The following is a 56,664-nucleotide window of genomic DNA, read 5'->3' on the forward strand; positions in this document are numbered from 1 at the left end:
AGACCGGGTGTGCCACAGCTTCTGCGACCTACCCGGCTGAATGGTCAGCTCAGGACAGGACTTTCGACTCGGAGTCGGTCGCCTCCACCGGCCCATCGCAATGTCGACGTGAGAGCGTCGCCATGGATATATGTGCGTGACGGGGCTGTCAGCCCGACATTGCGTCCGGTCAGCCGGTCCCAGTCTCCGATCTCGACGGCCGAACGCCGTCAGCGTCGAGACTCGGCGCAACCGTCTAGACCCCGGCCGGCAGGATGTTCGGATTGGCCGTCGCCGGCGGCTGCAGCGGCGGCAGCGATCCGCGACCGTCGAGCGTGTGCACCGGAAGACCCTGTGACCACGGGTAGTGCAGGCTGAACGCGACAAGTCCGGTCCGTTCGGCGGCGGGCAGGTGGCACATGGCCAGGACGGTCTCGGCCAGGTACTCGACCGGTTCGGTCGGGAAGGTCTCGGGGATCAGGTCCGAGGCGCCCGGTGTGCGCACCGCCGTGGACGGTCCCACGCAGTTGACGGCGATGTCGTCGTCGACGAGTTCGGCGGCCAGGCCCTGGGTGAACCGGTGCAGCGCGGCTTTGAGCGAGGCGTACACCACGTCGCCGGAGGTCTTGTTGTACTCGCGGAACGGGCGCACCGGCGCCATCCCGGTCACCGAGCCGATGTTGACGATCCACCCGGCGCCCCGCGCGCGCATGTGCGGGATCGCGGCCTGGGCCAGAACGAAAGGCGTCCGTAGATAGTGCTCGACGGTGCGGTCGAACGTCTCCATCGCCATCTTCTCGACCACCGAGTAGTCGGCGTAACCGGCGTTGTTGACCAGGATGTCGAGGCCACCGGTGCGATCGATCACGTCGCCCACGAGCGCTTCTCGCTGTCCGGGATCTTCGAGGTCGGCGGCCAGCCCGATCGCGGTCCCACCCGCGGCCTCGATGAGCTCGATCGTCTCACCGATGGTTCCCGGCAGCGCGGTCGCGGCACCGGCGCGCAAAGACGGCGACGGTGTGTGGGAGCGCGCCGTGACCACGACGGTGGCCCCTTCCGCGGCCAGGCGCTGGGCGATGGCGCGGCCGATGCCCCGGCTGCTGCCGGTGACCAGGGCGGTCTTCCCGCGGAGCAGATCAGCCATCGGACCGTCCCCCATCGAGCACGAAGTGCTCCTCGATCGGCGCCCGGTGCTGATGCCAGAGGTCGACCAGACGCCACGGGGTGGACACCACCACCCGACCGGAACCGGACCGGTAGTAGGTGTGCGCGTTCGGGGTGTGGCACCAGACGGTGCGCGACATGGCGTCGTCGATCTGCTCGACGTAGTCGTCGTAGGCCTGCCGGGTGACCTCCATCGTCGTCGCTCCGCGCAGCGCCATCAACTGCAGGCACTCCATGATGTAGTGCGCCAGCACCTCCATCGAGAAGTTCGCTCCGGCACCGTGTCCCGGGCTGTAGTTCGGCGCCGAGGTGATGAACAGGTTCGGAAAGCCCGGGACGGTTCCGCCCCGGTAGGCGCGCGGGCTGTCCCCCCACTCCGCCCGCAGGGTCTGCCCTTCCCGGCCCCGGATGTCCACGGTCGAGAGGAAGTCGAGGTGATATCCGGTGGCGTAGATGATCACGTCCAGATCGATCTGCCGGCCGTCCTGGGTGACGATGCCTTCGGCGTTCACCGCGGCGGGCTCGCTGGCTTCGACGTCGACGTGGTCGCGGGTCAGAGCGGCGTAGTAGCCGCCGGGGTCACGGATGATCCGCTTGCCGTACGGGGCGAAGTCCGGCGTCACCTTCTTGGCCAACTCCGTGCCCTCACCGAACATGCGGGTGATGTACTCCGTGCACATCTGCAGCAGCACATCGTTGGCCGGCGAGATCGACAGGTGGTCTTTGGCCCACTCGGGATCGCGCAGGATCACCGGGTAGTTGTTGTCCGCGGTGGCCCAGTAGGACTTCAGCCGGTGCCAGTTCGCGTAGTACGGCACATGCCGGCCGAGAAAACGCCGGAACTCCGGCACGTCGTCGGACGCCCGCTTGCGCGGCGCCACCCAGTGCGGCTGCCGCTGGAACACGGTCAGGTGCTCGACCTCGTCGACGCAGGCATCGACGATCTGCACCGCCGTGCAGCCCGCCCCGATGATCGCCACCCGCTTCCCGCGCAGGTCGATCGCCGGATCCCATTGCGCGGAGTGCACACTGACCCCGGCGAAGATGTCGCGACCCGGGAGGTCGGGCCAGCGCGGGCGGTTGAGGTAACCGGCGGCGGTGATCACCACGCGGGCGTTGCTGATGCTCCGCTGTCCGTCCCGGTCCACCGAATGGATCTGCCACTGGGCGCGATCCTCGTCCCACCACAGCGCCTCGACCTCGGTGCCGAACCGTGTGTGCTCGCGCAGCCGGTGCTTGTCGGCCAGCGCGATGAGGTAGTTGCGGTACTCGGCGCCCTGCGGGTAGTAGTTCGACCAGTCGGGGTTGAGTTCACGCGACAGCGAGTAGTACGCCGACGGGGTGTCCACCCCGATGCCGGGGTACGTGGTGGTCAACCACGTACCGCCGACCTCGTCGTTGCGGTCGAAGATCTCGTAGGACACCCCCGCGTCGCGGGCGGCGAGCGCGGCGACGATACCGGCGATGCCGGCGCCGATGATCGCCACGGTGGTGGTTTCGGGGATGGACACCGTCCGCGGCAGCGTCGGCTGGGACAACTGGAAACCGCCCTGCTCCAAGAGCAACGGCACGAACTCCGCCTCGACGTCCGACCCGAGCGCCACCGGGAGCAGCCGGGTGAACATCTCCGGGTCGTCGGCACGCCCCCGAGCCGAGTCCGGGAGTGCCAGCACCGCGTCGGCGACGGCCGCCACGAGCGCCTCCATCGTTTCGGCGTCGGTGACGCCCACCCGTTCCGGAGGATCCGGTACGTGGGTGATCGCCGGTGCGAAGCGGTCGATCACCGTGGCGTCGCCGGTCAGTTGAGCCAGCACCGCCACCAGCACCCCCGCGTCCGCGAGACGCAGATGGGCCTTCAGCTCCTCGGCATCAATGGTCACGACACCGAGTATCGAGGCGCGGCAGGGTGCGGCCACTGCCTGTGCCTACTGAGCGGGACAGCGATCGGGACGGGCCGACGAGCGTGCCTACGCTGCCGACATGGACACCGACAGCGTGATCGCGCGGGCACGTAGCCACTCCCTCGGTGACATCCCGCGCAGGTCGGCCCGCAGGCACCCGGACAAGACCGCAATCGTCGACGGCGATGTGGTCCTGACGTTCGCAGAATTCGACCGTCTCGTCGACCGTGCAGCGGCAGCATTGCAGGACAACGCTTTCCACCCCGGCGACCGGATCGCGCTGCTGTCGCACAACTGCTGGCAGTACGCGGTGCTGGCGTTCGCCACCGCCAGGGCCGGCGTGGTGCTGGTGCCGGTGAACTTCATGCTGACCGCCGAGGAGATCGCCTATCTCCTCGCGCACAGCAGGGTGACCGGGTTCGTCGTGGAGAGCGGGTTGACGCCGACCGCCGAGGACGCGATGCGACGCGGCGGCGTGGTGTCCACCAGGGTCGCGCTGACCGCCGACGGGCAGCCGGCGCCGCCGGAATGGGAGGACTTCGCGGACTGGCTGAGCACCACGAGCGAGCCGACGCCGGTGCACATCGACGACGAGCAGCTGCTGCGCCTGATGTACACCAGCGGCACGGAATCGCGCCCCAAGGCCGTCATGCACACCAGCCGCAGCCTGATGTGGCAGTACGTCAGCACCATCACCGCAGGCTCCATGTCGGGCGACGACGTCGAAATCCATTCTCTGCCGCTGTATCACTGCGCGCAGCTCGACAACTTCCTCGCCACCGACATCTATCTCGGCGCCACCAGCATCATCCTGCCGGGGCCGGATCCGGAGACCGTCCTGCGCACCATCGAGCGGTACGGGGTGACGAACTACTTCGCCCCGCCCACCGTGTGGATCAGCCTGCTGCGCTGTCCGGTCTTCGATGAGGTCGACCTGTCGAGCCTGCGCAAGGGCTACTACGGCGCCTCGGCGATGCCGACGGAGATCCTCGCCGAGATCCGCGACCGGCTGCCGAATCTGCGGTTGTGGAACTTCTACGGCCAGACCGAGATGGCACCGCTGGCCTCCGCGCTGGGCCCCGACGAGCAGGATGCGCACGCCGGATCTGCGGGCCGGCCGGTGCTCAACGTCGAGACCACGATCCTCGACGAAGACAACTCCCCCGTCGGCGTCGGCGTCGTGGGCGAAATCGTCCACCGCAGCCCGCATCTCATGCTGGGGTACCTCGACGAGGACGCCAAGACCGCCGAGGCGTTCGGCGGCGGGTGGTTCCACTCCGGCGACCTCGGCTACTACGACGAATACGGCCTGCTACACGTGGTCGACCGCAAGAAGGACATGATCAAGACCGGCGGCGAGAACGTCGCCAGCCGAGAGGTCGAAGAGGTGCTGTACCGGCACAGCGGCGTCCAGGAAGTCGCGGTCTTCGGACTCAACCATCCGGTGTGGGTCGAAGCCGTCGTCGCGGCGGTGGTCCCCCGCGACGGGGTCCGCCTCACCGAAGCCGATGTCATCGCCCACTGCCGCGAACACCTCGCGGGGTTCAAGACACCCAAGCAGGTCTTCTTCGTCGACGCGCTGCCGAAGAACCCCAGCGGAAAGCTCCTCAAGCGTGATCTGCGCGAGCGGTTCCGCCTGCAAAACAATCACTGAACACCCATTGAGAGGATCGCCGTGTTCCACGGAAGGATCGCGCGTTTCGACGCGCCCGGACAGCCCTTCGAGATCGAGACCGTCAGCCTGCCCGAGGTCGGGCCGGGCGAGATCCTCGTCAAGGTCATCCGGACCAACATCTGCGGTTCGGATCTGCACGCGTGGCACGGCACCTTCAACACCCGCGGCCTGGGCGGGCAACTGCCCACCGTGCTGGGACACGAGATGGTCGGCGCCGTCGAGGCATTGGGCGACGGTGTCACGGCCGATTCGAACGGGGTACCGCTGAGCAGCGGGACGCGCGTGGTGTTCCCGTACTTCTTCTCGTGCCACCGCTGCCGCAACTGCCTGCTGGGCCGGCGCAACGCCTGCCTGAACCTCACGATGGCCATGCTCGGGCGCGCCGACCAGCCCCCGTACTTCGTGGGCGGCTACGGCGACTACTTCCTGCTGCCCGCGGGTGCGGTCGTCTACACCGTGCCCGATACGGTGTCCGACGACGCCGCCTCCGGAGCGAATTGCGCACTGTCGCAGGTGATGTACGGACTCGAACGCGTCGACCAACAGCTGGGCGAGACCGTCGTCGTCCAGGGTGCGGGTGCGCTCGGCCTGTACGCCGTCGCAGTCGCCAAGGCACGCGGGGCCGGTCAGGTCATCGCGATCGACGGAGTCCCCGAGCGCCTGGAGTTGGCCGCCGCATTCGGCGCGGACACGGTGATCGACATCAACGAAGCCGCCACGGTCAAGGATCGGGCGAAGATCCTGCGCGGACTCACCGGCGGACACGGTGCGGACGTGGTGGTCGAGGTGGTGGGCCATCCGTCGGCGATCGACGAAGGCCTCAAGCTGCTCGGTCAGTTCGGGCGTTACGTCGAGATCGGCAACATCAACATCGGCCAGACCTTCGAGTTCGATCCCTCCCGGTTCGTCTTCGCGAACAAGACCATGGTCGGCGTCTCGCTCTACGAACCGTCGGTGCTCTCGCGTGCGCTGACCTTCCTCGAACAGCATCAGCACCGGCTGCCGCTCGACCGATTGGCCGCCGCCCAGTACCGGCTCGACGACATCAACACCGCGTTCACCGCCGCCGAGGACAGACGCGACGTCCGCGCCAGCATCGTCCTCTGACCCCCTGACCGACATCCCCTCACCTTCAAGGAATCCCATGCACGAGTACACGCGCACGACGCTGTTCATCGACGGTCGATGGGTGACCCCGTCGGGCAGCGGCGCCATCGAGGTCGTCGACCCCGCCACCGAGCAGGTGATCGGGTCGGTGCCCAACGGTACGGCCGCCGATGTCGACGCCGCCGTGGACGCCGCACGGCGCGCGTTCGATCCGTTGATCACCGTGGCCGAGCGGCGGGACCGTGTGCGCCGGGTCATCGACGCGATGGAGAAGCGACTCCCCGACATCGCCGAGACCATCACCCGCGAGATGGGCGCCCCGATCCGCATCTCCCAGACCGCGCAGACCAAAGTGCCGCTCGCCGTCGCCCAGGGGTTCGCCGGTGTCCTCGACACCTTCGAATTCGAAGAGCGCGTGGGCCATTCGCTGGTCGTGCGCGAACCCTACGGTGTCGTCGGGGCGATCACCCCGTGGAACTACCCGCTGTACCAGGTGATCGCCAAAGTGCTGCCCGCCATAGCGGCCGGCTGCACCGTCGTGCTCAAGCCGAGCAACGAGGCTCCGCTGTCGGTGTTCGAGTTCGCCGAGGCCGTCGAGGAGGCGGGCCTGCCGCCGGGCGTGGTGAACCTGGTGTCCGGCAGTGGCCGGGTGGTCGGCGAGCGGATCGCCGCGCATCCCGATGTGGACCTGGTGTCGTTCACCGGGTCCACCGGGGTGGGACAGCGGGTGGCCGAGCTGGCCGCCCGCTCGGTGAAGAAGGTCTCGCTGGAGCTGGGTGGAAAGTCGGCCAACGTCATCCTCGACGGCGCCGACCTGGCGACCGCGATCAAGGTGGGCGTCGGCAACGCCTTCCTCAACAGCGGGCAGACCTGTATGGCGTGGACGCGGATGCTGGTGCCGCTGTCGCGCTACGACGAGGCGCTGGGACTGATCAAGGCGGCAGCCGGAAAGTACACGGTCGGCGACCCCTTCGACCCGGCGACGCGGATCGGGCCGTCGGCATCGGCCGCCCAACGGGACAGCGTGCGCGGGTTCATCGAGCGGGCCGAGAAGGATGGCGCCCGCCTTCTGACCGGCGGCGCCGGGGCCGTCCGCGACGTCGGCTACTACATCGCGCCCACCGTGTTCGCCGACGTCGCACCCGACTCCGAACTCGGACAGGAGGAGGTGTTCGGCCCGGTGCTCGCGGTCATCCCGTTCCGCGACGAGGACGACGCCCTGCGCATCGCCAACGGCACCTCGTATGGATTGTCCGGGGCCGTATGGGCTCCGGATCTCGACGGCGCCATCGCCTTCGCACGCCGGGTGCAGACCGGTCAGCTCGATCTGAACGGCGGGATGTACAACCCGGTCGCACCGTTCGGCGGGTACAAGAAGTCCGGCGTGGGCCGCGAACTCGGCCGCGCGGGGTTCGAGGAGTTCCTGCAGACCAAGTCCCTGCAGCTGCCGGTATGAGCGGTGTTCCGCTCACCGGGCACGCCCCTGTCCCCCGGTACACGCGGGGACTTGACTGACCGGCATGAGCAACGACATCGCGCCCGCTGAACTGCAGGATTTCATCGCCGGCTTCTGGTTCCACTACGACGAAGCGCACTACGACGAGATGGCGGCCGCCTTCGCCGAGGATGCTCGCTACGTCAGCCGCAGCGACTCCGGCGCGAGCCCCTTCGAGGAGCTCATGTCGCCGGAGTTGAACGGCCGCGACACGGTGATGGAGTGGCTGTCAGAGCACCGCAGGGAAAGCCCGTACCCGCTGCGCCATCACGCCACCAACCTGCATCGCACCGCGGTCGAGGGTGACACCGTGCGCGCCCGCTTCTACATCTTCGTCAACCAGATCACGAACTTCGTTCCGTTCGCGGTGTCCAGCGGTGTCGCCAACGTCGCTGTGCGCCGCGGCGCCGCCGGGCTGGAGTTCACCGAGATGGAGGTCATCCTCGACACGACGAATTCGGTTCTGCTGTCCGAACGGTCGGCCACCCCGGCATCGAGTAGCGCATCCTGAGCGGCGTGAACGCCCGCGAGACCTTCGCCGGCGGCGTCGCGGTCATCACCGGCGCCGGGGCCGGTATCGGCGCAGGGCTGGCCCGTCATGCCGCCGGCCTGGGGATGACCGTCGTCCTCGCCGACATCGACGCCGGTGCCATCGCCGCCCTGCGTGCCGAACTCGAGCAGCAGGGTGCGCGAGCGGTCGACATCGTCTGTGACGTACGTGCTTTCGCTGCTGTCGAGGACCTCGCCGAGCGCACCTACCGGGAAATCGGGCCGGTTCGGCTGCTGGTCAACAACGCAGGCATCGAACAGTTCGGCTATCTGTGGGACACCCCGGTCGAGAATTGGCAGCGACTGGTCGACATCAACGTCTCCGGGGTCTTCCACGGTGTGCGCGCGTTCCTGCCGAAGATCATCGCGGCGGGATCGCCGGCGTGGGTGTGGAATCTGTCCTCGATCGGTGGTGTGGCGGTGGTGCCGCTGCAGGCGCCCTACATCATGAGCAAGCACGCGGTGCTGGCGCTGACCGAATGTCTGGCGTTGGAGGTGCAGCACGCCGGACACGACCACATCCACGTGCAGGCCGTGCTGCCGGGCGCGGTCGCCACGAACATCTTCGAATCCGCAGGCGGGGTCACCGACGGTGACGTCGGTGCAGCCGAAGCGCAGCGGGTCGCCATGCTCGACATCAAGGCCACCGCAATGGATCCGGTGGCAGCCGCCGAGGTGGTGTTCGACCAGGCTGTCGACGGCAGGTTCTACCTGCTGACGCAACCGGAGTACGTCGGCTCGGCGATGGCCGAGCGGGCCGACGTCCTGCGCTCGCAACGGGCCCCCCTGCTGCGGACCACGCAGCGGTTCGACCCGGCGAAGCACTGACGTGGAACTCGCGGACAAGGTCTTCGTAGTCACCGGCGCCGGTAACGGCATGGGCAGGCAGGTGGCGCGTCAACTCCTCGCGCGGGGTGCGCATGTCGCGGCCGCCGATCTGGACCAAGCGGGTCTGGCGGGTTCCGCCCGCCATGCACGGTTGTCGACCCACGTCCTCGACGTCACCGACCGCTCGGCGGTCGCCGCGTTCCCCGAGCAGGTGCTCGCGCGACACGGCCGGGTCGACGGCCTGGTCAACATCGCAGGCGTCATCCACCGCTTCGCCCCGTTCACCGACCTGTCGGAGCGGGAGACCGACCGCATCATGGCCGTCAACTTCACCGGCACGGTGAACATGTGCCGCGCGTTCCTGCCGCATCTGCTGACGCGTCCCGAGGCGAACCTGACGAACATGTCGAGTCTGTCGGCGCTGCTGCCCTTCGCCAGCCAGACGCTGTACAGCGCGAGCAAGGGCGCGGTCAAACAGTTCAGCGAGGGTCTCTACGCCGAGCTCTGCGACACCAATGTCCATGTCACGACGATCTTTCCGGGCAACATCTCCACCGAGCTGACCCGCAACTCGGGTGTCGAGATGCTCGATGCCGGCGACAAGAAGGTCCGTGCGACCTCGCCGGAGGCGGCAGGCGCGAAGATCGTCGACGGGATCGCCCGCGATCGCTTCCGGGTGCTCGTCGGTACCGATGCGCGCCTGCTCGACGTCCTCAGCCGCCTCTCGGCACGGCGCACCACCCGGCTGGTGGCCAAGCAGATCAAATCCGTCCTCTGACGCTCAGGGAGTCGAACATGCCAACACCGCGCGGATACGACGTCATCGTGGTCGGTTTCGGCGCCGCAGGCGCATCCGCGGCGATCGAAGCCGCGGATCGGGGTGCGCGGGTGCTGGTGCTCGATCGCGGCTACGGCGGCGGAGCGACGGCATTGTCCGGCGGGATCGTCTACGCCGGTGCCGGCACCGACGAGCAACGGGCGGGCGGCTACGACGACACGGTCGAGGACATGCGCGCCTATCTCGAGCAGGAGGTGGGTGACGCCGTCAGCGCCGAGACACTGCAACGGTTCTGCGAGCAGAGCCCGGCCATGATCGAGTGGCTCAAGGCCCAGGGCGTCGAGTTCCGTGGCGGGAAGGTGTCGTCGTACAAGACGTCGTACCCGACCGACGAGTACTACCTGTACTACTCCGGCAATGAGAAAGCCCACCCCTACGTGCGGCACGCGCGGCCGGTGCCCCGAGGTCACCGCGTGCTAGCACCTGGGATGAGCTCTGGCAAAGTGTTTTTCGAGCATCTGGCCCGCTCGGCCAAGGCCAAGGGCGTCGAATTCGTCCCGCTCGCGCGCGTCGACGAACTGATCACCGACGGCGACGGCCGGGTCACCGGCGTGCGCTATCGCGCGATGGACGCGGCGCATCCCCACGGGCGTCGCCACCGGCTGTTGACCACGCTGACCGCGAAGATCGGCAACTGGCAACCGGGCATGGTCGCAGGAGCGGTCGCCCGGACGGAACGGCTGTGGGCGGATGCCGCGGTCAACCGCGAGGTGCACGGCAGCACGGTGATCCTCGCCGCGGGTGGATTCATCTTCAACCGGCAGTGGATGGCGCAGTACGCACCGCAGTTCTTGGGGATCTCTCCGCTGGGCACCGCCGGTGATGACGGCAAGGGCATCGCGCTGGGCGTGGCAGCCGGCGGGACGACCCACAAGATGGGCAACGTCACCGCATGGCGATTCCTCGCACCGCCGAGCGCGTTCCTCGAAGGTGTCACCGTCGGCAGGGACGGTCGTCGCATTACGAACGAGGACCTCTACGGCGCCACCCACGGCAACGTGATGATGCGAGAACACGGGGGCAGCGGCTGGGCCGTCTACGACGCCCCGACGTGGCGGAAGGTGAAGGATCAGATCCGGTCCCAGACGCAGCTGTTCCAACGGCTTCAGCTGGTGTACCTGTTCACCGTCGGGCACAAGAAAGCCGACTCGATCGAGGCGCTCGCGGCGAAGAACGGTATCGATCCGGCGGGTCTGCGTCGCACCGTCGACGCGTACAACGCCGGTATCGCGAGCGGTGCAGGCGATCCCGCGCACAAGGAGCCCGAACTCAGCCCGCCCCTGGCAGTCCCGCCGTTCTACTCGATCGACATCTCGGCCGATTCGTCGATGTTCTACCCGATTCCCGGACTGACCCTCGGCGGCCTGGTCGTCGACGAGCAGACCGGCGCCGTCACCCATCGCGACGGCGGACCGGTCCCGGGTCTGTACGCCGCAGGCCGCAACGCCGTCGGCATCTGCTCGAACAGCTACGTCAGCGGATTGTCCATCGCCGACTGCGTCTTCAGCGGCCGCCGGGCGGGAGCACACGCCGCCGCCACGGTGCACACGGCATGACCGACTATCCGCTCGACCCCGACGCCGCCGCACGCGCCGCCGCGTTCGGGGCGGTCGCCCCCATGCGCGTGCGCGGCCTCGACGAGGTCCGCCGGATGCTCGAGTCGGCGCCCCTGCCCGACGGGATGCCCGAGATGGTGGGCATCGAGGATGTGCTCGCACCCGGCCCGGCCGGCCCGATCCCGCTGCGGATCTACCGACCGAGCGATCAGGATCCGGCGCCCGTGTTGGTCTACTTCCACGGCGGCGGCATGGTTCTCGGGTCCAACCACTCCTTCGAGCCCCTGGCCCGGACGCTGGCGGCGGCCGGCGGAGCCACCGTGGTCTCGGTCGACTACCGCCTGGCGCCCGAATCGCCTGCGCCCGCCCAATTCGACGACGCCTACGCCGCGACCGCCTGGGTCGCCGACCACGCAGCAGCACTGAAGGTGGACACCGGCCGCCTCGCGGTCGCCGGTGACAGCGCGGGTGGTTCGCTCGCCGCCGCCGTCGCACTCGCCGCGCGGGACCGGGGTGGACCGTCCCTGTGCTGTCAGGTGCTGATGTATCCCGGGCTCGACCGGGACATGAGGTGCGAGTCGATCCAGACCATGCCCGACGCACCGATGCTCAGCCGAGCGGACATCGACTACATGCACGAACTCGCCGACCGCGGTGTGACCGCACCCCCGGATCCCTACCGATTCCCCGCGCTGGCAACCGATTTGACCGGCCTTTCGCCCGCGATCGTCGTCACCGCGGCCTGCGACCCGATCCGCGACTGGGGCGAACGCTATGCGTTGCGGCTGCGTGATGCGGGCGTGCAGACCACGCTGACGCGCTATCCGGGCGTCTATCACGGCTTCCTGATGCGATCGGACGCCACCGCACGGGGGCGGCTGGCGATCGCGGAGATCGGAGCGTCGCTGCGTGCGAAATTCGCTCATCCCCTCACGTTCTGACGCTGATCTCCCGATCACCGGACACGTCGGGTCACCGCGGGCCGTCGGCGATCGAAGATTGTCCCAGAGACGCCGCTGCCCAGCGACCGATGGAACAAGAGGAGACCCGATGCTGACTGAAGATCGGCGCATGGAGCTGTCCGATGTGCTCCGCCCCGTATCCCCGCCCCAGGAGATCGACAACATCTACACCGACGACCAGCGCGAACGACTGCTGGACGTCGTTCGCACGCAGGGGCCGTGGAAGCTGATCATCGCCCAGCACTTCGCGTCGGCCGAGGAACTGATCGCCACGATGAGCGGTGCGTTCCCCGAGGGTTTCGAACCGTCGCTCGACCTGTTCCTCACCCCGACGTTCCGCGGATACCTCGCGAACTACGGTGCGGTGCTCTACCCCGAGCTGCACGACTGCTTCTACAACGAGAAGTTCCTGAACTACGCCAAGAGTTACTGGAACGCGGAGTACGCGAAGCCCGAGCTGATGCTGTTCAACATCAACGGGCCCTGCGCCAACCGCGATCCGGGCCACCTCGACTCCCCCAGCTTCCGGGGCGTGCGACATGAGAACGCGCCGACCTGGCTGACCAGTGTGATGGGCAAGTCCGGGCTGTTCCAGGACTACCTGATCAAAATGGCCCAGGTGATCACCTGGTTCTCCCTCGACGAGGGCAGTGGCTTCACCTACTGGCCCCAGGGCCCGCTGAAGGAGCCCCAGCGTGTGCTGCCGCCGGTGTACAACCGCGGCGTGGTGGTGCAGAACGAGATGCTGGTGCACCGCGGCGAGGCCAACGGCCCACTCGAGCAGCAGATGCCGGCCGGTCTCGGGTTCGACACCGTGTTCTCCGGTGACCCGGCCGACCGCGACCACTGGCTCCTCAAGAACGGTGAGGACGTGATCGCACGCCACCACACCGACGATCTGCGCTTTCTCGTGCACTGGTCGGCCGAAGTGTTCTCCGACTACGACGAGTTGAAGAAGAACATGGACCATTCCGACGATTTGACCATCGAACGGGCGATCGACACCCTGGTCAAGGACGTCAACGACAAGGGCCTCAAGCTGGCCATGCCGGACAACCCGCTGCACGATCCGCAGTTCATCGGCGCCCTCAACGCGGCGTACGACCTCGGCGGTCCGGCGATCTACCCCGAGGAAGCGCCGCTGTCGGCATTCCAGCTCGCCTGAGCAGCTCAGGCGGCTCGCTGTTCCCCCTCCGTGGAGGGGGGCACCCGACCGGGTAATGGCGGTGCGGTCGACCGATACACCGCGCCGGTCGGTGTGGTGAATTCGGCGGTGTGGGAACCGGTGTCGTCGACACCGGTGCTCACCTGCCAGCCGGGCGCCTCCTTGGCGTAGTTGCACGCCTCGCACTCCCCGAGGCCGTTGATCGCGCTCGTCGGCCCGCCCTCGCGGTGCGGCCGGGCATGATCGCGATGGCGGATCGGCGCATCGCAATACGGAGTGCGGCACCTCTGGTCTCGCAGGTCCATGAAGGCGCCCAACGACTTCGGGAAACACCGCGAGCGCGACTCCATCGCCACCAACGCCCCGGAACGCGGTCGGCGGTACAGTCGCCGCAGCGTTGCCTTCGAGCGCTTGTCGGCCGTCGCCTCCCCGGCCAGCCGTCGCCCTACCGCTGCCGGCACCGGCCCGTAGCCGCTGATGAGCGCCGGCTCGGAATCCCCGCCGAACAGCGTTTCGTCGGTCATCACGAGATTGACCGCCACCGGGGCGGCCACGTCTGCCGGGCAGCCCGTCACCCGTTCGTAGAGCGTGTCCGCCATGATCTGGTTGCGCGACCGATCGTCGAAAGTGGTGTCGGCCGACCGCCGCAACGCGGCGTACACGCCGACGCCCTGCGCCACCGGAAGCAGCGCGGTCACATACACCATCGAGTCCGGCGCCGGCCGGCACGTCACGGTGCGTTCCGACGGGGCCTTGGCGGCCCGGTCGACGACGGCCTGCGGGTCGAGTCGGTAAGCGATCTTCTTCGCCTCGGATTCGATGCGTTTGTCGCCCACGCCGTCCAGAGCGGACACGTCGGCGCACAGCTCCTCGTCGAGCGCACGGCGGTCCGCCACCGACAGGCACGCCGATTCCCGGACGATGAGCGTGGCCCGCCACTCCGACAGCGCCCCGCATTCCAAAGCGGCCAGTGTGTGTGGCATTTCGTGGACCAACGCCCGCGCAAACCCCAGATGACGACCACCCTTGTTTGCGCAGTCATGCCGCGCCAACGCCACCTCAGAGGCGAGCCCCTTGCCCCGTTTGGCCGCGGGTACCCCCGCTGCCGCCTCCGCCGCCCGCCGCTTCTCATCGAGCAGCGCCGTGGCCCGCGCCTGGGCGGCGGCCGCGGCGGATTTGGCCCGCTCCAACACAGCTATCCGCTCGATCAGACTCGCTTCGTCAGCCGCGCCGTCGATCTCCGTATCGACCATGAACCCGACGGTAGGCAGAGCCACCGACACCAACGGCCGGACAGAGTCGAGGCCATCCACAGGGCCGCTTCCATCCACAGGCGTGGCCATCGGTCCTTGACACACGAACTCACGTTCGGCTCAGCGCACCACCACATCGCTCGGCGTCCGCGGCGACCCGAGCATGTCGCGGTGCGATACCGGGCGCCGGCCGCCCTCGTCGGTGATCCCGTACCGCTCGCCCAGTTCCGCGCCGATCAGGGTGTGGCCACTCAACTCCGCGCGCGCCGGGTCCCGGTAGAGGGCGTCGAGCACCTGGCCGGTGAACTCCGGTGTCTCCGCGTGCTGCGCCATCTTCTCCAGTCCGTCGGGATTGCCGGCGAACGCCTCGCGCATCTTCTCGGTCAGCAGGATGCCCATCCAGATCGACACCGTGTGCACGGGCGTATCCCGGAGGTCGACCGCCATATCGGCCGCCATCTTGTCGATCCCCGCCTTCTGCGCACCGTAGGCCGGTCCGTGCATGTAACAGACCGACCCCGGCGACGACGTGAATGCGATCAGCCCCCCGGGCCCGCGCAGCAGCAGCGGGGCGGCATGCCACGAGGTCGTGTAGGCCGAGCGTAGTCCGACGTCGAGGATGTCACCGAGTTCGATCGGCTTCTCCCAGAACGGTTTCGACCCGGTCAGCGCGTCGTGCACCGCGGCCGCGTTGTTCACCAGCAGATCGAGCCGGCCGGTCTCCCGCTCGACCCGTTCGAACAGTGCCGCCACCGCGGCGTCGTCTCGGTGGTCGAGCGGGACGGCGACAGACCCCGCGCCCTCCCCGTCGACCGTGCGGCCGGTCATGTACACCCGCCAGCCCGACGCGATCAACGCCCGCGCGATCCCGCGACCGGCACCGCGGCTCGCACCGGTCACCACCGCCACGGGTTCTTCGATGTGTTCGGTCACGGGGCCGAGACTACGGCGCGGCGTCCACCGTTTCGTCCACGATCGCGAGGTGACCCGTGCGCACCGCGTCGACGATTGATTCGGTCAACTCGGAGCAGGACAGGAACACCGGCGGTTTGCCATGTGCGGCAAGCTCTTCGGCGCCGCGGCGTTGTGGACACCGTAGGATCGCCTCCGCGTTCCACTGCACGCTGGTCTGTTCCCAGCTGCTCTTGCGGGCCAGTATGTCCGCGCCGCAGGACCGACACGTCACCGGCACCATCGGTGAGTCGTCGAGCCGGTTGTCCGGACGGATACTCATCCCGCGCTCTGGGCCGAGACCCTCGCCGCCAGGTTGCTCTCGACGACCTTCATCCACTCCTCCCGCGGACGGGTGGTGTCGATCTCGTACTCGAACCGGTCGACCATGTCCGGGGTGACGTCGTCGACGTCGACGTAGAACTGTTCGTACCAACGGCGCAGCTGGTAGACCGGTCCGTCCTCCTCGCACAGCAGCGGATTGTCGATGCGAGCCTTGTTCTTCCAGATGTCGACGTCCTGCTCGAACCCCATCTTGACGAAATCGCCGAGGGAGACGGCGGTCTGCATCGCCAGGTCCTCCGGGAGCGCCTCGGATTTCTTGACGATGATTCCGTACTGCAGGACGAAGGAGTCCGCGTCGACCGGGTAGTGGCAGTTGATCAGCACCGTGTGGTGGTCGGCCTGCTCGTAGTGATAGGTCAGGTCGTCGATCATGAACGACGGGCCGTGATACGACGCGACCGACGTCGTGCCGAGCATCTTCGGCCCCTCCGGGGGCTGCATGTCGGGGCGGCCCGCGCTGTTCATGTACTGCGTGGCCACATGGCCTTCGAAGATGTTCTTGAAGTGCGTCGGCAACGATCCGTGAATGTAGAAGAAGTGCGCCATGTCGACGACGTTGTCGACGACCTCGCGGCAGTTGGTGTTGACCACGGTGGTGTACCAGTGCCAGTCGGTCCACTCGTCGCTGGTGGCGCCCTCGATCCGCGGGATCGTCACATCCTCCGGCGGTGGCTTGCGCTCCGGGTCGTTCCAGACGAACAGCATGCCGTCCTGTTCCAGCGTGGTCCACGTCGCGGTGCGCGCCAGCCGGGGCGCCCGCTTGCTGTAGGGCACCTGCTTGCACCTACCGTCGCCGCCCCAGCGCCAATCGTGGAACGGGCAGGCGATCTCGTTGCCCTTGACCGTGCCCTGGCTCAGATCTCCACCCATGTGGCGGCAGTAGGCGTCGAGGACGTTGATCTTGCCGTCCTCGCTGCGGAACACGACCAGCTTCTGACCGAACGCGTTGATCGGATGCGGTTGGCCGTCGTTGAAGTCGCGGATCAAACCGAGGCAGTGCCACCCGCGCGCGAACCGTGCGGGGGCCGCCTCGGCTTCGATCTGGCGGACCTGATCGAGCTCCTGCTGCGTCGTCATACCGCAGTTCTACAACCCCGGGGCACGGGACCGCAGGGCATTGTTCCGCTCATCAGGAACGTCCATGCGGACCACCGGGCAGGCGCTCTAGCGTCACCCCGTGACCGCATCACCGCACAGCACCATTCCGGCAGGCCTTCCCGTCCAGGACAGCACCGTCGACCTGCTCGTGGTCGGCTCCGGGACCGGCATGGCGGCGGCTCTGGCGGCACACGCCCGCGGCCTGTCCGTGCTGATCATCGAGAAGTCGCAGTACGTGGGCGGATCCACCGCACGTTCCGGCGGCGCCCTGTGGCTGCCGGCCAGCAAGGTGATCTCGGGTGACGGTGGCGGCGACACCCCGCAGCGCGCGCAGACCTACCTCGAGGCCGTCGTGCGCGGGACGGCCCCGGCGATGCGGTCGACCACGTTCCTGCACCACGTCGATGCCACGATCGATCTGCTGCGTCGCACCACACCCATGCGGTTCTTCTGGGCCGAGGACTACTCCGACTACCACCCGGAGCAGCCGGGCGGTTCGGCCGCCGGGCGCACCTGCGAGTGCCGGCCGCTGGACACCGCGGTGCTCGGCGAGTACCGGTCCCGGCTGCGCCCCGGCGTCATGGAGGTGAAGATCCCCATGCCGACGACCGGCGCCGACTATCGCTGGCTGAACCTGATGTCGCGGGTGCCCCGCAAGGGTCTGCCCACGGTGTTGAAGAGGCTCGGTCAGGGCGTTGGCGGGCTGCTCCTCGGCCGCCGCTACGCCGCGGGCGGTCAGGCGCTGGCGGCCGGACTGTTCGCCGGCGTCCTGCGTGCCGGCATCCCGGTGTGGACCGACACCGCATTGCAGCGCTTGACCTTCGGGGAGGACGGCCGGGCGTCGGGTGCGGTCGTCGACCACGGCGGTCGCCAGGTCACCGTCACCGCGCGCCGCGGAGTCGTCCTCGCCGCCGGTGGTTTCGACCACGGGATGGATATGCGGTGGAAGTTCCAGTCCGAGAAGCTCGCCGAGCATGTCAGCCTCGGCGCCGACTCGAACACCGGGGATGCGATTCGCCTCGCCCAGGACGCCGGTGCCGCAATCGATCTCATGGACCAGTCCTGGTGGTTTCCAGCGGTGGCAGCGCTACCCGGCGCCGATCCGAAGGTGATGCTGGCCGAACGCTCGCTGCCCGGATGCCTCATCGTGGACCAGACCGGCAAGCGGTTCGTCAACGAGGCATGCGACTACATGTCGTTCGGGCAGCGGATGCTCGAACGCGAACGCGCGGGCGATCCGGTCGAGTCGATGTGGATCGTGTTCGACCAGCAGTACCGGAACAGCTACGTGTTCGCCGCGGAACTCTTCCCGCGGATGGCCGTCCCGAAGTCCTGGTACGAGGCCGGCATCGCGCATCGCGCCGACGACCTCGCCACGCTCGGCCGGGCCATCGGCGTCCCCCAGGCCGATTTCGTCGCGACGGTGGAGCGGTTCAACGAGATGTCCCGCGCCGGGCAGGATTCGGACTTCGGACGCGGCCGCAGCGCCTACGACCGCTACTACGGCGATCTGACCGTCACCCCGAACCCGAACCTGCGTGCGCTCGACCGCGGACCGTACTACGCCGTGAAGATGGTGCTCAGCGATCTCGGCACGTGCGGTGGTCTGCGCGCCGACGAGCGGGCCCGGGTGCTGCGTGAGGACGGAACGGCGATCCCGGGGTTGTACGCAATCGGCAACACGGCCGCCAACGCGTTCGGCGCGACGTATCCGGGCGCCGGGGCCACGATCGCGCAGGGGTTGGTGTACGGCTACATCGCCGCACAGGACGCCGCGCGGGGGGAAGTACCCAACTCGGCCACGCGCTGTTGACCTGCCTGCGATGCTGGTCGCGGCGTCCGCCGACTGAATCAGGAGCCTCATGAGTCTTTCGCGCTACACCGATCGCCGCGTGCTGATCACCGGCGGCGGTTCGGGAATCGGACAAGCTTGCGTGCTGCGCATTCTCGACGAGGGTGGCCGGGTGGTCGCCGCCGACATCAGCGAAGCCGGACTGCAGGACACCGCGAACAAAGCGCGGTCCACCGGTGACCGGTTGTCCACACTCATCATGGATGTCGGTGACGAGGAGTCGGTCAAGGCTGGAATGGCCGAGGCGGTCCGCGTCCTCGGCGGGCTGGACACCCTGGTCAATGTCGCGGGGATTCTGCGCTCGGCGCGACTGGAAAACACCACACTGGCCGACTTCGAGCGAGTGCTGCGCGTCAACCTCGTGGGTACGTTTCTGGTCACGCGGGAGGCGATACCGGCGTTGCGCGCCGGGAACGGCCCCGCGGTGGTGAACTTCAGCTCGACATCCGCGCATTTCGGCCATCCGTACATGTCGGCATATGCCGCCTCCAAGGGAGGCATATTGTCGATGACTCACACGCTTGCGCTGGAGTTCGCCAAGGACGGCATCCGCTTCAACAGCGTTCAACCGGGTTCGATCTCATCCGGGATGACCGACGGCACCGGACAGTCCAGACAGAGCGTGGGGCCGGGCCTGCCCGATGACGCCGACTACGGTCTGTTCCCCAGACTGCAGCCGATGCTGGCCGTCGACGGCGGCGCGATGTTCGCAGACGCGTCCGCCGTCGCTTCGGTGGTGGCGATGCTCGGATCACCGGACGCGTTCTTCGTCACCGGCACCGAGGTGCGCGTCGACGGCGGCACCCACATGTGAATGCGGTCTTCTACATCCGCACCAGTGTGAACGGATAGGTGAACGTCCCGCCGGGCGCGCCGTCACAACCGGCGGCGAAGGACGACGACAGCGTTCCCGACCGGGTCGCCGGATCCCACGAGTAGACATCCCGGGTGGGGATGATCGGTCCGTAATAGACGTTTCCGCAACGCAATCCGTCCGGGACGTCGACGGTGAGCACATACCGCCCGTCCACCAGATCCGCATCGCCGCGGTACGCGAAGGCCTTCGCGATCGGCTGTGGAATGGCTTGGATGTGCAGACAGTCACCGGGGCAACCGGAGACGGCCCAGATCCAGGTGTGGAAGTCGTACCTGCCCTGGATGCGCATCTCGAAGTTGCCGTGTTGCGTCTCGGCGTGCGCGGTGGCCGGTGCCGGCCCCCCGGTGACCATCGCGGCGACGGCGACGGCGAGCAGCCCCGCCCTCACGAGACGACTCCGTAGCGCTGCACCGGGTCGAGGACGCAGTGCGTACGTCCGAACACCGTGACCATGCACTTGTTGTTGTGATTGCAGCGGCTGCGGGTCTCCGGGGCGGCGGCCACCCGGTTAACCAGGTCGGGTTCGCGCAGCAGGGCGCGTCCCATCGCCACGAATTCGAACCCTTCCTGCATCGCGGTGACCATGTGCGCGCGGTCGGTGATGCCTCCGAGCAGGATCAGCGGCGTATGAGCGACGACCGGGACGAACTGCCGGGCGGCCTCGAGCATGTACAGATCGGTGTAGGGAAAGGAGCCCAGCGCCCACTTGCCCACCATCCGGACGCCGAGGTTCATCGGTGGCGGCATCACCGCGGCGAACTCGTCGACGGGAGTGTCGCCCCGGAAGAGATACATCGGCTTGAACACCGATGAGCCCTGGGTCAATTCGATCGCGTCGAGGTTGTGGTCGGCGTCGAGCAACTGCACGACGCGAAGGGATTCGGCCAGCGCGATACCACCGCGCATGCCGTCCTCCATGCTGATCTTCGCCGTCACCGCGATGCGGTCGCCGACGGCATCCCGCACGCGGGCGGCGATCTCACGGCAGAACCGGGCGCGATTTTCGATGCTGCCGCCGTACTCGTCCTTCCGCCGGTTCATCAGCGGGCTGAGGAACGAGCTCGGCAGATACAGATGACCGAGGTGCAACTCGACCGCATCGAACCCGGCCTCGACCGCGACCTGTGCCGCATCGCCGAATTGATCGACGACGACGCGGATCTCGTCGCGGGTGATCGCGCGGCAGTAGTCGAAGGACTGCGGGTTGACGAATCTGCTGGGCCCCTTCGGGGTCACCTTGTTGACCTTGCGGGTGGCAACCACTCCCCCGTGCCCGAGTTGCGCCGACACCGCCGCGCCGGCTGCGTGGACGGTGTCGGCCAACTTACCGAGGCCGGGAATCGCCCGGCGGCTCATCAGGATCTGGCCCGGGGCGCTGGCGCCGTCCTCGGACACGGTGCAGTACGCCACCGTCGTCATCCCGACGCCACCGTCGGCGAAACTCTTGTGGAATGCGATCAGATCGTCGGTGACCAACCCGTCCGGGGACCGTCCCTCCGACGTCGCCGCCTTGATGATGCGATTGCGCAACCGAACCGGCCCCAGGGTGGCTGGGGCGAAGGGATCGGGTATGTCGCCCGAGGCGGTGAGCATGGGTCTGTTCCTACCCGCGTCCGTACCCGGGCGCCGGTGGGTGTTCCGCTCACCGGGCGGGCTATTCGGCCTCTTCGGCCTTGACCCGCCGTTCGATCTCGTACCAGTAGTCCCGAAGCGGCTTCGTGTCTTCGCGGGCGGCGGTCGCCTTGAACGCCTCTTCGGCTTCGTCGAGATCCTTGATCAGCTTCAGCGCCAGTTCACGCTCGGCGGCGTAGTAGCGTTCGGCCCACAGCAGGGCCACCCGGCCGTACGCCCACGCCGGCTCCGCTTCGGCCCACCTGGCCTCGGTGGCCGCTTCGCGCTGCATCCGGTCCGCATAGGCGACGTGCTCCTGGATGATCTCCTTGAGGCGACGCGGATTCGTCAGATGGCCGAACGTAATCCGCAGCAGCGGATTGTGTTTCAGCTGAGGTGGGTCGACCGGACCGTCGTCGGCCCAGTCTCTGGTCGTCTTGGAACCGGCCTCGGTGATCTTGTACAGCCGTTTGCTGCGGGCGCCTCCGTCGGTCTCGACCCGTGAGGTGACCAGGCCCATTCCCTCGAGCTTCTTCAATTCGGTGTAGATCTGGCTGTACGCCGGGCTGCCGTAGAAGAAGCGCAGACTCCACTCCGTCCACTTCTTGAGGTCGTAGCCGGAGAGTTCCTCGTGATAGGACAGCACGCCGAGCAACGCGTAACCGGTTGGGGTCACATTCGGCCTGTCGGCGCCGTCTTGCATCCGTAAAGGCTAACAATCACTTGACGGCGGTGACGTCCTCGATCCGCTGATCGGGACTGTCCCTTGCCGGAGGTCACCGCAGCATCGACAGTGAAGTCACCCAACTCGAACCAGGATGGTGGTCAGCATCAACGAAGTCGACGTCATCGTCGTGGGGTCCGGGGGCGGTGTCGCGGGCGCGTACACCGCGGCGCGCGAGGGGCTTTCAGTCGCCCTGATCGAGGCGACCGACCGGTTCGGCGGCACCACCGCCTACTCCGGCGGCGGCGGGATGTGGTTCCCCTGCAACCCCGTCGCGCGACGCGCCGGCGTCGACGACAGCCCCGAGAAAGCGCTGAGATACTTCCACGAGGTGGTCGGTGACCGCACCCCGATGGAGTTGCAGCGAACCTATGTCCTCGGCGGCGCGCGGTTCATCGAATATCTGGAAGAAGACGAGCACTTCGCGTTCGCCGAACTGCCGTGGCCGGACTACTACGGTGCGGCGACCGATGCCCGCGCCGACGGACGGCGCCACATCGTCCCGGTACCACTGCAGGCAGCGGAGCTCGGGCCCCTGGCCGAATCCATCCGCGGCCCACTGGACACCGAGCGTCTCGGCCACCCGGCGCCGTCACTGCTCACCGGCGGTCGCGCGCTCATCGGCCGCTTCCTGCTCGGGCTCAACCGCTTTCCCGCTGCTTCACTGCATCTTCGGACACCGCTGGTGGAACTGCTCACCGAAGACGGCGCCGTCACCGGAGTCGTCGCCGACCGCGACGGAGAACCGGTGCACATCCGCGCCCGCCGGGGCGTTCTGCTGGCTGCCGGAGGCTTCGAGCAGAACGATCGCATGCGACAGTCCTGGGAGGTGCCCGGCCGGGCCCAGGACACCATGGGATGCCCGGGGAACACCGGGGCAGCCCATCAGGCGGCGATCCAGTTGGGCGCCGACACCGATCTGATGGATCAGGCGTGGTGGTCGCCGGGGCTCACCCACCCGGACCTGCGCTCGGCGTTCGCCCTCTGGTTCACCGGCGGTATCTTCGTCGACCAGCACGGGCGTCGCTTCGTCAACGAATCGGCGCCGTACGACCGGCTCGGCCGGGCCATCGTGGCGCAGCTCGACGACGGCGCGATGACGCTGCCCTTCTGGATGATCTACGACGACCGCGAGGGCGCCACCCCGCCCGTCAAGGCCACCAACGTCGCGATGGCCGATCCGGCGCAGTACCGCGATGCCGGGTTGTGGCACAGCGCAGACAGCCTCGAAGCCCTGGCCGGGCTCATCGGCGTGCCCGCGGATGCGCTCACCGCCACCGTCGCGCGCTACAACGCCATGGTCGCCGGCGGCCGCGACCTCGACTTCGGACGAGGAGATGAACCCTACGACCGCGCCTTCTCCGGCGGCGAGCTCCCCCTCGTCCCGATCGACCGACCGCCCTACCACGCGGCCGTCTTCGGCCTGTCCGACCTCGGTACGAAGGGCGGTCTGCGCACCGACACCCGCGCCCGCGTGCTGCATACCTCCGGCGACCCGATACCCGGTCTCTACGCCGCGGGCAACACCATGGCGGCGGTGTCCGGCACCACCTACCCCGGTGGCGGCAACCCGATCGGTGCCTCGCTGCTGTTCAGCCATCTCGCCGCGCTGGACATGGCCGGACAGGCTCGATGACCGACGGCGCCCAGTTGACCGAATCGGTGCGGGAGCTGATCGACGCGCTGATCCGCACCGAGGTCGGCGCCGACCGGATCGCGGTGGCCGAGGGCCACGTCGCGGCGGCCGTGGAGGTGCTGACCGAGAAGCTGATGACAGGATCGTTCGGCGTACGCCGGTCTGCGGAGGGCGCTCCGCTGCTGTGGGGCAACGTGGTCGTCGGCCAACGAAACGCGATCGCTCCGCCGTTGGTGATCGAACATCACGAATCCGGTTTGGTCAGTGCCGATTTCATGTTGGGCGCCGCGTATGAGGGGCCCGCGGGACACGTCCACGGGGGGATCTGCGCACTGGTGCTGGACCATCTGCTCGGCGCCACCGCCCACCGCCCCGGGCGACCCGCGGTCACCGACACCCTCCAGACCCGCTTCCTGCGTCCGACGCCGCTCGGAGCGCTGCGCGCCGAAGCGTGGGTCGAACACGAGAAGGGCCGGAAGGCCTACTCCCGGGGGCGCATCGTCAGCGGCGGCCAGACCACCGTCGAAGCGCAGGGCATCTTCATCCGCCCGGCGCGAGGCTAGATCGGGTCGAACGCCGAGATCAGCCATTTCCCGTCGACCTTGGCCATGCTCACCATGACGCTGCTGGCGGTCACGGCGGGTTCCGGACGTTCCCGGCTGGTGGTGGTCTGATTGACGAACACCAGCACCTTGGCCGCATCGGGCCGGATCTCGGCATCGGCGGCCCGCGCCACCGACGCCGTCGTCGTCACGGCCCGGTCCCGCGCGGCCGGCAGCAGGATCTCGTCGCTGAAATCGCTGTAGTAATTCAGGAATTCGCCGGCCAAATGTGACTTCGCGGCGGCGAGGTCGGCTTCAAGGGTGTCGGGTTTGTACGACAGCATGGCGACGGCACCCTCCGATGCCGCCCGTACCGCCGCGGCCGAGGCGGCGTCGTCGGTCTCGGTGTCGACGCGGTATTGCGTGACGTACAGGACGGCGAAGACGGCGGCCGAAGCGACCAGCGCCACGCACGGCACGATCAGCCGCCACCGCGCCAGGACGCGTCGCACTCGGGTGTCGGTCACGCCACGAACTCCATCTTCGACATCTTCAACCGGTCACCGTCGCGGACCACCGTGACGCTCAACCGCCAGGACCGGGGCTGTTCGTCGGCGCCGGCAGCGTTGGTCACCGTGGACGACGCGGTGACGAGCACATCGGCGGAATCGGCGGTCATCGACTCCACGGCGGCAGCCTTGACCTCGACGTCGGTGACGACCTTGCCGTCCTCGGCCAGCCTGACGAAGTCCTGCGCGGCGCCCTCGAACTCGTCGCGGAACTGACCGGTCGAGTTGTCCAGGATCTGAGCGACGGTCTCTTCGGCCTTCGCGGCGTCGATCGACATGAGCGTGTACACGATCTGCCGGGCCGCAGCGGCATACTCGGCGGACTGCTGCTGATGGCGGACCGCATCCCGGTGCTGCCACACCACGTATCCGCTCGCCGCCACGAAACCCAGGGTGCCCAGCAGGGCCAGCGTCACTACCACGGTGGCCCACCGCGGACGCCGGAACCACCGTCGACTCTTCGTCTTCAGCGCCGGCGGCTCGGCCTCCTGCCGCAACCGGGCCGCCCTGGCGCGTGCCTGCGCGGCTGCGGCGATCGCCTCGGCCGCCTCCGCCTCTGCCTCCGCTTCGGCGGCGAGGTCGTCGACATCGGCGCCGGCGTCGATGGCGCCGATGGTGTCGTCGCGCGTCAACACAGTGCTCCTCCTGACCTGCCGTTGGAAGGCACGGTAACCGTGGGCCACCGCGCGCCCCGGCGGCCGTCCCGCTCAGCGGTCACCAGTGCCGCAGTGAACACAGCGCACCCTTCGGACCCTGATGTTCGGCGACGACCTCACCGTCGACGGTCAGCTCGCACCGGAAGTTCGGGCGGTCCTGGGCCTGACCGTTCGTGGCCGTCACCATCGCCCACCGGGCCGGGTCGAGGAGGAGGACGTCGAGCACCCACGGCTGGTCCGGGCCGATGCTGACCTCGGCCTTCGGGCTGAAGACGTACGGATTGTGGCTGTAGTCAGCCCAGTTCGCCGGCTCGGTGTCCCGGTAGTAGATGTCGGCTTTCGTGGGCTGTTCGGCGGTGACGACGTAACGGACGTGACGGCCCACCGGCTCCTGCGCTGCCGCCGGCGCCGGGCACACGGCGCCGAGGACGCCTACCGACAGCGCTGCGGCCGTCCACGCGGGCGGGGTCACGCGGTGGCCCCGGGTACCCACAGCGGTTCCCCACTCGAGGAGATGCAGACGAGAAAGAGTCCGTCGGGGGCCTGCGCCACAGCATTCTCGAATCCCGTGCAGTTGGTGTTCTCCACCCGGATGCCCTCCATGACGGGCGACCGGAAGTAGCGGGGCGCATATCTGCGCGGAGATCCGCAGTACACCAACCTGTTCCAGTCGGTGGTGCCGAACACGTAGTGCGTGGTGTTGGCGCACGGTGCGCCGAGGACGACGTTGGGCGTGATACCCGGAACGCATTCAGGGCCGTCACAACTCTCCGGTTCGGCCTGCGCCGCCGGAGCGACGGTCATCGCAGCGGCCGCGAGAACGATGCCGGCGATGGCTGACTTGCGCACGGTCGCACCCTGACATCCCGGCGAACGCAGCTGGTGCCTTCGTCCCACTCAGTGACCCGTCGACCGCACCACCCGCCGTGGACGCGGTTACCTTCGACCTCCGTGCGTCGATGAAGGAGCGGCTATGCGACTGGTGCATGTACTCACGTTGGCCGGCGCCGTCCTTGCCGGCGGGATCGTCGCGGACCCCGCGTCCGCGCAGGCCTCCGACGAGGAATGGGGCCTCAACGGAACGTACTCCGCCACCTCGAACGGCGAATGGGCCAAGAAGAACGAGGTGTTTCGTCCCGAGGCGGTGGTGCGGGCCACGTGGACGATCGACACGCAGTGCAGCTACCCCACCGACTGCACCGGGACCGTGCGCAGCGACCAGGGCTGGGAAGCGCCGATCTACCAAAAGGGCGGCATCTGGTACGTCAAACACATTGTGCCGCGGTGGGAACCGTGCCCGGACGGCACCGCAGCCGACGGCCTACAGGTGTTCCGATTCGTCCCCACCACCGAGGACGGCGGCCAGGTCGACCGCAACTCCACGATGCTGGTCGGCGAGGATCAGACGACGGGCCCCAGCGGGGCGTGCGGGATCAGCCGACCGCTGTTCATCACCATGCCGTTCAAGCTCGTCAAAATGAGCTGACGGCGCGGGCGTTGCGTCACCCGCCCGTCGGCAACATGTCCTGCCACGTCTTGTCCTGACCTCCGGCGGCCAGATCCGGCTGCCGGTACACCTTGCCGTCGGGCGTCGCGTACTGGCCGGTCTGCGGATCGTAGGTCGCGATCGCCACAGACGGGCCGCCCGCCGCGTCCGGGGTCAGCGCGCTGGGTGCCATCGTCGGGCCCGTCGGGCCCGCGGCGCCCGCGGCCGGGCCGAAGATCTGGTCCTGAAAGTCGACACGGTCGTCCGGCGGGATGCCCTGGGCGATCAGGTTCGGATCGATCGGGTACGGGCCGAGCACGTGCTGGCGCATGGCCAGCGGTTCGAAAGGCTGGTCGCTGCGGCACTGTTCGACCGTCGCGGCGCGTTTGCCCGGCTGCTCCATACACGGATAGTTCCTGGCGCCGCGCACGGCCAGCGGCGAATCCTGCGGCAGTTTGCAGTACAGGCCGTCGGGGGTGTCGATGTCGGTCTCGTCGTCGGGTGACCGCCATGACGACGGCGGTAGGAACCCGACGGTGCACGCCGGCGGATCGTTCAGGCTGAGCGTGAAGTCGCCCATCGACATGCCGGTCGGGTTGTTCTTCGCGACACCGACGGTCTGGGTGGCGGCGACGTACGGGGGGAGCAGCACGAGCAGCTGCTCGATCGACGCGTGATAGGTGACGGCGACCTGACCGATGGCGGCCAGGTTCGCCAGCAGCACCGGCATCGTCGGCTTCACCTGGTCGAACAGCCGCGATGCCTCGTCAGCCGTCGCGGGGCCGGTTTCGAGCAGGGTTCGGATCTGCGGATCGTTGTCGGCGACCTGGCCGGTGACGCCGGCGAGGCTGCGCGCCCACACGCGCAGCCGGTCCGCGGTCTGGACCTGTCCCTCCAACAGCGGCCCGCTGTCGTCGATGAGTAAGCGCATCGGATCGGCGACGTCGTTCATGTCTCCGGCCAGCGTGGCCGACGAGTCGGCCAGCGATCCGAGATCGTATGCGGCGCCGTCGAGTCCGGTGAACGTCTCGTCGAGCAGCTTGCCGATGGACTCTTTGGGCAGGCTGTCGACCAGTGCGCTCATCTGGTCGAGCATCGGACCCACCGCCTGCGGGATCGACGTCCTCGAGGCCGGGATGACCGCGCCGTCGGTGAGGAAGGGTCCGCTCTCCGAACGGGGTTGGAGGTCGACGTACTGTTCGCCTACCGCGGACACGCTGCGCACGGCCGCGTGCAGATCGGCCGGTACCTGCGGCGAGGTGTCCAGCGACAGCGTCGCCTCCGCACCCACACGGGTGGGACGGACGTCGGTGACCTTGCCGATCTCCACCCCGCGGTAGGTCACATTGGCGAAGCGGTAGAGACCGCCCGTACCGGTCAGCTCCACCGTGACCGTCATCCGCCCGATCCCGAACAGCAGGGGCGCCTGCAGGTATCCGAACGCCATCACGCCCATCGCGACGATCGAGGCGATGGTGAAGATGACGAGCTGACTGCGGACGAACCGGGTGAGCATCAGTTCCCGCCTTCGCTGGTGGCCGTGGTGTCGGCGTCCGCGTTTCCGACCAGCGGCGGGATGGACGCCACCTCGGTCGGCGGGGCGACCGGCGCCCCCAGCGGATCGAGCGTGTAGTTGAGGTACCAGGGATCACCGGGTGCGGGCACCATGGGCGCACCCTCCTGGCCCCACCGGGTCCCGAGGAAGAGGCCGCGCTTGAGCCGCGGGATGGTGAAGTCGAAGATGATGAACTGGTTCATGTAGTCACCGCGGATGGCGCGGTCGATGAACCCCTGGGTGTAGGGGAACGTCGGCGCGTACGACACCACCGTGCCCAGGTCCGGGCCCACGTCCGCGAGCGCCTTCAGCGTGGGTTCCAGGTTGGTGAGGTTGCGCACCAGATCGGCCTGCGTGTCGTTGATCAGTCCGGTGGCGGTGTCGCTGAACACCCGGAGCCGGTCCAGTGCCTCGGTGAGCTTCGGGCGCTCGCGGTTGAGCACTTCGAGCGCGGGTGGAATGCGTTGCAGCGCAGAGGTGATGACGCCGCGCTGATTGGCGAACGTCGCCGAGAGCCGATTCATCGCCGCGATCGCGGCGTTGATGTCGTCGCGCTGGTCGTCGAGCATGCCCACGAAGTCGTCGAGCCGTATCAGCAGATCCCGGATCTGCGGTTCCCGGCCGTTGAGCGCGGCGTTGAACTCCCGGACGAGGTCGCCCACCTGTCCCAGCCCGCCGCCGTTGACGACCACCGACAGCGACGAGAGGGTCTGCTCGGTGGACGGATACGTGAAGGACTTGTCCACGCCGATGACCGAACCCGGGGCCAGCCGTCCCGTCGGCGCCTCGCCCAGGGGCGGATCCAGCGCGAGGTGCATGGAGCCCAGCAGGCTGGTCTGGCCGACGGTGGCGACGGCGTTGGCGGGGATGACGACGTCGGGTTTGACGGTGATCTCGACGTCCGCGCGCAGTTGGCGGACCTTCATCCGGCCGACGGCGCCCACGACGACGTCGTTGACCATCACGGGCGAATTCGATTCCAGAGAGCCGACATTGGTCAGCTCGACGTGGTAGGTGGTGGCACCGGATCCGGTGCCCACCGTGCCCGGCAGGGGCAGCGAGTTCAACCCCTCGAAGGCGCAGCCGCTGGCGACGACCGCTGCGCAGGACGTGATCGCCAGCAGGCGGGTGATGGATCGGCGGCCGGTCACGACGGCGGATTCCCTTCCTGGGCTGGTGCGGCCGGCGCGGGCGGCGCCTCGGCGGGCAGCAGCATGTCGGTCAAACTGGTCGGCGCCGGTGGGCCGGCGATGGGCGGCCCGGCCGGGATGGGCGCACCGGGGAACAGCGCCGGCGTCGGCCCTGCAGGTAATCCGTTCGGCGCGTATGCCCCTGGCGGTCCGGGAGGGGTCCCCCAGCCGGGCGGCGGTGGGACGTCACCGGCACCGGTGTACGCCGACACCGCGGGCGGCGTCTCGACCTGATCGGGGCTGCCGCCCGTTCCTCCGGGCGCCACGCTGGGATCGGAGTAGATGAGATTGCCCGGACTCGGGGCCTTCTTCAGGTACGCGTTGAACGGCATGGGCAGATAGTTGAAGTTCAGCAGCCGCAGCGCGGGGCCCAGGTACTCCGCGCAGATCTTCGCCGTCTCGGGCGCCGTGGCATTGCGGACCGCACCGATCGAGGAGCAGATCAATTGGACCGGATTGGCGAAGTTGCCCATCGCGAACCCGCCGATCATGGTGCCGGTATCCGGGTTGTAGATGTTGTAGCCGTTGCCGATCGCGTTCGGGGCGACGTGCAGCACGTTCTCCAGGTCGGACTTGTTGTCCACGAGGTTCTGGGTGATGGCGGAGAGGCGTTGCAGTTGTTCGGCGGTCTGATTGCGACTGCCCTCGACGAATCTGCGCACCTCTCCGACCGCCTCGGCCAGGTGGGTCAGCGCCGAATCCATATCGGCCCGGCTGCCGTCGACAACACTGCTCACCGTGGCGAGGCGATCCTGGAACTGGACGATCTGGACGTTGCTGTCCCGCAACGCGGACACGAAGATCTGGAGGTTCTTGATCACGGCGACGATGTCCCCGCTGCCGTCGGCGAGGATGCGCCCCACCCCCGACAGCTGCGCGATGGTCTCCCGCAGCTTCTCGCCGTTGCCCTCCATGGCGTTGGCGGCGCTGTCGATGAAGCGGCTCACCGACGTGGTGGACACGTCGCCGGTCGGGCCGAGTTCTGTTGCCAGTCGGGTCAACTGCTCTTTGACCTCATCCCACTCGACCGGTACCGCGGTGCGGTCGATACCGATGACGGCGCCGTCGGCGAGCACCGGACCGCTGTCCTCGTAGGCCGGGGTCAGCTGCACGTAGCGGGCGGAGATCAGGTTCTGGGCGACGATGATCGCCTTCGCGTCCGCCGGAATGGGAACGTTGCGGTCGACGGCGAGTTCGAAGACGGCCTGATCCCCCGCCGGGGTGATCGACTCGATCGTGCCGACCTGCACGCCGGCCACCCGCACCTCGTCACCGGGGTAGATGGAGGTGGCGGAGGTGAAGTGGGCGGTGAGGTGCCGGGGCGCGAGAACGGTCTGCCGGAGCACCACGGCGACGCCGCCGACGAGCAGTACCGCCAACGCGACGGCCAGCACCTTGGTCAGACGTGTGCGGCTGATCATCGCGACCCCCCGGGAATGCCGTTGACGGGGAAGGGGAACTCGGCTCTGGGGCCGGCGTTGTCCGGTGGCTGCCCGGCGTTGACGCCACGCCGGTATCCGAGGGCGTAGTCGAGGAAGGGCTGCAGCGCCTGCGCCGGCAGGAGGTTGCCGACGAACGCGTTGTAGTAGAAGCCGTTGTTGACGGCCTCACCCTGGGTCACCTGGTATTTCGCCAGTCCCGAAAGGGCTTTGGCGATGTTGTCGCGGTTGCGTTCGAGCATCTCCGAGACCGCGTTGAGTTTCTCCATCGTCGGCGCGAGTTCGGCTTCGTTGTCCTTCACCAGGCCGGTGAGCTGCTGCGCCAGCGCCGAGGTGTTCGCCAGCAGGTTGACGATCGCGTAGCGGCGCTGCTCGAGCACCGCCAGCAGATCGTTGGCGCTCAGGAGCAGGGTGTTCACCTGTTGGCTCCGTTCGGAGAGGATTCCGGTGACGTCGGCCGCGCCGGCCAACAGGTTTCCGAGGGTCTCGTCGCGGTCGTTGAGTGACTGGGACAGCCGGGTCAGCCCGTCGAACGTGGGCCCGAGCTGCGGCGCCAACCGGTCGATGGTCTCGGCCAGGGTGTCGAGCGACTGGTTGAGCGTTGCGGTGTCGGTATCGGCGGTGTTGGAGGTGAAGTCGCTCACCGCCTCGGTCAGCGAATACGGCGAAGCGGTCCTCGACAACGGGATGACCGACATCGGGCGTAACGCGTCACCGCCCCGGGGTTCCAGCGTCATCATCCGCTCACCGAGCAGCGTCCCGGTGCGGATGTGAGCGGTGGTGTCGGTGCCGAGGCGTACCGCACCGTCGACGGAGAACGTCACCAGGGCCTTGCCCTTCTGCAGGGTCACATCCGACACCGTCCCGACAGTGAGCCCGGAGACCTTGACGTCGTTGCCCGCGGTCAACCCGCCGGCCTCGGCGAACAGCGCCTGGTACTTCACCGACGTCGCCCACGACCACAACTGCTGCGGCTGCAGACCGACGGCGATCACCAGGACGATGAGGACCAGGCCGATGAACCCCGTCCGGATGAGCTGCGCTCCACGGTATTTCAGCATTACGGCTCGGCGCACCTTCCGGTGTCTTGTTTGATCCACGGGAAGTAGGCGGTGCGCCCCTGAAGGTCGGTGACGCGCAGGCTGATCCCGCAGAGGTACTGGTTGAGCCAACTCCCGTACGCGCCCAGGCGCACCAGCTTCCGGTAGTTCGCCGGCGCCTTCTGCAACGAGACGTCGAGCAGCGGGATGTCCTTCTCGAGGAGAGGCGCCATCCGATTGAGCTCGTCGACGGTCCCGGCCAGCGGTGGCCGGGCCTGCGTCAGCAGATCAGCCAGCGATGCGGTGCCGTCATCCAGCGAGTCGATGGCGGCGCCGATGGGGTCTCGCTCCTGAGCCAGTCCGGTCATCAACGTTTCAAGCTGTTCGACCGTACCGGAGAACCGGTCACCGTCACGGGACACCGTGGCCAGCGTGGCGTCGAGGTTGTCGATCAGCTGCCGGACCGTTGCGCCGTTGTCGGCGATCGAGTTCGCGAACGACGACGTCTTCGCGAACAGGGACTCCACGTCGTTGCTCTGGCCCTGCAGCACCTTGATCAGCGAGCCCGTCAACGCGTTGACGTCGTCGGGGTCGAGGCCGCGAATGACCGGTTTGAGGCCGCCGAGGAGCAGGTCGAGGTCCAGGGCCGGCTCGGTGCGTTCGCGTGGGATCTGCGAACCCGGAGGCTGGATCCGCGTCGACCCCGGTCCGTCGATGAGATCCAGGTAGCGGTCACCGACGAGGTTCAGATAGCGCACCGCCACCTTGGTGCCGCCGGTGAGCGCAACGTCACGGTCGGCGTCGAAACGCACCAGCACGGTGTTGTCCGGTCGCAGCGTCACGGCTTTGACCGTGCCGACCCGGATGCCGGCGACCCGAACGGAGTCACCCGACTTCAGGCTCGACACATCGGTGAACACTGCCGAGTAGTCGTCGGCCGAACCGGTGCGGTACTGACCGAAGATGGCGAACAGCGCAGCGGTCAGCACCGTCATCACGACGGTGAAGGCCGCGAACTTCACCGCGGTGGGTCCGAGCCGCATCATCCGGGCTGGCCGATCTGTGCGGTGTTGCGCGGCGGCCCGTCAATGGGCCCGAACAGCATCTGCTTGAGGCCGTCGGAGTTGAGCACGATGCCCTGGTTTCCGTACTGGGCGGGGTCGGCGTCGATGTCGGAGACCACGAACGGGGCGCGGTTCTCATATCCGACGTCGGGCAGGCCCGCGCACTGGGGACCGCCGCGGGCGGCGACCTTGGGCAGATTCTGCGGATAGCGGTAGCGCTCGGTACCCAGCACGAAGGAGTCGAGCAGCAGCACGCCCGGAACCGGCGGCGGCGGCCCCTTGGCCAGCGGTGCCATCCCGGCCAGCATGCAGTTGAGGCCCTGGTGGTACTGGTTGGTCAGATCGGTGGTCGGCACCAGCAGCCGCATCACCTCGGTGAAAGACTGGCGGTTTGTGGCGATCACCTCGTTGCCGACGTCGGCCAGTCCGATCGTGCTGAGCAGCAACGCATCCAGATCGTTCTGCTTCTCGACCAGGGTGTCGGAGATGAGCGATGCGTTCTCCGCGGTGGACAGCAGATCGGGGGCCACATCGGCGTAGGCGTCGAGCACCGTCGGGGCCAGCGCGATGTCCCGCCGGAGCGCGTCCATGCTCGGGTCGAGTGTCGTGAGGAGTTCATCGAGGTCGGTCATGGTCTGGCCGAACCGTTCGCCGCGTCCGGAGAATCCTTTGGAGAGTGCGCCGAGGGTCTCGTTGAGTTTCGTGGGTTCGATCTTCGACAGCACCGAGACGAGTTGTTCGAAGACGGTGTTGATCTCGACGGTCACCCGTCCGACGGTGAGAACCTGCCCCGCGCGCAGCGGTTCCGGCGAGGGATCGGCGGGAGGCACCAGATCGACTGTCTTGGAGCCGAACACCGTCGTCGACCCGATGTCGACGAGCACGTTGGACGGGATCAGCGCGAGATGGCCGGGATCCATGGCGAGGTGCAGCGCGGCGCGGCCGTCGGACAGCGCTTCGATCGATGCCACCGAGCCGACCTGGGCGCCGTGCAACTTCACCTTCGCGTCGGGGTTCATGACCAGGCCGACGCGTTCCGAGATGACCGTCACCGGAACGCTCTCGGTGAAACTGCCGCGGAACAGGCCGACCGCGACCGCCACGATCGCGGCGATGCAGACGACCGCCGCGCCACCCGTCGCGATGCGCGCCCTATCGGACTTCATTGCCACGACTTCCCTATCCCGACAGGTTGAAGTTGCCGTTGGCGCCGTACACCGACAGCGAGACGAGCAGGGTGACCACCACGACGACCACGAGTGACGTGCGCACCGCGTTGCCGACCGCCACTCCGACCCCGGCGGGTCCGCCGGTGGCGAAGAAGCCGAAGTAGGTGTGGACGAACAGCACCATCAGGGCCATGAGCACGGCCTGCAGGAACGACCACAGCAGGTCGATCGGGTTCAGGAAGGTGTTGAAGTAGTGATCGTAGAGACCGGCGGATTGACCGAAGAGGACCACGGTGGTCAGTTGGCTGGCGCCGAAGGACAGCAGCACCGCGATCGAGTACAGCGGTGTGATGGCCACCATCCCGGCCAGGATCCGGGTGCTGACGAGGTATTCGACCGGGCGGATGCCCATGGTCTCCAGCGCGTCGATCTCCTCGTTGATGCGCATGGCGCCCAACTGGGCGGTGACCCCGGCGCCGAAGGTGGCGGCCAGGCCGATACCGGCGACCACAGGTGCGGAGATGCGCACGTTGATGAATGCGGCGAGGAAGCCGGTGAGCGCCTCGATGCCGATGTTGCCCAGCGAGCTGTAGCCCTGCACGGCAAGGGTACCGCCGGCAGCCATGGTGAGGAAGCCGACGATGACGACGGTGCCACCGATCATCGCCAGAGTCCCTGCGCCCATGCTGATTTCGGCGATCAGCCGGATGATCTCCTTGCGGTAGTGCATCGCGGCGTGCGGAGTCCCCGCCAGCGCGCGACCGTAGAAGGCGACGTGGTCGCCGAGGCGCGCCAGGGAGGTGGCCGGCTTCTTGATCTGCGTGACGACGCGCGGATAGGCGGTACCGATCGTGGTGAGTGCGCCCACGGCTAACCCGTCGTCATCCGGATGCCGATCGCGGTCACCACCACGTTGATCACGAACAAGGCCATGAAGGCGTACACCACCGTCTCGTTCACCGCGTTACCGACCGCCTTGGCGCCGCCGCCGGAGATCATCAGTCCGCGGTAGCAGGCCACCAGCCCCGCGATGAGGCCGAACAGGGCGGCCTTGACGCAGGAGATGATCACCTCGGGCACCCCGGTCAACAGAGTGATTCCCGCGGCGAAGGCGCCCGGGTTGACGTCCTGGACGAAGACCGAGAAGAAGTAGCCGCCCAGGATGCCGATGATCACCACGAGGCTGTTGAGCAGCAGCGCGACCAGCCCGGAGGCGAGCATCCGCGGGGTGACCAGGCGCTGGATCGGATTGATGCCCAGCACCTCCATGGCCTCGATCTCCTCGCGGATGGTGCGAGATCCGAGGTCGGCGCACATCGCGGTGGCGCCTGCGCCGGCGACGATGAGCACGGTGACCAGCGGCCCCACCTGCGTGACCGCGCCGAACGCCGCACCGGCACCGGACAGATCGGCGGCGCCGAGCTCACGAAGGAGGATGTTGAGGGTGAAGCTCACCAGCACCGTGAACGGGATGGCCACCAACAGCGTCGGGGCCAGCGCCACCCGCGCGACGAACCACGACTGCTCGAGGAACTCGCGGCCCTGAAACGGGCGGCGGAAAGCGAAACGCACGGCGTCGACGGTCATCCCGAACAGGCCGCCGACCGCCTCGAGCGGACGGTCCAGGTCCGTTCGCCGCATCGTCACCTCCGTCAATCGGGACCACGGCGACATCGCGGTGGTCCGAGCGAAAACAGTGACATCGCCATGGGCCGAAACCCTCGTACCGTCCCGCCCATCGGGACAGTGCACGCGGGGGCCGACTTCGGGACTTCTTGCTCTACCGGCGGCCCGGCCCGGCGCGGCAGGCTGGAATCACCACGAAGAAAGGTGGCGACGACGTGAACGCACAGGGTCCCGACATCGAGACGGTCCGGGCCGCGCTGACGCTGGCACTGCGCGCACCGTCGGTGCACAACTCGCAGCCGTGGCGGTGGCGGGTGGGCGAACAGAGCCTGCACCTCTACGCCGAGCGGTCGCTGCGACTCGAACACGCCGACCCCGACGCGCGGGAACTCGTCGTCAGCTGTGGCGCCGCCCTGAACCACTGCGTGGTCGCGCTGACCGCACTCGGATGGCGCTCGGTGGTCCACCGCCTGCCGAACCCCGCCGAGCCGCGACATCTGGCGTCCCTGGAACTACACCGGCAGACACCCGAGCACACCGACATCACCCTCGCCGCGGCGATCCCGCGGCGGCGTACCGACCGGCGGTTGTACAGCGCCTGGCCGGTGGCCGCCGGTGACGTCGCCCTGATGGGCGCCCGCGCGGCGCGGGCCGGTGTCACGATGCGCCGGGTCGAGGCGACACCGCACTTCCGCGCGATCGTCACGCAGGCGGTCCGGGCGCACGCCTCCGACCGGGAGTACCTGCAGGAGCTTTCGGTATGGAGCGGCAGACACGCGTCGACGGCCGGGGTGCCGGCGCGCAACACCCCGGCCGCGGTCTCGTCCGCCCCGGTCCCCGCCCGGCTGTTCGCCGGAGCGGCCCTGAGCCAACCCCCCGGGACCGAACCTGCCGACGACAATGCCGTGCTGCTGGCCCTGGGCACCGCCACCGACGACACGGTGGCGCGGCTGCGTGCGGGCGAGGCCAGCAGCCTGATGATGCTCACCGCGACCGCGCTCGGTCTGGCGAGTTGCCCGGTCACCGAGCCGCTCGAGATCCCCAGCACCCGCGACGCTGTGCAGACCGACGTCTTCGGCGCGAGCGCCGTCCCCCAGATGCTGCTCCGGATCGGTTGGGCCCCGGTCAACGCAGACCCGTTACCGGCGACACCGCGGCGTCCGCTCGACGAGGTGGTGTCCTGGCTGGACGGAACACCGTTCGGCTGAGCAACTGACTCCACGAAAGGACTCAAGATGAGTACGCAGACAAAGCCCCTCGGGATCGTCGTCGGCGTCGACGGCTCACCGCCGGCGAGGGTGGCCGTGGACTGGGCCGCACGGGATGCCGCGCTGCACGGGGTACCGCTGACGCTGGTGTACGTCATGCCCGATGCCGATGCGCGGATGTGGCTGGACATACCGATTCCGGCGGACTTCTGGCACGCGGCCGAACGCGACAGCCGAACGATCCTGCAGGACGCCACCGAACTCGCCCGCGAGGCCACCGCGGCGCATCACATCACCGTCTCCACCCGGGTGGTCGAGGGCAACGCCGTTGCGGCTCTGGTCGATCTGTCGAAGGAGGCGCAGCTGGTCGCCGTGGGCAACCGCGGTTTGGGCAAGGTGGGCCGCGCGCTTCTGGGCTCCGTCAGCTCCGGCGTCGTGCACCACGCACACTGTCCGGTGGCGGTGATCCACGACGAGGATCCGCTGATGCCGCAACCGGATCGTGCGCCGGTGGTGGTCGGCATCGACGGCTCACCCGCGTCCGAACGGGCCGTGGAGATCGCGTTCGACGAGGCGTCGCGCCGCGAGGTCGAACTCGTTGCGGTGCACGCCTGGAACCTGCCGGGCGCCGACGAGGGCGCTGACCCGCCGGAGGCGGTGGCCGAGGTGCTGGCCGAACGTCTTGCCGGCTGGCAGGAGCGCTACCCCGATGTGTCGGTGCAGCGTCTGCTGGTTCGCGACCATCCCGCCGAGGCGCTGCTGGCCCAGTCGGAGCGAGCGCAGCTCACGGTGGTCGGCAGCCACGGCCGGGGTGGTTTCGCCGGAATGCTGTTGGGCTCGGTCAGTTCCGCACTGGTGCAGTCGGCGCGCATGCCGGTCATCGTCGCGCGACAGCCCTGACAGCGCCCTCAGGGCAACGGCGCGGTCCACCGCAGACACGTGCCGCCGGAGTCGGCGGCGGCGATCGTGAGGTGACCGCCGCAGTCCTCCGCGCGGCTGCGCAGATTGCGCAGTCCGCTCTCGGTGACGTTGTCGGCGACGCCGACGCCGACGCCGACGCCGTTGTCGGTCACGTCGATGGTCAGATCGTCGTCCACGGACACCAGCACCCTCAGTTCCGTTGCGCGAGAGTGCCGGACCGCGTTACTGACCGCCTCGGACACCACCGCCTCGGCGTGGTCGGCGAGGCGGGCGTCGACCACCGAGAGGGGCCCGACGTACTGGACCGTCGTGCGCAGATCCGTACGTGCGAAGGACGCCACCACCTCGTCGAGGCGTTGACGCAACCGGGTCGTGCCCGGCGCCCCACCCTGCAGATCGAAGATCGCGCTGCGGATCTCCTGGATGACGTTCTGCAGATCGTCGACGCAATCGTTCAGGCGGCGCTGCGCTTCGGGCTCACGGGTCCGCGGGATCGTGCCCTGCAGGGTCAAGCCGACCGCGAACAGGCGCTGGATGACGTGATCGTGGAGGTCACGGGCGATGCGATCGCGGTCGGTCAGCACGTCGAGTTCGCGGAGCCGGCGCTGGGCCACCGCGGCCTGCCACGCCAAGGCCGCTGAATCGACGAAGGCGGCCATGGTCTCCATCTGTTCGGGCGTGAAGGCGTGACTGCCGCGTCGCCGCAACAGCACCACCACCCCGACGACGCTCTCGGTGGTGCGCATCGGCAGAAGCAGGGCCGGACCGGCGTCGTCCAGCATCCCTGTCTGCACGTCGAGAGCATCGCATAGCACCGGTCGTCGCCTCGAGAACACCTCCCCCACAACGTTGTTCATCACGGCAATCGGCGCGGTCGCCGACGGGTCGCCGTGTGGGGCACCCGCGGCCTCGACGATGAGGAGTTCGTCGATCTCCCCCGCCGGTTCGTCGCCGTCCGCGTTCGCCGGCACGGCGACGAACGACACGTCGGCCGCGGTCAGCTTCAGGGACTCCTCGGCGAGCAGCCCGTACACCCGGGCCGGGTCTGCACCGCCGAGCAGTTCGGTGGCGATGTCGCGGGTCGCCTCGATCCACGCCTGCCGGGTGCGGGACTGCTCGAACAACCGGGCATTGTCGATCGCGATGCCCGCCGCGGCGGCCAGCGCCTGGATGAGCACCTCGTCGTCCTCGCTGAACGGCTGCCCGGAATTCTTCTCGGCCAGATACAGATTGCCGAATACCTCGTCGCGGATCCGGATCGGCACGCCGAGAAAGGTCCGCATGGGCGGGTGGTGCGGCGGGAAGCCCACCGACGCAGCGTGATCCGCGATGTTCTCCAGCCGGATGGGCTGCGGGTCGTCGATGAGCACGCCCAGGACCCCGAGCCCCTGCGGCAGCGGACCGATCCGCTCACGGGTGGCCTCGTCGATGCCCTCGTAGACGAACTCGACGAGTTCGTGGCCGTGGCCGCGGACACCGAGGGCGCCGTAGCGCGCGTCGATCAAGTCGATCGCGGTGTGGACGATGGAGCGCAGCGTGGCGTCGAGATCGAGATCCGACGTGACGGTCAGCATCGCGTCGACCAGCCCGTCGAGCCGGTCACCGCCCTCGACGATCTCCTCGACGCGGTCGCGCACCTCGGTGAGCAGTTCGCGCAACCGCAATTGGGACAGCGTGTCGCGAATCGGACGAACGGTACGATCCTCCGGGCCGGCCCCGGTCACGGCGCCTTCTGCTGGTTGAGCTTGGACACGAACACCGCCGCCTGCGTGCGCCGCTCCATGCCGAGCTTGGCCAGCAGGCGGGACACGTAGTTCTTGATCGTCTTCTCGGCGAGGAACATGCGGGCGGCGATCTGCTTGTTCGTCAGGCCCTCCCCTAGCAGGCCGAGCAGCACCCGCTCCTGATCGCTGAGCCCGGACAGCGGGTCGGCCCGTTCGGCGCCCCGCAATTTGGCCATGAGCGCGGCGGCGGCCCGGTTGTCGAGAAGCGATCGGCCCGCTCCGACGTCCTTGATCGCCTTGGCGAGTTCCATCCCCTTGATGTCCTTGACGACGTAGCCGCTGGCTCCGGCGAGGATGGCGTCGAGCATGGCTTCGTCCGAGGTGAACGACGTCAGCATCAGGCACCGCAGATCGGGCAGGCGGGACAGCAGCTCGCGACAGAGTTCGATGCCGTTGCCGTCCGGGAGGCGCACGTCGAGCACGGCGACCTGCGGCTGCAGCGCCGGGATCCTCGCCAGCGCCTCCGACACCGAGCCGGCCTCGCCGATCACGTCGAGCTCGGGATCGCCGCTGAGCAGGTCGATCAACCCGCGGCGCACCACCTCGTGATCGTCGACCAGGAACACCGTGACCATGGGGACAGTATGGACTCCGCGGTGTCCGTCACGCCCGTACCTCGAGGACCTCGCCGACCGGACGCCGCGGCGTCGGCAGCGGCGCGTCCTCGAGCGACGGGGCCAGGCCCACGCGGATCACCAGCTGGGGATGATCGCGCCCGATCAGCGACGACAGGAGCTGCGCAACGGTGGTGAGTTCGGTCAGGTGACTCAGGGTGCACGTCGCCAGCCCGGCCGCCGTCGCCTCGAGGAGAACCTGCGACAGGGTTTCGCCGCACCCGAGGACGCCGCTGCCGGTGGTGTCGTGCGCGGAGACCACAAGGATCTTCGATCTGTCCTGCGGAATGCTGCGCCGCCGCTCCGTCAGGCGACGGTTGTCCGGGAACGCGCGGCCGATGTCCACGCGGTCCCGTTCGGCCGCCGACACCAACGCGTCCCCCGGGATACCGTCGGATACGGCGAATAGCTTGCTCCACCAGGTCAATTCCGCGTGATACTCCGAATCGCAATACCGCAGCGCCTCGTTGAGTTCGGAGGCTTCGGCCAGCTGGGGACGGACGTCGTCGCGTACGACGTCGACGATCGCCACCGATTCGTCGACCGCGCCGCGTAGCAGCGCCTCCAACGACGCCCACTCCGGCGGCGCCTCGAACGGGAGCCGATCGGTGTGGCGGCGGCGGATCGCCTCGGCCCGGGCGCGGTGTCCGTCGGTCACCTCCGGCATCGGCGAGAAGGTGATGGCGGCGATATGCCGGCGGTCGGCGGTATCCGGATAGCGGTCGACGTCGGCGATCCATCCGCTCGCCGCCATGGCCACTCGCAGGTGGTCCAGCGCGGCGCCACAGCTCAGCAGGGCCTCACGGCCGGAACGGTCGGTCGTCACCACCCGGTCCGCGTCCAGGAACAGGTGCAGTGCTGAACCGTCGGCGATCCAGCGCCACGGCTGGCTGTTGTGCACCGACGGCGCCCGGCATGCCAAGGCGACGGCGTTCTCGATCGTGTCGAGCGGCGGCATTGAGATCATCGATGGTCCTCCTCACCCCATCGTCATAACGGGACCGTGCCGTGGCAAGGGTCCTTTGTCACAGCACGCCGCCAGGGGACTTTCGGCCCTGTGCCGGGACATGCTCCCAGGGAGCAGAATTTGGTGTATGACGACAGTCTGGAACACCGCCGCCGAAGTGCACGAGACCCATACCGGCGTGGTGTTCATGTTCGGTGACCGGGCTTACAAGGTGAAGAAACCCGTCGTCACCGACTTCCTGGACTTCAGTTCCCTCGACAGTCGCGAGCGGGTCTGCGCCCGCGAGGTCGAGCTGAACAGCCGCCTGGCGCCGGGTGGCTATCTCGGTGTCGGCCATGTGCACAGCCCTGGCCAGGAGGGGCCCGAACCGGTGGTGGTGATGCGGCGCTATCCCGACACCTGTCGGCTGCGCTCGATGATCCTGCGCGGTGAGCCCGTCACCGACCAGCTGACAGCACTGGCCGGCATGCTGGCGACGTTCCATTCCGAGTCACACCGGTCCGCGGAGATCGATGCGTGCGCGACGGTCTCTGCCGTCGAGGATCGGTGGTACGAGAACCTCGACGAACTCGACCGCTCCACCGGCACCGTGCTGCCGCAACAATTGGTGGGCGAGGTTCGGCGGCTGGTCACGCGGTATCTCGACGGTCGGGCTGCGCTGTTCGCCGGCCGGATCGCCGCCTCCCGCATCGTCGATGGACACGGCGACCTGTCGACCGACGACGTCTTCTGCGCACCGGAGGGTCCGGTTCCGTTGGACTGCTTGGAGTTCGACGATCAGCTGCGGTTCGTCGACGGCATCGACGACGCCGCCTTCCTGGCGATGGATCTGGAGTTCCTGGGGCGACAGGATCTCGCAGAGGTGTTTTTGGATCGGTACCGGGAGCTGGCGGGCGACACGGTGCCGCGCTCGTTGATCGATTTCTACATCGCGTATCGCGCCGTGGTGAGGGCGAAGGTGGACTGCATCCGGGTCGGCCAGGGACACGACGCGTCGGCCGCAGACGCCCGATGGCATCTGAAACTCGCCGTCAACCATCTCAGGGCGGCGACGGTGCGGCTGGTGATCGTCGGCGGCGGGCCAGGGACCGGTAAGACCACGCTGGCCACCGCGCTCGGGGAATCGCTTCCGGCACAGGTGCTCTCGACTGACGTCGTTCGCCGGGAACTGCAGGCCGACGGCGTCATCGATGGGGATGTCGGCGCGTTGAACGCCGGTCTTTACGCACCGCAGACGGTGGAGTTGGTGTACAAGACGATGCTGCGCCGCGCGGCCTCGCTGCTCGCCAACGGGGTGTCGGTCATCCTCGACGGCACGTGGCGCGAAGCTTCGCACCGTGCCGCGGCACGCGCTGCAGCAGAGCGCAACGCGGCGGCCTTCGTCGAATTGTCCTGCACCACAAGTCTTGCCGCGGCACAGAAGCGCATCGAGGACAGGGGCGAGACGGCGTCGGACGCGACCCCGCAGATCGCGGCCGAGATCACCGCGCCCACGTGGCCGGAGGCCCATCGTGTCGACACGGGTCGCCCGCTGGCCGACTCGGTGGCCGACGCGCAGCAGATCTGCTGTCTTGCGGTATGAGGGCCGTTGGTCCCTACCGGCCGTCACGCAGCGAACGTATCGTTGGTGACGATCGCAGCCAGATGTGAGCGACGAGGGAGACAACGATGTCTGACACTGACCTGACCGCCGAAATCATCGTGGGCGTGGATGATTCGCCGGCATCTGAACCCGCGCTGCAGTGGGCGGCGGCCGAGGCGGTGTTGCGCCAGTGCCGTTTGGTCATCGTGTACGCGGTGAATCCGATCCCCGTCGCGTGGTCGGCCGTCCCGGCGCCGGCGGGTCTCGTGGACTGGCAACAGGCCATCGGCCGCGAAATCTTGGCGGACGCCGAGAAGATCGCCAGAAACGCCACCGACGGGGCGGTGGAGATATCCACCGAGTTCTTCGTCGCGGCGCCCATCGCCACCCTCGTCGAGCGGTCCGCGCGGGCGCAGATGGTGGTTGTCGGTAGCCGCGGTCGCGGTGCGCTCAGCCGCACCGTCCTCGGCTCGGTCAGCACCGGGCTGGTGCACCGCGCCCAATGCCCTGTAGCGGTGATCCACGATGAGGAGGATGCGGCGCCACCCGCGCCCACGGCGCCGGTCCTGCTGGGATTCGACGGGTCGGAGGCAGGCCAGGCCGCCACCGCGCTGGCCTTCGAAGAGGCCTCGCGACGCGGGGTGGAGCTCATCGCCCTGCACGCGTGGTGGTCGTCGGGGGCGTACGACTTCCCCGGCGCGGTGTGGGAGGAAGTCCAGCCCGATGTGGAGCGCGAAGTCGCCGAACAGCTGGCCCGCTGGCAGGAACGGTTCCCGGGCGTCGCCGTGCAGCGGATCGTCGTCCCCGATCTGCCGGCACAGCGGCTGGTCAACCATTCCAGTTCAGCTCAGCTGCTGATCGTCGGCAGCCGCGGACACGGCGCGGTGGCCAGTGCCCTGCTGGGTTCGGTGAGCACCGCTGTGGTGCAGGCAGCGCGAATCCCGGTGATCGTGGCGCGGCCTCGGTGAGGTGGATGCGGCGGCTCTGACAGGTCGCCGCTCGCCAAAGCGGCGGAAATGACGGGGCTTTCGTACCTGACGATTGCCTTGGAAAGTCGACGACCGGTGTCCGGAGCTGCCGCAGATTCCGGCGTTGTGGTGGTCCCGGCTGGTTTCGAACCAGCGACCTTCCGCGTGTGAGGCGGACGCTCTCCCACTGAGCTACGGGACCTGATGGGAACCGGCCCTGCGAGAAGGGCCGAACGAGGACGAAGATTATCACGCAGCCGCTGACGGCCCTCAATCCCCCGTTCGTGCGGTCGGCGAACCGCCGCGCGCAGGCGGCTGAAATGCGACGACGCGCCTACGCTCCAGGGGATTTGTGTGGCTCGTGGTTCGTGCACTAATGTTCTGCATCGCGACGGACGACGATCTCGCCCGTAGCACGCGGATGTAGCGCAGTTGGTAGCGCATCACCTTGCCAAGGTGAGGGTCGCGGGTTCGAATCCCGTCATCCGCTCGAGGTGCAGTCATGCATCAACCCCAGCGGTGGAGTGGCCGAGTGGTGAGGCAACGGCCTGCAAAGCCGTGCACACGGGTTCGATTCCCGTCTCCACCTCCATCCGCAGTTTCCCGGCGCGATTAGCTCAGCGGGAGAGCGCTTCCCTGACACGGAAGAGGTCACTGGTTCAATCCCAGTATCGCGCACCACAGTTTTGCGAGGTCAGGCCCGGTTTCTACCGGGCCTTCGTCGTCTCCGCCGTCGACTTCATTCCGGCGAGTCTCCCTCTGCGGCACGCGCGCTGCGGTACGTCTGCATCGCGGGCCCGGTCTCGATCCGTACCCGCAGCATCCGCAGGTAGCCGCGCATCCATAGCTGCGGCAGCACCAGCGAGTCGCCGCCGGCGTACGGGTTGCTGTCGCCGGGTTCAGCCAGCGACCCGGAGTAGAGCGCGTACATGTACTCGGCGCGCTTCGACACCCACCGAGCATGCAGCCGCTCGGGCCCGGTGTGGCGATCCCACGCCGACGAGCAGGACGTCGCTGCAAGCGCCTCCTGTGCCCTCGGCGGTACTTTGTGCGCACGCGGACGCCGGTCCGCGGCGGAGCGATCGGCGACTGCCTCCGCCGCGATGCGCTATTACCCGGTGGATCCCCCAGACGCCGAGCCGCCGATGTGCACAGGCAGTCTCAGCAGACCCCGCATCAGCGTGCTCGAGCGGTACTTCAGCGGTTCGTCCTCGGCCAGTTCGACGTGGTGGAACCGCGACAGCAGCCGGTCCAGCGCGATCTCGGCCTCCATCCGGGCCAGGGGCGCCCCGATGCAGTGGTGAATGCCATGGCCGAACGCGAGATGACGGTTGTCCGTGCGGCCGATGTCGAAGGTGTCGGCGTCGGGAAACTGGCGTTCGTCGCGGTTGGCACCCAGGAGGGCGATCATCACCAGTTCTCCCGCCGGGATCTCGATATCACCGACGCTGACCGGCTCGCCGGTGAACCGGACGGTCGCAGTATTGAGCGGGCTTTCGAAACGCAGCGTCTCTTCGACCGCGGCCGGCAACAACGATCTGTGGGCCCGCACCGCCGCCAGCTGGGCTGGGTGCCGCAGCAGTGCCAGTACCCCGTTGGCGATCAGGTTCACCGTCGTCTCATAGCCGGCCACGATCAACAGGAAAGCCGTCCCCAATAACTCGTCCTCGCTCAGACGATCACCGTCGTCGCGCAGGTGCACGAGGTGACCGAGCACATCGCGCGCCGGCTGTTCCCGCTTGGCAGCGACGATGGTCTGCAGAAGCTGCGTCAGCTCCGCCCGCGCGCGATGCACCTCGTCCGGCACGCTGGTATTGAAAACCGGCATCACGAGCGAAGCGAACCGGCCTCGCACCGCCGTTGGGACACCGAGCAATTCACCGATCACGCGGATGGGCAGCGGCAGGGCCAACGTCTGCATCAGATCGACACGGCCCGGCGCCTGGTGGCTCATCTCGGTGAGCAGGTCGTCGGCGATGTCGACGATGGCTGGACGCAACCCCGCCACCGCACGTGCCGTGAACGCCGCAGTCACGAGCCGGCGTAAGCGCGTGTGGTCCGGCGGGTCCCGAAACAACATGTTGTCGCCCAGCACTGTGCCGATGGTGGACGCGTTGCCCGGTGGGAAGAGACTGCCGGCGGTCGGGCCGTGCTTCTTCAACCGGGGATCGGCGAGCAGCTGTCGGGCCTCGTCGTAACGCGTGACCATCCAGACATTCACGCCGCCCCACATGCGCACCCGGTGCACCGGACCCCGTCGCCGCAGCTCGGCATAAACCACATGGGGGTTCTGAAGGAACGACTCATTGAGTGTCGTTGAGATTTCACCGCGTTGATCGTCGTTCGGGTGCACGCTCATGCTGCCATGCTGGCGGCGTCGACCCGCCCTATCCAGGCCAGACTCTTGCTAGCACTGGCAGGGCACCCCCTCCGCGCCGACGGCGTCAGTCGTCGCCGGCCCCGGACGGCATCCGCGCCCGCGACTGGTGCACCTTCAAGGCAAGCTGCAGCGGGAACCACTCCGACGGCTCCATCACGTCGATGCCGCTGAGGTTGGCAGCCCGGGTCAGACGTTGGGCCAGGGTGTTGCGGTGCACGAAAAGCTCACGGCTGGCGATACTTTGGCTGCGGTAGTGCAGGAACACCGACAGCGTCTCGAGGAGTTCGGTGCCCTTCACCCGATCGTATTCGGCGATCCGCGTGATCGCCGTGGCATAGCGGTCACGGATCGAGTCGACGCCGGAGACCCGCATCAACAGCAGGTGATGCCCGACGTCGTCGAGGGTGAACACCCCATTGGGGTTGTCGAGCCGGCTGCCGATCGCCATCGCCTCCCGGGCTTCGGCCAGCGCGCCCCGCAGCTCCGCCAACGCCGAGACCGGTTTGGACACACCGAACGTGGCAGCATGTCCGGCTGCCCGGAGCCGGGTACACACCTCCAGCAGCGGCATCCGCAACGCGTCGACCGATGCGTCGTCCCCCTGCCACGGCACCACCGCCACCGTCTGATGCGGGGTGGACGCGAACAGGCTGCCCGACGGCAGCACCCCGCCCTTGGCCAGTAGTTCACCAAGCGCAGGAGTGAGCGGCCGCGTCTCACCCCGACGCATCGCCACCGTGGACACGCTGCCCACCACGAACACGTGCCCGGCGGAGGTGTCCAATCCGACCGCTGCGGCGCGGCGCCGGATCTCCTCGGCGTTGAGCCGTCCCGTGGTCAGGTCGCGCAGGAACCAGTTCAACCGGTTGCGGGAGGACAGTTCGTCGGTCAACATCGCCAACCGGATCGCCGCGGCGGCCTGATGCGCCACCGCCCCGATCAGTGCGGTCTCGGCGGTGGTGAACCGCCGGGCGGTCAAGCGGTAGCAGGCCAGAACGCCGTACTCCTCGGCGCCGACGCGCACCGGGCAGCTCGTCGCCGCCTCGGCGATGCCGTCGAACGCGCGATTGATCGACTGCGCGGCGCTGCGCCAGTCGGTGATTCCGTTGCGGACGTCCTTGTCGATGGTGAGCAACTCGGCGCGAAGCGTCTCCACCTCGGTTCCGGACGCATCGGTGAGCATTGCCATGTGCATCCGGTCCGCCCCCGACGGGTCGGTCACGAACGCGACCGCGACATCGACCTCCGCGGCCTCGGTGAGGAACTCCACCGCATGATCCATCGTCGATCCCGTCGACGTCGTCCCCGAGGCGACCATCGACGCCAGCTCGGTGAGCCCCGCGGCGACCGCGGCCAGCCTGCTGCCCGCCTGTCGTTCCCGGGCGGTGTCGAACACGGGCGCGACGAGCGCGGCCATCCTTTCGACGAACGCCACCTCGCCGGGATCGAAACGGTGACCGGTGGTCGCCCACACGGTGATACAGCCCAGCGGCTCGGCGCGGGACGAGACGATCGGCACCGAGAAGATGGCGCCGTAGCGTTCCTCGCCGATCCCCGGGTAGGGCAGGAACCGCGGGTCCTCAGCGGGCTCGCCGGACACCAGATAGCTCTGCTTGGTCGCGGCCACCCAGCCGGTGACGCCCTCACCGTAGGCCAGCCGCAGCGCGCCCACGTGCTCGGCGGCAGGGCTCTCGGTGGCGCCGGTGAGAACGAGTTCCTTGGCGGCAGTGTCGTAGACGTAGGCGTATGCGTCGCGGTTGGCCCGCCCGGCCTGGATCGCTTCGGCGACAGCCTGGGCCACCGCCGACACGTCGTCGGTGGAGGCGAGCACCCGGGCGATGTGTTCGACGGCGCGCAGCTCCACCTGCGGCAGCGACTCATCGGGCATGGCCCATCGTAATTCGCGGGCGCCATGGCCGGGCGGCATCGTCGGCGACTCAAACACGGGTGAAATAACGTCCGCTCTCCCAATCGCCGACCACTTCGCGGTGGCGGTCGCGCTCCCAGATGCGCGACGCCAGATAGTGGTCGACGAATGCGTCGCCGAATGCGATACGGGCGGTGCTGCTCTGCGCGAGCGCGTCGACGGCCTCGGCCAGTGAGCGCGGCAGCGGTGCCCCGTCGCCCTCGTACGCGTTACCGGCGACCGGCGCGGGCGGCGCCAGCTCGTTCTCCACACCGTGCAGCACCCCGGCCACACACGCCGCCAACGCGAGATAGGGGTTGGCGTCGGCGCCCGGCACCCGGTTCTCCATCCGGCAGGTCGTTTCGTCATGTGCGATGACGCGCAGCGCGGCGGTGCGGTTGTCGGTGCCCCACACCGCCGATACCGGCGACCAGGAGCCCGGGACGCGACGCTTGTACGAATTGACCGTCGGGCAGTACAGCGCGGTGAAGTCTTTCATCGTGGCCAGCTGGCCGGCTACCGCGTGGCCCAGCACCGTCGACGGACCGTCACCGTCCCACATCGCGTTGCGCGTAGGTGCGTCGAGAGGCTGCATGCTCTGGTGGATGTGGGCGCTCGAACCGGCCGCGTCGGTGGCCACCTTTGCCATGAACGTGGCGAGATAGCCGTGCTGCTCGGCGATTCGGCGGACACCGTTCTTGTAGATCGCCACGCGGTCGGCAGTGGTGAGCACGTCGGCGTGTTCGATGTTGATCTCGATCTGGCCGGCGCCGTATTCGGTATTGGACGCCAAAATCGGGATGTCGCATGCCCGCATACCCTCCCGGATGGCGCCGATGACGGGTTCAAGCGCACTGAGCCGGTTCAGGCTGAACGTCGCGATGCCCGGAGCGGCCGGCGTGAGGTTCCGGTAATTCTTCGCCGCGGCCGTCTCCGGTGTCTCGCGGTACAGGTAGAACTCCAGCTCGTATCCGGCTGTCAGCCGGTAGCCGAGCGCCGCGGCGCGCGCCACCTGCCGGGCGAGGACGGTGCGAGGTACGACGGGCACCTCCGAGCCGTCGGTGTGTACGACGTCGCACAGCACGAAGGCGTGCCCGGGCTCCCACGGCACCAGTCGTAGCGTCGTCAGGTCAGGCATCAGAACGATGTCGGAATACCCTGTGTGCCAACCGGACAGGGTGAAACAGTCCATCAGCGTGTCTTCGATGTCCCAGCCGAAGACGATGTTGGGGATCGACGAGCCCCGCCTGACGATCGAGTCGAGGAAGAAGTCCGCGGGCACGAATTTGCCGCGCATCTGGCCGTCGAGGTCGGTCATCCCGAACTGCACTGTGGTGATCTGGTGACGTTCGAACAGCGCACGCGCGGCGTCCGCGGTGGCGACTGCACGACCGTTCGTCGCTGCATTGATCGACGCATTCGTCATTGCCGAACTCCTTCCGAGGCAACGGTGTCCCTGACATCGACTGCTCCGTCGCGCCGGACCACCGGAGGTGGTTCGGGCGTACGGCCAACCTAACTCGGCGGCGTCGACGCGGTCTGCGTGCAGCTTGTCCATAGTTTCATGGCAGGCCTGGTTGGGGCCTCGTTCGCGGACATAACTTCTGCGCATGCCCAGGTGGTGCGATCTGACCCGCGACGAGGTGGCCGAGGCCGCGCGGTCGGGGGCTGTCGCGGTGTTGCCGCTGGGCGCGATCGAGCAGCACGGCGCCCACCTGCCCACCGGCACCGACGCCCTTCTGGCCGGCGCGGCCGCCGACGCCGCCGTCACACGCACCCGGGACATCGTGCTCCCCGCGGTGGTCTACGGCTGTTCGCTCGGGCACACCGCGCACTGGCCGGGCACGCTGTCACTGTCGGTGGCCACCTTGACCGCGGTTGTCACCGACATCGGACGCTGGGTGGTCACCTCTGGGTTCCAGAAGCTTGTGGTGATCAACTCCCACGCCACCAACGGGCCGTCCGCACAGAGCGCCCTACTGACGTTGCGCCATGAACATCCCTCGTTGCGAACGTGTTTCGCGTCGCTGTACGACATCACCGCCCAGGCCCACGCAGGGTACTTCAGCGACGCCGACGATCCGCACGCGAACGCGGCCGAGACGTCGATGGTGCTGCATCTCGACCCGGGTCTGGTCTCGCTCGACCGTGCGGTCGACGAAGAGGACCGCACCCTGCGCCGTGTGCTGACGTATTCGATGCCCGACGTCACCCGCAGCGGCGTCGTCGGCCGGCCCACGTCGGCCACCACGGAATCCGGCGCTGCGCTGTTCGCCGCGATCGTCGACGGGATCGCCCGATTACTGGAGCAGGTTCGCGCCGAGACCGACCCCATACCCGACCGCCCAGCAGAGCCGCTGCCAGTCGATCACCACCCACCATCGAAAGGACCGTCATGAACCTCCCCCTCCGCACCATGGTCACCGCCGCCGCCGCAGCAGCGGCGTTCCTCGCCACCGTCGCCCCCGGCGGGCCGGCGCACGCCCAACCTGTGGCGGTGAAGAACGTGGTGCTCGTGCACGGCGCCTTCGCCGACGGTTCCGGCTGGCGCGGCGTCTACGACGAGCTCGTCGCCCGCGGCTACCGCGTCACGATCGTGCAGAATCCCCTCACCTCGCTGAGCGACGACATCGCCGCGACCCAGCGCGTCCTCGACCGTCAGGACGGCCCCACCTTGCTCGTAGGCCATTCCTACGGCGGCACGGTGATCACCGCGGCCGGGGTGGACCCGAAGGTCAAGGGTCTGGTCTACGTTTCGGGATTGGCACCCGACGCCGGGGAGACCACCAGCCAGCAGTACGCCGACTTCCCGACCCCGGCGAGTTTCGTGATCGAGACCGGTCCGGACGGCTTCGGGTTCCTGAACGCGGAGAAGTTCAAGGCCGGTTTCGCCGCTGACACCACCGACGAGGTCGCGGCGTTCCTGCGCGACTCCCAGGTGCCGATCAACATGTCCATCTTCGGCGACACCCTGCCCCAGGCCGCTTGGCGCACCAAGCCCAGCTGGGCTGTCGTCGCCACGCAGGACGAGGCGATCGACCCGAGGATGCTGCGGCAGACCGCCGAGCGGATCGGTGCCGAGATCACCGAGGTCGACGCCAGTCACGTCGCGTTCCTCACCCACCCCCGCGTCGTCGCCGACGTGATCGACAGGGCCGCCAAGGAATCGGCCCAGCTGTAAGGGACGCCAAGGTGGTGACAACGCTGCCTGGTTAGCCGATCGGCCGGACGTGACGATGGCTGCATGGATACCGGACCGGACTGCAACGGTGAGTTCCTCTGGCGAACAGTCCTTTCCATTACCCGGACCGTGACCTTCGCAGCTGTTCTGCTCGCCGTCGTGGTGGTGTACGTGTTGTGACTCGTCAGACCACGCCGGGCAACCGACACCCGCTCAATGCCCGTAACGCCGCCTCGGACGGCGAGCCCGGGTCTGCCCAGTACACCACCATGATGGACTCGCTACCGCGCAGACCCAGATGCTGGAAGTGCAGATCGAGGGGCCCGACCTGCGGGTGGTTGATCGCCAGCAGGCCGCGACTGTGACGCCTGACGTCGTATGTGGCCCACAGCCTGCGGAAATCTGCACTCTGCGTTCGTAGTTCGTCGATCAACGCGTCCAGCCTCGGGTCCGGGTGGTGACCGGCGAAGTCACGAAGCCACCGTACGGACCATGCCGCCAGGCCTTCCCAGTTGCGGTAGAACTCGCGCAAACTCTCGTCGAGAAACAAGCTGCGCACCGGATTTCCCCCGACCGCGAAACTCTCTGACAGCGCCGCAGCGCATCCGTTGGCCATCACCACGGTCGCGGAACCGTCGTGGATACTGGCCGGGGAGACCTGCCAACTTTCGATCAGGGCCTGCAATGCGGGATTGATCGACAGCGACGGCCGAGCGGCCGGACGCCGGGATGGGTTGTCGTCCACCAGTTTCCGTAGGTAAGCCACGGCGTCGGGGCCGAGTCGCAGGGTATGGGCAATAGCGTCGAGCACCTGGTCGGACGGTCGCTCTCGACCCTGTTCGATCCGGTGATAGTAGTCGGCACTGATGCCGGCCAGGCTCGCCACCTCTTCCCGACGCAGCCCGGCCACCCGACGTCGGCCTCCCGCCGGTAGCCCGACATCGGTCGGCTGGAGCTTGGCGCGGTGTTGCCGGAGAAACTCTGCGAGCGGCGTGTTCCTTCTGGACACCCACCAAGGCTAGAGCGAGCACATTCGTTGTCGAAGTACTCACAGGACATTGTGTGCAGATGGCACTGCCGGCTTGTCGGGCTCGCGTCGACGCCTACGTCAGGCCGCCACGGAGACCGTGGTCGCCGCCGGGAACCTCAGCGGGTTGGCCGCGGGATTGGCCGCCAGCGCCTCGAGCACCAACGTCCAGACTGTCGGGCTCACCAGCACGCTGCCGTGCCCACCGACGAATGACGGCTGCCGGCTCTGCACGAGGATGTTCGACACGTTCGGCCCGGACAGGAACTGCTGGGTGTACGGCGTGACCACCTCGTCGTTGATCGACACGATGTTCGTGTAGAGCACACCGGGCCGGGTATCGCCGTGCCCGTACACCACCTCCTGGAACGGCGAGGTGATCGTCTGTTGCAGCGCACCCGGCGCCACCGTCCCGACGACGAACATCAGCAACGGGCCGATGACGGGCAGCAGCGTGGCGTACGCCAGATAGTCCAGGTCGGTGCCGTGGTTGCTGGGTGCCAGCCCGATCACCTGAGACACCTTGGGCCCACCCCCGAGGACGTTGATGTAGTACGCGGGCAGGATTCCCCCGCCCTGCGAATAGCCCACGAGCACCACCTGCGGTGCGCCCGTCTCGGCGAGAACGCGGTCGATCTCTTGGGAAAGTTGTTGTGCGGAAACGGTGATGTCGTCGACGCCCTGTACCGGGAAGTTCGGTATCCCTGACCGGTTTCCGTAGTTGAACGTGTAGACCTTGTATCCGGCGTTGGCCAGCACCGGTGCGCCCACGCTCCAGTTGAATGCCGCCGTCATCCCCGTCCCGTTGACGAGGATGACCGGCAGCGGCCGCTGCTCGGTGACGGTGATGGTGGGTTCATTGGCCCCGGGCGGCACAGCGGCCGGGGTGAGGTACGCGAGTACATCGAACACCCCGTAGGTCACCGGGAACGGGCCGGTCGACACCGCGGTCTCCGGAGTGCCGGTGAATCCCCGGCTGACCTCGGCTGCGGCATCGGCGATCGCCAGGGCGACCTCGCGCGGCCCCGCCCCGACCGGACCCGGACCGAACCCGTGTGCGATCTGCGCGGCGATGTTGTTCACCAGCGACGCGCCCACCGCCCCGACATCGGAGGTCAGGCCGACGAGCTGCCGGGTGAACTGCGCGGCGGCCTGTCCCGGGTCCTGAAGCGCACGTCCAGACGCAGCCGCTGGCCGCGGCTTGAGCTCCGGCGGCGTCGGTGCGGACGTCAGGACCGGGCGTGCGGGACGCCGCGACGGCGTCACCACCGCCTCGGACGAGGCCTCCAGCCGGGTCGCCCGTGGCGAACGGTCGACGCGGGCCGTCGCCGTCGGCGTCGTGCTCAGGCTGACAACGCGCGCCTTCCGGGGGTCGTCACGTGACGCGTCGGCCCGCGGCCCCGCATTTGCCGCCGCCCGGGAGACGCCGGACTCTGCACTGCTACTGCTGCTCGCATCCCGGGCGACGCCGGATCCGGCGGAATCGTCGTCGGCGGCGGCAATCCCCGCACCGAGGAACACCGCGGTGGCCGCCGACCCCAGCAGCACGGCAACGCATCCGGTCGGGCGGGGTTCGGTCGGCATGGCGCGTCCCTCTGGGCCGTCGGTCGGCTGAGACGGTCGTCACACCCGGCCCCTGTGACGATAAGTCATCCGCGGCGTCGCAGGTCGCAGGAAAAGCACAAGGGCGCCGAACGCGCACATGTGCACGTTCGGCGCCCTGGTGACGCTATCGGTGAGGCGGGGCTATGCCCCCACGCTCACCAACCCGACATGCCCGGACCGTTGCGAGCCGGGCCCATGTTGATGTAGGTCCCGATCCCACCGGTGATGCTGGGGACCGCCCGCTGGCTGTCCTTGACCCCACCGCCGGCGGGCGGCAGCGGGGCACCGATGCGGGACGCCCGGACCTCGGCCGGTCCGGCGTTGGCGACGCCGATCCTGCTGGCCCGGTTGCCACCGTCGACGATGGTCTGACCGTTGACGATCGGGCTGGGCTCGATGTCTTGAACGTCGGCACCGGCGGTGCCCGTGCCGAATCCGATCGTGGCGCCTGACAGGGCGAAGGCACCGACGCCCACCAGCACCATCTTGCGCGTACGACCTTCGAATCGCTTCGCCATCGGACTCCCTTCCTCATGGCTGACCACAGGCGAACTGACTGTGGCTGTCCGACGCACGCTAGCAGCCTCGAGAGTTGCTGTATGTACGTTGGTGCCGATTCGGACTGAATTCGGCGTACCTGTAACGAAACTCGTGCGGCGAACGATATTGCGCTTTCTTGCGCTCTGCCCCAACGATTTTCACGTTCGGCTCAGATTCCACCACAGATCGACGGGGCGAACGGTACCGGGATCGGGATACACACGCCCACCCCGAAGCCGGGTGTGAGATCCGGAACCACCGGCGGGGCCGGCGGCGGTGGGGGCAGCGGCGCGGGCGGCCCGGCGACCAGGCAGGTGTTCGTCGCGGCGTCGAAGAAGGTTCCCGGCCCACACTCGGCGGCGCCACCGATCGCCGGCGAACTCAGCGCCGCGACGGACAGCAATGCGGTCACACCCGCCAGATGCACAACCCTCATCAGGCCTCCTCGGCAACGGGCCCGACCCTGGTGCCAGCGTATCCCTGTTCACGCCCCCGAAACGGCCTTTGGGTCACGCCTGGAACCGGCCATGCGCAGCGTTGCGCTGGGTGGGGTGCCGTAGGCGCGCCGGTAGGCGACGCTGAACCGTCCGGCGTGGGCGAAACCCCACCGCCCTGCGATCGAGTTGACGGTGTCGACCGCGGGGTTGGCGGCTTGCAGATCGCGGTGTGCGTAGTCGAGCCGCACTCGGCGCAAGTACTCCATCGGCGTCACACCCAGGTGGCGGCGGAACATGTACTGGACGGCGCGCGGCGTCAGATTGGCCGCCGCCGCGATCTCGGTCAGCCCGATGTCGCCGTCCGCGTTGTCGTGGATGAACTCCACCGAACGCCGCAATCCGGGTGGCCGCGCGGCGCCTGCTGGGATGTCGTTGAGGCCCGTCATGTTCTGTAGCGATACCCCCCGGCAAACGAGGGAAAACCCGCTTCGCGCTCTGCGGACGTGACACGATCGACCCCGTGACCGACCGCATCGAGGTGCAGCGCCTCATCCCCGCCCCCGCCGAGAAGATCTTCGAGGTGCTCTGTGATCCGCAGGGCCACGTTGCCATCGACGCGACCGGCATGCTGCAGGACGCGGACGGTGAATCCGTCACCGCCACCGGGGACAGCTTCGTGGTCCACATGGACCGTGAGGCGCTCAACGACTTCCCGATGGGGAAATACGATGTGACAGTCGAGATCCGGGAGTTCGAGAAGGACCGCCGGATCGCCTGGACCATTCTGGGCCAGATCCGCCCGCAGATCGGCCACGTGTACGGATACGTCCTGGACCCGGCCGACGGCGGCACCCTGGTCACATCGTTCTACGACTGGTCGGAGATCGCCGACTCCTGGCGCGAGGCCGGCATCTTCCCTGTCATCTCCGAGGCCGCGCTGCGCGGCACCCTGGGCATCCTCGACCGCACCGCACGCCGCGGTTACGTGCGCAGCTAATCGCCCCGATCGTGGTCAACCCACGGTTGACGTCACGCATTCGTCAACCTACTGTTGACGCTATGACCGACCCGCTGACCAACCCGGTCCGTCTCGACGATCTGATCAACGCGATCCGGAACGTCCACGACGAACCTCTGGAGCAACTCACCGACGCCGTCCTGGCCGCCGAGGCCCTCGGCGACGTCGCCGATCACCTCATCGGCCACTTCGTCGACCAGGCTCGACGGTCGGGCGCGTCCTGGACCGAGATCGGCCGGTGCATGGGCGTCACCAAACAGGCCGCGCAGAAGCGCTTCGTCCCCAAAGCCGGCGTCGAACCCCTGAACCCTGACGAGGGTTTCGCCCGGTTCACTCCACGGGCCCGCGCCGCGGTCGTGCAGGCGCAGAACGTCGCCCGCGATGCCCGCCAGACCGAGATCTCCCCCGACCACCTGCTGCTCGGCCTGCTCACCGACACCGAATCCCTGGCGGTCGCCCTCCTCACCGCGCAGGACGTCACCCCCGACGCCGTCCGCGCCGCTGTCGCGGTGCTGCCCGGCTCCGGCGAGGCGCTCGATCTGATCCCGTTCAACGGACCGGCCAAAAAGGTGCTGGAGCTGACCTTCCGGCAGGCGTTGCGGCTCGGGCACAACTACATCGGCA

General features: G+C 68.2%; 56 protein-coding genes and 4 tRNA genes (2 of these 60 cut by a window edge). 26 read left to right on the plus strand and 34 right to left on the minus strand.

The annotated features are described in order from the left end of the window. Positions 1–40, plus strand: partial view of a Dabb family protein gene (locus tag A5757_RS09020; RefSeq protein WP_066831624.1) — the end only. The gene continues 578 nt to the left of window position 1, outside the view; 40 of the gene's 618 nt are visible here — the last part of the coding sequence; the start codon falls outside the window, past its left edge; the stop codon is at positions 38–40. Between the two features lie 195 nt (positions 41–235). Here the strand turns inward: A5757_RS09020 and A5757_RS09025 are convergent, their stop codons facing one another. Beyond that, positions 236–1,123 carry an SDR family NAD(P)-dependent oxidoreductase gene (locus A5757_RS09025; protein WP_066832311.1) on the minus strand — a complete coding sequence of 296 codons (888 nt, stop codon included), beginning with the start codon at positions 1,121–1,123 and terminating at the stop codon, positions 236–238. Then, positions 1,116–3,023 (minus strand): NAD(P)/FAD-dependent oxidoreductase, encoded by a 1,908-nt coding sequence (locus A5757_RS09030; protein ID WP_066831626.1) that lies wholly within the window; start codon positions 3,021–3,023, stop codon positions 1,116–1,118. Before A5757_RS09030 ends, A5757_RS09025 begins: the two co-directional genes overlap by 8 nt. A gap of 100 nt (positions 3,024–3,123) precedes the next feature. On the opposite strand from A5757_RS09030, the gene A5757_RS09035 reads away from it, so the two are divergent. The 9 genes from A5757_RS09035 to A5757_RS09075 all read left to right on the plus strand — a co-directional run bounded on the left by A5757_RS09035 (position 3,124) and on the right by A5757_RS09075 (position 13,219). Beyond that, complete coding sequence (locus A5757_RS09035) at positions 3,124–4,698, plus strand: acyl-CoA synthetase (protein ID WP_066831628.1); 1,575 nt, start codon at positions 3,124–3,126, stop codon at positions 4,696–4,698. Positions 4,699–4,719: 21 nt separating this feature from the next. Then, on the plus strand, positions 4,720–5,826 hold the full coding sequence (locus A5757_RS09040; RefSeq protein WP_066831630.1) for a zinc-binding dehydrogenase: 1,107 nt from the start codon (positions 4,720–4,722) through the stop codon (positions 5,824–5,826). A gap of 37 nt (positions 5,827–5,863) precedes the next feature. Beyond that, positions 5,864–7,282 carry an aldehyde dehydrogenase family protein gene (locus A5757_RS09045; protein ID WP_066831633.1) on the plus strand — a complete coding sequence of 473 codons (1,419 nt, stop codon included), beginning with the start codon at positions 5,864–5,866 and terminating at the stop codon, positions 7,280–7,282. A 64-nt stretch (positions 7,283–7,346) separates the two neighbouring features. Continuing rightward, a complete protein-coding gene (locus A5757_RS09050; RefSeq protein ID WP_066831635.1) occupies positions 7,347–7,832 on the plus strand; it encodes a nuclear transport factor 2 family protein in 486 nt (161 codons plus the stop codon). A gap of 5 nt (positions 7,833–7,837) precedes the next feature. Beyond that, the gene (locus A5757_RS09055) at positions 7,838–8,698 is read left to right on the plus strand and encodes an SDR family NAD(P)-dependent oxidoreductase (protein WP_066831637.1); all 861 of its coding nucleotides are present in this window, start codon (positions 7,838–7,840) and stop codon (positions 8,696–8,698) included. A 1-nt stretch (position 8,699) separates the two neighbouring features. Next, positions 8,700–9,476, plus strand: a complete 777-nt coding sequence (locus A5757_RS09060; protein WP_066831644.1) for an SDR family oxidoreductase — start codon at positions 8,700–8,702, stop codon at positions 9,474–9,476. 17 nt (positions 9,477–9,493) lie between these two features. Continuing rightward, positions 9,494–11,092: an FAD-binding protein gene (locus A5757_RS09065; protein ID WP_066831647.1), complete on the plus strand. Its 1,599-nt coding sequence runs from the start codon at positions 9,494–9,496 to the stop codon at positions 11,090–11,092. Continuing rightward, a complete protein-coding gene (locus A5757_RS09070) occupies positions 11,089–12,033 on the plus strand; it encodes an alpha/beta hydrolase (RefSeq protein WP_066831650.1) in 945 nt (314 codons plus the stop codon). Before A5757_RS09065 ends, A5757_RS09070 begins: the two co-directional genes overlap by 4 nt. A gap of 109 nt (positions 12,034–12,142) precedes the next feature. Continuing rightward, a complete protein-coding gene (locus A5757_RS09075; RefSeq protein ID WP_066831652.1) occupies positions 12,143–13,219 on the plus strand; it encodes a hypothetical protein in 1,077 nt (358 codons plus the stop codon). Between the two features lie 5 nt (positions 13,220–13,224). Here A5757_RS09075 and A5757_RS09080 read toward each other — a convergent pair whose 3' ends face one another. The 4 genes from A5757_RS09080 to A5757_RS09095 form a co-directional block, all read right to left on the minus strand. Then, the gene (locus A5757_RS09080; RefSeq protein WP_066832314.1) at positions 13,225–14,472 is read right to left on the minus strand and encodes an HNH endonuclease; all 1,248 of its coding nucleotides are present in this window, start codon (positions 14,470–14,472) and stop codon (positions 13,225–13,227) included. 120 nt (positions 14,473–14,592) lie between these two features. Further along, on the minus strand, positions 14,593–15,405 hold the full coding sequence (locus A5757_RS09085; protein ID WP_066831654.1) for an SDR family NAD(P)-dependent oxidoreductase: 813 nt from the start codon (positions 15,403–15,405) through the stop codon (positions 14,593–14,595). Between the two features lie 10 nt (positions 15,406–15,415). Next, the gene (locus A5757_RS09090) at positions 15,416–15,706 is read right to left on the minus strand and encodes a ferredoxin (RefSeq protein ID WP_066831656.1); all 291 of its coding nucleotides are present in this window, start codon (positions 15,704–15,706) and stop codon (positions 15,416–15,418) included. Continuing rightward, positions 15,703–16,845 carry a Rieske 2Fe-2S domain-containing protein gene (locus tag A5757_RS09095; RefSeq protein ID WP_066831658.1) on the minus strand — a complete coding sequence of 381 codons (1,143 nt, stop codon included), beginning with the start codon at positions 16,843–16,845 and terminating at the stop codon, positions 15,703–15,705. The genes A5757_RS09090 and A5757_RS09095 overlap by 4 nt, the downstream gene beginning before the upstream one ends. 100 nt (positions 16,846–16,945) lie before the next feature. Here A5757_RS09095 and A5757_RS09100 point away from each other — a divergent pair, with 100 nt between their 5' ends. Both A5757_RS09100 and A5757_RS09105 read left to right on the plus strand, forming a co-directional pair. Further along, positions 16,946–18,679, plus strand: a complete 1,734-nt coding sequence (locus A5757_RS09100; protein WP_066831659.1) for a 3-ketosteroid-delta-1-dehydrogenase — start codon at positions 16,946–16,948, stop codon at positions 18,677–18,679. 49 nt (positions 18,680–18,728) lie between these two features. Further along, positions 18,729–19,532 (plus strand): SDR family NAD(P)-dependent oxidoreductase, encoded by an 804-nt coding sequence (locus A5757_RS09105; protein WP_066831660.1) that lies wholly within the window; start codon positions 18,729–18,731, stop codon positions 19,530–19,532. Between the two features lie 10 nt (positions 19,533–19,542). Here A5757_RS09105 and A5757_RS09110 read toward each other — a convergent pair whose 3' ends face one another. From A5757_RS09110 to A5757_RS09120, 3 genes are all read right to left on the minus strand, one after another. Further along, positions 19,543–19,947, minus strand: coding sequence for a hypothetical protein (locus tag A5757_RS09110; protein ID WP_066832317.1), 405 nt, complete (start codon positions 19,945–19,947; stop codon positions 19,543–19,545). A gap of 32 nt (positions 19,948–19,979) precedes the next feature. Next, positions 19,980–21,188 carry an NADH:flavin oxidoreductase gene (locus tag A5757_RS09115; protein WP_066831665.1) on the minus strand — a complete coding sequence of 403 codons (1,209 nt, stop codon included), beginning with the start codon at positions 21,186–21,188 and terminating at the stop codon, positions 19,980–19,982. 61 nt (positions 21,189–21,249) lie between these two features. Then, positions 21,250–21,909 carry a PadR family transcriptional regulator gene (locus A5757_RS09120; protein ID WP_066831671.1) on the minus strand — a complete coding sequence of 220 codons (660 nt, stop codon included), beginning with the start codon at positions 21,907–21,909 and terminating at the stop codon, positions 21,250–21,252. Positions 21,910–22,024: 115 nt separating this feature from the next. On the opposite strand from A5757_RS09120, the gene A5757_RS09125 reads away from it, so the two are divergent. Together A5757_RS09125 and A5757_RS09130 are read left to right on the plus strand one after the other, a co-directional pair. Further along, positions 22,025–23,566, plus strand: coding sequence for an FAD-binding protein (locus A5757_RS09125; protein ID WP_066831673.1), 1,542 nt, complete (start codon positions 22,025–22,027; stop codon positions 23,564–23,566). After that, entirely contained in the window at positions 23,563–24,129 is a 567-nt protein-coding gene (locus A5757_RS09130) for a PaaI family thioesterase (protein ID WP_066831675.1), read from the plus strand. The genes A5757_RS09125 and A5757_RS09130 overlap by 4 nt, the downstream gene beginning before the upstream one ends. Here A5757_RS09130 and A5757_RS09135 read toward each other — a convergent pair. From A5757_RS09135 to A5757_RS09150, 4 genes are all read right to left on the minus strand, one after another. After that, entirely contained in the window at positions 24,126–24,635 is a 510-nt protein-coding gene (locus A5757_RS09135; RefSeq protein ID WP_231983922.1) for a twin-arginine translocation pathway signal, read from the minus strand. The two genes, A5757_RS09130 and A5757_RS09135, sit on opposite strands and share 4 nt — an antisense overlap. Continuing rightward, positions 24,632–25,309: a hypothetical protein gene (locus A5757_RS09140; RefSeq protein WP_231983923.1), complete on the minus strand. Its 678-nt coding sequence runs from the start codon at positions 25,307–25,309 to the stop codon at positions 24,632–24,634. Before A5757_RS09140 ends, A5757_RS09135 begins: the two co-directional genes overlap by 4 nt. A gap of 82 nt (positions 25,310–25,391) precedes the next feature. Then, positions 25,392–25,805, minus strand: a complete 414-nt coding sequence (locus A5757_RS09145; RefSeq protein ID WP_066832321.1) for a hypothetical protein — start codon at positions 25,803–25,805, stop codon at positions 25,392–25,394. After that, the gene (locus A5757_RS09150) at positions 25,802–26,137 is read right to left on the minus strand and encodes a hypothetical protein (RefSeq protein WP_066832324.1); all 336 of its coding nucleotides are present in this window, start codon (positions 26,135–26,137) and stop codon (positions 25,802–25,804) included. The genes A5757_RS09145 and A5757_RS09150 overlap by 4 nt, the downstream gene beginning before the upstream one ends. Before the next feature lie 169 nt (positions 26,138–26,306). Here A5757_RS09150 and A5757_RS09155 point away from each other — a divergent pair, with 169 nt between their 5' ends. Beyond that, on the plus strand, positions 26,307–26,819 hold the full coding sequence (locus A5757_RS09155; RefSeq protein WP_066831681.1) for a hypothetical protein: 513 nt from the start codon (positions 26,307–26,309) through the stop codon (positions 26,817–26,819). Between the two features lie 16 nt (positions 26,820–26,835). Here A5757_RS09155 and A5757_RS09160 read toward each other — a convergent pair whose 3' ends face one another. From A5757_RS09160 to A5757_RS09195, 8 genes are read right to left on the minus strand one after another with little or no spacing between them, the layout of a single operon-like run. Continuing rightward, positions 26,836–28,335, minus strand: coding sequence for an MCE family protein (locus A5757_RS09160; RefSeq protein ID WP_066831688.1), 1,500 nt, complete (start codon positions 28,333–28,335; stop codon positions 26,836–26,838). Beyond that, on the minus strand, positions 28,335–29,525 hold the full coding sequence (locus A5757_RS09165) for an MCE family protein (RefSeq protein WP_066831691.1): 1,191 nt from the start codon (positions 29,523–29,525) through the stop codon (positions 28,335–28,337). Before A5757_RS09165 ends, A5757_RS09160 begins: the two co-directional genes overlap by 1 nt. After that, positions 29,522–30,985: an MCE family protein gene (locus A5757_RS09170; protein WP_066831693.1), complete on the minus strand. Its 1,464-nt coding sequence runs from the start codon at positions 30,983–30,985 to the stop codon at positions 29,522–29,524. Before A5757_RS09170 ends, A5757_RS09165 begins: the two co-directional genes overlap by 4 nt. Beyond that, the gene (locus A5757_RS09175) at positions 30,982–32,064 is read right to left on the minus strand and encodes an MCE family protein (RefSeq protein ID WP_066831695.1); all 1,083 of its coding nucleotides are present in this window, start codon (positions 32,062–32,064) and stop codon (positions 30,982–30,984) included. The genes A5757_RS09170 and A5757_RS09175 overlap by 4 nt, the downstream gene beginning before the upstream one ends. Next, positions 32,064–33,089, minus strand: coding sequence for an MCE family protein (locus A5757_RS09180; protein ID WP_066831699.1), 1,026 nt, complete (start codon positions 33,087–33,089; stop codon positions 32,064–32,066). Before A5757_RS09180 ends, A5757_RS09175 begins: the two co-directional genes overlap by 1 nt. Continuing rightward, the gene (locus A5757_RS09185) at positions 33,086–34,273 is read right to left on the minus strand and encodes an MCE family protein (protein ID WP_066831702.1); all 1,188 of its coding nucleotides are present in this window, start codon (positions 34,271–34,273) and stop codon (positions 33,086–33,088) included. The genes A5757_RS09180 and A5757_RS09185 overlap by 4 nt, the downstream gene beginning before the upstream one ends. 13 nt (positions 34,274–34,286) lie before the next feature. Then, positions 34,287–35,126: an MlaE family ABC transporter permease gene (locus A5757_RS09190; RefSeq protein WP_369815928.1), complete on the minus strand. Its 840-nt coding sequence runs from the start codon at positions 35,124–35,126 to the stop codon at positions 34,287–34,289. A gap of 20 nt (positions 35,127–35,146) precedes the next feature. Then, on the minus strand, positions 35,147–35,917 hold the full coding sequence (locus A5757_RS09195; protein WP_066832327.1) for an ABC transporter permease: 771 nt from the start codon (positions 35,915–35,917) through the stop codon (positions 35,147–35,149). A gap of 200 nt (positions 35,918–36,117) precedes the next feature. Between A5757_RS09195 and A5757_RS09200 the strand changes: the two genes are divergently transcribed. Next, the gene (locus A5757_RS09200) at positions 36,118–37,110 is read left to right on the plus strand and encodes a nitroreductase family protein (RefSeq protein ID WP_066832330.1); all 993 of its coding nucleotides are present in this window, start codon (positions 36,118–36,120) and stop codon (positions 37,108–37,110) included. Positions 37,111–37,137: 27 nt separating this feature from the next. Continuing rightward, entirely contained in the window at positions 37,138–38,010 is an 873-nt protein-coding gene (locus A5757_RS09205) for a universal stress protein (protein ID WP_066831706.1), read from the plus strand. A gap of 8 nt (positions 38,011–38,018) precedes the next feature. Here A5757_RS09205 and A5757_RS09210 read toward each other — a convergent pair whose 3' ends face one another. The 3 genes from A5757_RS09210 to A5757_RS09220 are packed head-to-tail and all read right to left on the minus strand — an operon-like array spanning position 38,019 to position 41,396. Further along, complete coding sequence (locus tag A5757_RS09210) at positions 38,019–39,755, minus strand: GAF domain-containing sensor histidine kinase (protein WP_066831709.1); 1,737 nt, start codon at positions 39,753–39,755, stop codon at positions 38,019–38,021. Further along, positions 39,752–40,390: a response regulator transcription factor gene (locus A5757_RS09215; protein ID WP_066831712.1), complete on the minus strand. Its 639-nt coding sequence runs from the start codon at positions 40,388–40,390 to the stop codon at positions 39,752–39,754. Before A5757_RS09215 ends, A5757_RS09210 begins: the two co-directional genes overlap by 4 nt. A 28-nt stretch (positions 40,391–40,418) precedes the next feature. Then, complete coding sequence (locus tag A5757_RS09220; RefSeq protein WP_066831714.1) at positions 40,419–41,396, minus strand: NAD(P)H nitroreductase; 978 nt, start codon at positions 41,394–41,396, stop codon at positions 40,419–40,421. Positions 41,397–41,523: 127 nt separating this feature from the next. On the opposite strand from A5757_RS09220, the gene A5757_RS09225 reads away from it, so the two are divergent. Further along, a complete protein-coding gene (locus A5757_RS09225) occupies positions 41,524–42,978 on the plus strand; it encodes an AAA family ATPase (protein WP_231983924.1) in 1,455 nt (484 codons plus the stop codon). 86 nt (positions 42,979–43,064) lie between these two features. Next, positions 43,065–43,946 (plus strand): universal stress protein, encoded by an 882-nt coding sequence (locus A5757_RS09230; protein WP_066831718.1) that lies wholly within the window; start codon positions 43,065–43,067, stop codon positions 43,944–43,946. A 127-nt stretch (positions 43,947–44,073) separates the two neighbouring features. On the opposite strand, the gene A5757_RS09235 is transcribed toward A5757_RS09230, so the two are convergent. Further along, positions 44,074–44,148: transfer RNA gene (locus A5757_RS09235), tRNA-Val, on the minus strand. Positions 44,149–44,363: 215 nt separating this feature from the next. Here A5757_RS09235 and A5757_RS09240 point away from each other — a divergent pair. The 3 genes from A5757_RS09240 to A5757_RS09250 all read left to right on the plus strand — a co-directional run bounded on the left by A5757_RS09240 (position 44,364) and on the right by A5757_RS09250 (position 44,627). Further along, positions 44,364–44,436: transfer RNA gene (locus A5757_RS09240), tRNA-Gly, on the plus strand. 28 nt (positions 44,437–44,464) lie between these two features. After that, positions 44,465–44,538: transfer RNA gene (locus A5757_RS09245), tRNA-Cys, on the plus strand. Between the two features lie 14 nt (positions 44,539–44,552). Then, positions 44,553–44,627 (plus strand) — tRNA-Val (locus tag A5757_RS09250). Between the two features lie 58 nt (positions 44,628–44,685). Here A5757_RS09250 and A5757_RS09255 read toward each other — a convergent pair. From A5757_RS09255 to A5757_RS09270, 4 genes are all read right to left on the minus strand, one after another. Beyond that, a complete protein-coding gene (locus tag A5757_RS09255) occupies positions 44,686–44,898 on the minus strand; it encodes a hypothetical protein (RefSeq protein WP_066831723.1) in 213 nt (70 codons plus the stop codon). A 159-nt stretch (positions 44,899–45,057) separates the two neighbouring features. Beyond that, positions 45,058–46,305, minus strand: coding sequence for a cytochrome P450 (locus tag A5757_RS09260; RefSeq protein WP_066831727.1), 1,248 nt, complete (start codon positions 46,303–46,305; stop codon positions 45,058–45,060). An 85-nt stretch (positions 46,306–46,390) separates the two neighbouring features. Continuing rightward, positions 46,391–48,214: a GAF domain-containing protein gene (locus A5757_RS09265; RefSeq protein WP_231983925.1), complete on the minus strand. Its 1,824-nt coding sequence runs from the start codon at positions 48,212–48,214 to the stop codon at positions 46,391–46,393. Positions 48,215–48,263: 49 nt separating this feature from the next. Continuing rightward, positions 48,264–49,658, minus strand: a complete 1,395-nt coding sequence (locus A5757_RS09270; protein WP_066831731.1) for a glutamine synthetase family protein — start codon at positions 49,656–49,658, stop codon at positions 48,264–48,266. Positions 49,659–49,842: 184 nt separating this feature from the next. On the opposite strand from A5757_RS09270, the gene A5757_RS09275 reads away from it, so the two are divergent. Together A5757_RS09275 and A5757_RS09280 are read left to right on the plus strand one after the other, a co-directional pair. Further along, the gene (locus tag A5757_RS09275; protein ID WP_066831734.1) at positions 49,843–50,631 is read left to right on the plus strand and encodes a creatininase family protein; all 789 of its coding nucleotides are present in this window, start codon (positions 49,843–49,845) and stop codon (positions 50,629–50,631) included. Then, positions 50,628–51,413, plus strand: coding sequence for an alpha/beta fold hydrolase (locus A5757_RS09280; RefSeq protein ID WP_066832156.1), 786 nt, complete (start codon positions 50,628–50,630; stop codon positions 51,411–51,413). Before A5757_RS09275 ends, A5757_RS09280 begins: the two co-directional genes overlap by 4 nt. A gap of 184 nt (positions 51,414–51,597) precedes the next feature. On the opposite strand, the gene A5757_RS09285 is transcribed toward A5757_RS09280, so the two are convergent. The 5 genes from A5757_RS09285 to A5757_RS09305 all read right to left on the minus strand — a co-directional run bounded on the left by A5757_RS09285 (position 51,598) and on the right by A5757_RS09305 (position 55,468). Beyond that, positions 51,598–52,422, minus strand: coding sequence for a helix-turn-helix domain-containing protein (locus tag A5757_RS09285; protein WP_066832158.1), 825 nt, complete (start codon positions 52,420–52,422; stop codon positions 51,598–51,600). A 99-nt stretch (positions 52,423–52,521) separates the two neighbouring features. Continuing rightward, positions 52,522–54,024, minus strand: coding sequence for a triacylglycerol lipase (locus A5757_RS09290; RefSeq protein ID WP_066832160.1), 1,503 nt, complete (start codon positions 54,022–54,024; stop codon positions 52,522–52,524). 176 nt (positions 54,025–54,200) lie between these two features. Then, positions 54,201–54,563, minus strand: coding sequence for a hypothetical protein (locus A5757_RS09295; protein WP_066832163.1), 363 nt, complete (start codon positions 54,561–54,563; stop codon positions 54,201–54,203). A 191-nt stretch (positions 54,564–54,754) separates the two neighbouring features. Next, positions 54,755–55,021: a hypothetical protein gene (locus tag A5757_RS09300; protein WP_066832166.1), complete on the minus strand. Its 267-nt coding sequence runs from the start codon at positions 55,019–55,021 to the stop codon at positions 54,755–54,757. Between the two features lie 48 nt (positions 55,022–55,069). After that, positions 55,070–55,468, minus strand: a complete 399-nt coding sequence (locus A5757_RS09305; RefSeq protein WP_066832168.1) for a helix-turn-helix transcriptional regulator — start codon at positions 55,466–55,468, stop codon at positions 55,070–55,072. A gap of 74 nt (positions 55,469–55,542) precedes the next feature. On the opposite strand from A5757_RS09305, the gene A5757_RS09310 reads away from it, so the two are divergent. After that, positions 55,543–56,019: a polyketide cyclase gene (locus A5757_RS09310; RefSeq protein WP_066832170.1), complete on the plus strand. Its 477-nt coding sequence runs from the start codon at positions 55,543–55,545 to the stop codon at positions 56,017–56,019. 62 nt (positions 56,020–56,081) lie between these two features. Further along, on the plus strand, positions 56,082–56,664 hold the 5' portion of the coding sequence (locus A5757_RS09315; RefSeq protein WP_066832173.1) for a Clp protease N-terminal domain-containing protein. It continues 131 nt past the right edge of the window; only the first 583 of its 714 coding nucleotides appear in the window; it begins with the start codon at positions 56,082–56,084; its stop codon lies beyond the right edge, outside the window.

The organism is Mycobacterium sp. 852013-51886_SCH5428379 (genome assembly GCF_001665575.1).
Taxonomy (GTDB): domain Bacteria; phylum Actinomycetota; class Actinomycetes; order Mycobacteriales; family Mycobacteriaceae; genus Mycobacterium.

Bases quoted from the DNA above. Each gene is read 5' to 3' on its own strand.
- A5757_RS09045 (WP_066831633.1), top strand. From the start codon at position 5,864: ATGCACGAGTACACGCGCACGACGCTGTTCATCGACGGTCGATGGGTG.
- A5757_RS09150 (WP_066832324.1), bottom strand. From the start codon at position 26,137: ATGACCGTCGCTCCGGCGGCGCAGGCCGAACCGGAGAGTTGTGACGGC.
- A5757_RS09280 (WP_066832156.1), top strand. From the start codon at position 50,628: ATGAACCTCCCCCTCCGCACCATGGTCACCGCCGCCGCCGCAGCAGCG.
- A5757_RS09265 (WP_231983925.1), bottom strand. From the start codon at position 48,214: ATGCCCGATGAGTCGCTGCCGCAGGTGGAGCTGCGCGCCGTCGAACAC.
- A5757_RS09105 (WP_066831660.1), top strand. From the start codon at position 18,729: ATGAGTCTTTCGCGCTACACCGATCGCCGCGTGCTGATCACCGGCGGC.
- A5757_RS09220 (WP_066831714.1), bottom strand. From the start codon at position 41,396: ATGATCTCAATGCCGCCGCTCGACACGATCGAGAACGCCGTCGCCTTG.
- A5757_RS09130 (WP_066831675.1), top strand. From the start codon at position 23,563: ATGACCGACGGCGCCCAGTTGACCGAATCGGTGCGGGAGCTGATCGAC.
- A5757_RS09225 (WP_231983924.1), top strand. From the start codon at position 41,524: ATGACGACAGTCTGGAACACCGCCGCCGAAGTGCACGAGACCCATACC.
- A5757_RS09170 (WP_066831693.1), bottom strand. From the start codon at position 30,985: ATGATCAGCCGCACACGTCTGACCAAGGTGCTGGCCGTCGCGTTGGCG.
- A5757_RS09160 (WP_066831688.1), bottom strand. From the start codon at position 28,335: ATGCTCACCCGGTTCGTCCGCAGTCAGCTCGTCATCTTCACCATCGCC.
- A5757_RS09090 (WP_066831656.1), bottom strand. From the start codon at position 15,706: ATGAGTATCCGTCCGGACAACCGGCTCGACGACTCACCGATGGTGCCG.
- A5757_RS09215 (WP_066831712.1), bottom strand. From the start codon at position 40,390: ATGGTCACGGTGTTCCTGGTCGACGATCACGAGGTGGTGCGCCGCGGG.
- A5757_RS09295 (WP_066832163.1), bottom strand. From the start codon at position 54,563: ATGGCGAAGCGATTCGAAGGTCGTACGCGCAAGATGGTGCTGGTGGGC.
- A5757_RS09270 (WP_066831731.1), bottom strand. From the start codon at position 49,658: ATGACGAATGCGTCGATCAATGCAGCGACGAACGGTCGTGCAGTCGCC.
- A5757_RS09025 (WP_066832311.1), bottom strand. From the start codon at position 1,123: ATGGCTGATCTGCTCCGCGGGAAGACCGCCCTGGTCACCGGCAGCAGC.
- A5757_RS09115 (WP_066831665.1), bottom strand. From the start codon at position 21,188: ATGCTCACCGCCTCGGGCGACATACCCGATCCCTTCGCCCCAGCCACC.
- A5757_RS09035 (WP_066831628.1), top strand. From the start codon at position 3,124: ATGGACACCGACAGCGTGATCGCGCGGGCACGTAGCCACTCCCTCGGT.
- A5757_RS09050 (WP_066831635.1), top strand. From the start codon at position 7,347: ATGAGCAACGACATCGCGCCCGCTGAACTGCAGGATTTCATCGCCGGC.
- A5757_RS09075 (WP_066831652.1), top strand. From the start codon at position 12,143: ATGCTGACTGAAGATCGGCGCATGGAGCTGTCCGATGTGCTCCGCCCC.
- A5757_RS09070 (WP_066831650.1), top strand. From the start codon at position 11,089: ATGACCGACTATCCGCTCGACCCCGACGCCGCCGCACGCGCCGCCGCG.
- A5757_RS09120 (WP_066831671.1), bottom strand. From the start codon at position 21,909: ATGCAAGACGGCGCCGACAGGCCGAATGTGACCCCAACCGGTTACGCG.
- A5757_RS09300 (WP_066832166.1), bottom strand. From the start codon at position 55,021: ATGAGGGTTGTGCATCTGGCGGGTGTGACCGCATTGCTGTCCGTCGCG.
- A5757_RS09175 (WP_066831695.1), bottom strand. From the start codon at position 32,064: ATGCTGAAATACCGTGGAGCGCAGCTCATCCGGACGGGGTTCATCGGC.
- A5757_RS09125 (WP_066831673.1), top strand. From the start codon at position 22,025: ATGGTGGTCAGCATCAACGAAGTCGACGTCATCGTCGTGGGGTCCGGG.
- A5757_RS09155 (WP_066831681.1), top strand. From the start codon at position 26,307: ATGCGACTGGTGCATGTACTCACGTTGGCCGGCGCCGTCCTTGCCGGC.
- A5757_RS09205 (WP_066831706.1), top strand. From the start codon at position 37,138: ATGAGTACGCAGACAAAGCCCCTCGGGATCGTCGTCGGCGTCGACGGC.
- A5757_RS09065 (WP_066831647.1), top strand. From the start codon at position 9,494: ATGCCAACACCGCGCGGATACGACGTCATCGTGGTCGGTTTCGGCGCC.
- A5757_RS09095 (WP_066831658.1), bottom strand. From the start codon at position 16,845: ATGACGACGCAGCAGGAGCTCGATCAGGTCCGCCAGATCGAAGCCGAG.
- A5757_RS09260 (WP_066831727.1), bottom strand. From the start codon at position 46,305: ATGAGCGTGCACCCGAACGACGATCAACGCGGTGAAATCTCAACGACA.
- A5757_RS09230 (WP_066831718.1), top strand. From the start codon at position 43,065: ATGTCTGACACTGACCTGACCGCCGAAATCATCGTGGGCGTGGATGAT.
- A5757_RS09080 (WP_066832314.1), bottom strand. From the start codon at position 14,472: ATGGTCGATACGGAGATCGACGGCGCGGCTGACGAAGCGAGTCTGATC.
- A5757_RS09180 (WP_066831699.1), bottom strand. From the start codon at position 33,089: ATGATGCGGCTCGGACCCACCGCGGTGAAGTTCGCGGCCTTCACCGTC.
- A5757_RS09110 (WP_066832317.1), bottom strand. From the start codon at position 19,947: ATGGTCACCGGGGGGCCGGCACCGGCCACCGCGCACGCCGAGACGCAA.
- A5757_RS09275 (WP_066831734.1), top strand. From the start codon at position 49,843: ATGCCCAGGTGGTGCGATCTGACCCGCGACGAGGTGGCCGAGGCCGCG.
- A5757_RS09185 (WP_066831702.1), bottom strand. From the start codon at position 34,273: ATGAAGTCCGATAGGGCGCGCATCGCGACGGGTGGCGCGGCGGTCGTC.
- A5757_RS09290 (WP_066832160.1), bottom strand. From the start codon at position 54,024: ATGCCGACCGAACCCCGCCCGACCGGATGCGTTGCCGTGCTGCTGGGG.
- A5757_RS09305 (WP_066832168.1), bottom strand. From the start codon at position 55,468: ATGACGGGCCTCAACGACATCCCAGCAGGCGCCGCGCGGCCACCCGGA.
- A5757_RS09195 (WP_066832327.1), bottom strand. From the start codon at position 35,917: ATGCGGCGAACGGACCTGGACCGTCCGCTCGAGGCGGTCGGCGGCCTG.